This window comes from Vibrio splendidus (assembly GCF_002873455.1).
Taxonomy (GTDB): Bacteria; Pseudomonadota; Gammaproteobacteria; order Enterobacterales; family Vibrionaceae; genus Vibrio; species Vibrio splendidus_J.
In genome coordinates, this window is record NZ_MCUN01000001.1 from 346,029 (window position 1) to 401,587 (window position 55,559).

Sequence of the window (55,559 nt, forward strand, 5' to 3'; positions counted from 1 at the left end):
ACTGTTCATATCAGCCCCCAAAGTCTCAATTAATCGTTGTTAATTAAATGTTTGATATCACGCGATAAAGTTCTTTAATTTCAGTGTAGAAGTTTACATCGAACAATGTTTGACCTGCGTCAATTTTTGAAACTAAGCTGTGATACAAAAAAAGAGAATGAAGAGTAGGGCACAAAAAAAGCGGCTAGAGAGCCGCTTTTTAGAAATGTTGTCGCTTTTATTAGGAACGCAGTAACTTATAACTCCGAGACTGAAAGTCGAATTAGAACGTTACTTTAAAGTTCATACCAACAAATTGAGAATCGTATCGTGCGCCAGCATCGTAGGCAAATCTAGCGGCATCTTGGTTATCCCACCAAGGGTTAGTATTCAGATTAACTTCTGCGTCACCACCCCAAGCGTCACTTACCCAATAGTGGATATGGCCAACAGGGTTTAGGAAGAATAGAGAAACATCACCCATAGTTTGAGAACCCATCACCTCACCGCCAGAAGAGACAATATCTTGTTCCGCTTCTAACATCATTTCACCAACAACTGCACCAAAGAAAGGTGTGATGAAGAGATCTTGCCATGAAGGTACTTCAGCAAACGCTTCTACGCCGTATTCCCAGAAGAAGGTCGACATTGTCCAAGAGTATAAGAACGACTCAAACTCGTCATAACCAGCATGTCGAGCTGCGGTGTAGTAAACACCACCGAAATACGGGTGCATTACGTAGTTTAGGAAGTGTTCGTCACGGTCCCATACTGGGCCTTCAGAAACATTATCTTTCCACTTTTTACCTAGTGCGCTGATATCACGTTGGTCATCATCCCACTTAGTGATACTTTCAGGTAACAGAGTCATTAGACCCACGGTTGCGACACTTAAGCCAAGAATGGTGTAGGTTTGGCCCATCAAGTAATCCCAATCTTTGCCATCGCTGACAGTCAGGTAGATTGGTTGTTTGTCGATTGTTAGATCGTACTGATCGCTTGATTCGCTTAGTGCATAGTTCTTGCTAGGCTTGTAGGTGTACAAGCTTTCATTAACACAGTAATCTTGAGCACATTCATCCGAGTAAGAAAGGTTGATTGGCTGGTCGAAGTCGTATTGGCTTGCAACCGAGTTAACTGACATTAGCATTGAAAATGCAGCAGTAACCTTCATTAGTAACGGTGATTTGGCCACAAGGGTCTCCATGAGAAGTTAAGAATTGATCCGAGTCACAATTATCTATTAAATGCCTGATTTAGGGAACTAATAATTTATTGCTTTTCCTAAGAAAACCTTAGATTTAACATTATTAATATTTGTGAAAAGGTGAAATGTCTCAAACTCAACCATAGACCAGTTTGTAAATAATGCAGTGTCTTTTTATGACCACAAAGGATAGAAATATGACGAAAATCGCAATGTTAAGCACTGGTGAAGAAGTTCTTCATGGAGACATTGTAGACACAAACGCCGCTTGGATGTCTGCTGAGTTTTATCAGCACGGTTTTGCCCTAGCGAAACGTTCGACTGTGGGTGACCAAATGAATGCTCTAGTTGAAGAACTGCTGATGCTGAGTTTTAACTATGATGTGGTTATCGTTAATGGTGGTTTAGGGCCTACGACTGATGATATGAGTGCGGCGGCGGCGGCGGTAGCTTCAGAGCAGAAACTCGTCATGTTTCCTGAATGGCTAACTCGTATGGAAGAGATGTTTTCCGGACGCGGTATGCCGATGCCTGATAGCAACCTTAAACAAGCTTTGTTACCCGTGAGTTCAGAGATTGTCGATAATCCAGTGGGCACTGCTTGCGGCTTTAAATTAAAAATCAACGATGCAACTTTCTATTTCACACCGGGTGTGCCGAGTGAATTCAAACGTATGGTGACGTTTGAGATCCTTCCTGATTTGTCGCGTATCTATCCTCAAGTGGTTGCCTCTGAATGCAGTCGACTGTTTACGTTTGGGTTGTCTGAATCGGGCATCTCTGATGTGTTAGATCAGCTTAAGCTTCCTGTAGGCTATGAACTTGGCTACCGTTCTTATCTGCCGTTTATTGAGGTCAAACTGTTTGGTCCTAAGGCGGACTTAGAGACTCGGGTTAAGTTACTGCAAATGGTTTACAAGCTGCTAGAGAGCAATGTCGTCAGTGTTGATGAACCTATGATTGACCATATTGGCCATATTATGGCTGAGAAAAAGAAGACGTTATCAGTGTCTGAGGTGTCGACCAAAGGTGCTCTGTCAGCGTGGCTGCAATTGAATGAGCAGGTTGAAGATTGCTTCGGGCATTCGTGGGTTATGGCCGAGCCAAAAGAGAGCGAACTTGAAAAAAGCGATCCATTAGCCGCAACCTTTGCACTGGCTGGAGCAACAAGAGAGAAGTGCGGAACTGAACTGGCTTTGGTTACTGGCAAGTTGGAAGGCAATACATTCAGCGTTGCATTGTCGACTGAAGCGGGAGAGTGGGGTCAGGTACTTGAGTTTTATCGCCAGTACTCGCGTGAAGACCAACGCAACGTGATTAAGACAGTTGCCGCCGATATGCTGAGAAGGCATTTAGACAATAAACCGATGTTTGGCACTTACTCTTCGGTTAAGCGATTGAAAGACATGTTTATTCCTTCCGCCATAATCAAGTAAGCAGGTCTTGTCAGTTACCTAGTTTTCTGAACCAACGTTAGATCAGAACAAATAAAAAGGCCCAACATCCAAATAGGTGTTGGGCCTTTAGTTTATCTAGCCTTCTAGATAATCAAACAAGCAGCGATGTTTACACGTAACTCATGTCTGTAAGAACTTGATTACAAACCGCTTGTCATATGTAGGCTGTAGAACAAACCACGGCCGACTAACTCTGAAGCCAAGAACAATGCTAATGCTAAGCCAAGGTTAACTGGGTTCACTTTTGCTTTGTTCAGCATAGGTAGAATCCAAATCAACAAGCTTGCCATCAGCAATGCCACTTGAAGAATCACATAGCTACCTAAACCATCGACTAACTCAGAAGCTTTTGCCGCTGAAGTTTGGATGTCACCGATTAGGTTCAGTTTTCCTACTGTCACAAGCAAGCTGATAGCAACTGCGATAACAGCCAGCATGGTGATGTTTCGGTCAACCGTAAAGCGGCTGTCATTTGCGAATACAATCACAAACTGAGAGAGCAGCAAGCCGCCCACAACCATGGTCATGATGAAGCTCAATGGCGTGTAGATGTTGTCCCACGTAGGTACTGTATTGATCATGTATACGTTGATCATCGCGAACATGAAGATAACACCCAACACCATCGCGCCAACCATCAGTGCTTTCTGGATCGCTACGCCACCTTTCTTAAGCACAGACAATAGCCATTGCAAGCCACCGACAGCAAAAAATGCTGCACCGAAGAACACTTCGTTAGACAACCAAGCTGAGCCTAGTTGGTTAAAAGCGTTAAACGCGCGCAGTGGGGAGCCAAGGTGTGTTGTCGAGAACATGAAGCCAAGCCCCATCAGTGCCCATAGAATGAACATTGGAACCTTGTAGCTGTTCAGCTTCTCTTCGTCATGCCCAAGTACCAGTGCACGTGCGCCAATCAGTAAGTAACCACCAACCGCAGTTTGTGCTAGCACCGTAAAGAAGATTAAAGACCACTCATGAAAAATCATCTTACACCTCCTTCGGGTTTGCTAGGTGACCACTGGTATCGCCAGTCGGCTTCGCGTTTTTGTTCAGCTTAATCACGATGTTTGGCAGCGTTTCTGTTGAAGATGGCAGTGGCGCCACATCCGCCCCAGAACCGTATTTCTCGCGAAGTGTATTGATTTCGCCAAACTCCAATGCACGAAGTGGGCAAGACTCAACACAGATAGGCTGTTTGCCTTCAGAAACACGTTGGTAACAACCATCGCATTTAGTCATGTGACCTTTCTTAGCATTGTATTGTGGTGCGCCGTAAGGACACGCATTGCTACAGTGCTGACAACCAATACAAACGCTCTCATCAACCACAACCAAACCGTCTTCATCACGCTTGTGCATTGCGCCCGAAGGACACACTTTCACACACGCTGGGTTAGTACAGTGGTTGCAAGCGATAGAAAGGTAGTAAGAAAAGACATCTTTCTGAACCCAGGTGTAGCCATCTTGAGTGAAGCCACTACCGGCGTATTCGTATACGCGGCGGTAGTTCGTTTTGATGTCTAGATCGTTATAATCTTTACAAGCAAGCTGACAGGTTTTACAACCCGTGCATTTACTTGAATCAATGTAAAAGCCGTATTGTTTCATTCCAACCTACCTTATGCTTTGTTTAGCGCTTTGATTTGAACTAGGTTTGTATGCTGAGGGTTACCCTTAGCAAGTGGACTCGGGCGCTGAGTGGTCAGCACATTAATAGAGCCCGCATGGTCGATCTTCTGACCATCTGGTGCATACCATGCACCTTCGCCTAGTGCGACAACTCGAGGAAGAATCCTAGGTGTCACTTTCGCTGGAATATGAACTTCGCCACGGTCGTTGAAAATACTCACCATGTCGCCGCTTTCGATACCACGTTCTTTTGCATCGATTGGGTTGATCCACAATTCTTGTGGTGCTGCTGCTTTGATTTCTGCAACGTTGCCGTAAGTTGAGTGAGTACGAGCCTTATAGTGGAAACCGGTTAGCTGAAGTGGGTACTTCTCTGCGAGTGGATCGTTATGACCTTCAAAAGAGTCCGCGTAAATCGGAAGTGGGTGAATCACTTCATCTTCTTTCAGCTTCCAAGTCTTCGCGATATCAGCTAACTGCTCAGAATAGATCTCGATCTTGCCACTTGGTGTTGTCAGTGGGTTCGCTTCTGGATCGTTACGGAAGTCTTCGTAAGCGATGTAGTGGTGGTCGTAGCTACGCTTGTAGATACCCAGCTCTTTCATCTCTTCGAAGGTTGGAAGTGTTGGGTCGTTCTTACGAGTTTCAGCGTAAAGGTGTTCAACCCATTGCTCTTGTGTACGACCTTCAGTGAACTCTTTTTCCACACCCATGCGCTTCGCCAATTGAGAGCACATTTCATAGATAGATTTCGCTTCGAATTGAGGCTCGATCGCTTTCTGCGCGAAGATGAAGTAAGGCATGTTCGCTGCTTTACCATCCATACACCAGTCGTCTTGCTCTGATGTTGTTAAATCAGGCAAGATGATGTCAGCGTATTTCGCAGAAGACGTCATGTGGTTATCGACCACAACAATCATTTCACACGCACTTTCATCTTGAAGAATAGCGTGAGTTTTATTGATGTCTGAGTGCTGATTAATAAGACAGTTACCCGCGTAGTTCCAGATCATCTTGATTGGATTTTTAAGGCGCTCTGCACCGCGAACACCATCAGTCACGTCAGTCATTTCATGGTGACGGTAAATAGCGTCAGTCCACATGAACATTGAAATTGAAGTTTCAACTGGATTTGGCACTGTAGGGAAGCGAACAAAAGGAATGTTGATGTCGCTTTCACGAGCACCTGTAGAACCTCCTGATACACCAACAGAACCTGTTAGCAGCGACAGCATTGCGATTGCACGACAAGCTAGCTCACCGTTTGCAGTGCGTTGTAAGCCCCAACCTTGATGGATTGCACATGGTTTTGCAGTGCCCATTTCACGACCAAGCTTAACGATGGTATCAACTGGAATACCCGTGATCTTAGAAGCCCATTCAGGTGTTTTCACTACGCCATCTTCACCTAAACCTAGGATGTAAGATTTGTAGTCGCTGTTCTTAGGCGCTGATGCAGGTAATGTCTTCTCATCGTAACCGACACAGTATTTGTCTAGGAACGGTTGATCGACAAGGTCTTCTGTAATCATCACATGCGCAAGGCCTGCAACCAATGCAGCATCAGTAGATGGACGAATTGGGATCCATTGATCTTCGCGGCCGCCAGCAGTATCGGTGTAACGAGGGTCAATGATGATCGTTCTTGCGTTCGACTTGTTTTTGCTTTCTACATAGTGGTGGATCAGACCGCCGCCAGACATACGGGTCTCGGCAGGGTTATTACCAAACTGAACATTAAGTTTCGTGTTCTCTAAGTCAGAGAAAGAGTTGTTGTTTGCCCAACCACCGTAGGTGTAGCTCAAGCCTTTCGCAATTTGCGCCGTTGAGTAGTCTCCGTAATGGTTGAGGTAACCACCACTTAGGTTCATGAGACGGGCAATCAGCGTTTGTGCTGGTGGCCAAGACTTAGTCACCGTGCCGCCAAGCGTGCCTGTACCGTAGTTTAGGTAGATGGTGTCGTTACCATAGTCTTTGATAAGGCGTTGCATGGTGCCAGCAACTTCATCGTAAGCTTCTTCCCAGCTAATGCGTTTGAATTTACCTTCACCACGTTTACCAACACGTTTCATTGGGTATTTCAGGCGATCTGGGTTGTAAACACGGCGGCGCATAGAGCGACCACGTAGACAAGCACGAACTTGGTGATGACCGTATTCGTCAGTACCAGTGTTGTCGGTTTCTACGTATTTGATTTCGCCGTTTTGCACATGCATACGTAATGGGCAACGAGATCCACAGTTTACAGTACATGCACTCCATACGATTTTCTCATCCACATTCTCAGCAACAGCAGCCGCTACTGGTTTGGATTTGAAAGGTAAAGCGATACCGCCCGCAAGTGCGGCTGCGCTACCTACCGCAGAAGAAGCTTTCATGAAGCCTCTTCGAGTAAGATTCATTACCCCAGATTCTTTCTTATTCGTCATTCTAAGATGCCTTTTGTTATTGATGGCTAGCACTTTATAGGTAGTTTTGTTTTTGTGTTTTAATTTTTAAATATGGATTGATAGGCATCAAATAAGTGTTGAATTTAAACCTTATGAATTAAATGTATAAATTAGATCAAAGAATGAAATGGATTAATTAATATAATTATCGTTAAAACCAATTACGGTATAAATAATAATGATTATCGATACGCACAAATTATTGGGTTCGCTATTTTATCAAGCGACAAGTAAAGAACTGTTGATCACCATTGTCGAAGCTTTGGTGGAGAGTGAAGTACTATCAGAAGAATGTTTACTGGCACTGAAAAGTGAGCAGGAAGATGAGCTAGTTGTAGAGTTTAGCCGCCTGTTTGAAGGCGTTGGCGACATGCCTGCGCCACCTTGGGGTTCGGTATATTTAGATAAAGACCGCGTTGTGTTTGGCGCATCGACTGTAGAATATCGCAAGTTCTTGGAATTGAATCAGATACAGTTAGACACTGGATTAAGAGAGCCAGAGGATCAATTTGGTTTAATGCTATTCGCCCATGCGTATTTGTTAGAAAATAATAATATTGATTCAGCGTGTGAATTGTTAGGATCCCATTTATTAACTTGGTCTCCTGTTTATTTAGAAAGATTAAATACAGCATCAGAACTATCTTTTTATAAGAAGCTATCAACTGATGTAATAGACTGGCTTAAATACCTAACATCTGAATATAAAATAAACGTTGTTCCTAAAACGTTATATATCGACTAATGCCTGAACAAATAAATTCAAATAGACGTGGCTTCTTAACTCGACTTTCCAAACCGGTTACAGCTGCAGTGAACTATGAAGAGAAGTCACAGCGCTTGTATGCAAGGCCACCAAGAGCGGTCGATGAGGTGCTGTTTGAGCGTCTCTGTGACGGTTGTGGTTTATGCGAACAAGCGTGTCCAAATAGTGTTATTGAGATGCTAGAGGGCAGTGCGCTGCTGAATTTGGATTACAACAGTTGTTCGCTGTGTGATAAGTGCAGTGGAGTGTGCCCGACTGGCGCACTTCATCCAACGGTCACGCCTTATATCGACTTCAAGCCTAGCTTTGCTGATAGCTGTAACAATTACATGCAAATGGATTGTAATACGTGCCAAACCGCTTGTTCAGCAAGTGCGATTCAAATCGAAGCTGGGGAGTTGCCTACTTTAGATAAAGACAAGTGTAATGGCTGTGGAGAGTGTCGAAGCGCTTGTTACATTGGCTCAGTGACTTTGAACCTTATTCGGCAGTAAACGTCAGGTTTCGCGAGATGGAAGCCACAAGGATGACTTTGGTTTGGTGATAGGCGAGTCGTATCAAATACCTAAAGACATAAATAGAAAAAGGGTCCGCATTCCAAGAGAAGGCGGACCCTTTTTAGTTCTTATATTCTTTAAATAAGAAGAACTTAAATCAATAATGCGGTAAATAAAAACAGCTTATGCGCGTTTCTGTTTACTTCTGTGAATCACGTTACTCAGCGATAAATCGGTTTTTGCTTTGCAGATGCATGGCAAAATTTCATCGCCTTGTGTGTAAGCCATAGCAAAACCAACGTACTCAACTTCACCCGAATCCAACGTACAGCGGCAAGCGCCACAGTGCCCATCTCGGCAGTTGTATTCTGGTTCTAAGCCCGCTTGTTCCATCGTTTCCAATAGAGTATTCGACGGGTTAGATTCAATCGAAGTCAGCTTGTTGATTTTGATTGTTGGCATTACAGCTCAAATCCTTCAAAGTCGTCAGCTTTTACTTCGTTGTCGATTTGGCCAACTAGGTAAGAACTGATTTCAGCTTCTTGTGGAGCAACTTGAACGTTATCTGAAGACAACCAAGCGTTGATCCATGGAATTGGGTTCGATGTTGCTTCTGGGTAAGCGGTACCTAGACCAACAGCCTGCATACGGATGTTCGTAATGTATTCAACGTATTGGCAAAGAATATCTTTGTTTAGGCCAATCATAGAGCCATCTTTGAATAGGTATTCTGCCCACTCTTTCTCTTGCTCAGCCGCTTCTTTGAATAGGTCGAAACACTCTTGCTTACACTCTTCTGCGATCTGCATGAATTCGAAGTCATCTTGGCCATTACGCAGCAAGTTGATCATGTGCTGTGTGCCAGTAAGGTGAAGTGCTTCATCGCGAGCGATTAGCTTGATGATCTTCGCGTTACCTTCCATCAGCTCACGCTCAGCGAATGCGAATGAACATGCAAAACTTACGTAGAAACGAATCGCTTCCAGTGCGTTTACAGACATTAGACATACGTAAAGCTTCTTCTTCAGGTCGTGAAGTGAAATCTTAACGTCTTCGCCGTTGATGTTGTGGTTACCTTCGCCGTAGCGGTGGTAGTCAGCAGTCAGCTTGATTAGGTCGTCGTAGTAAAACGCGATGTCTTTCGCACGTTTCAGGATCTCTTCGTTTTCAACGATATCGTCAAATACTACGCCTGGATCATTCACGATGTTACGGATGATGTGCGTGTATGAACGAGAGTGAATCGTTTCAGAGAATGACCATGTCTCAATCCAAGTTTCAACTTCTGGCAGTGATACCAAAGGAAGTAGGGCAACGTTAGGGCTGCGGCCTTGGATTGAATCTAGAAGTGTTTGGTACTTCAGGTTAGAGATGAAGATGTGCTTTTCATGCTCAGGAAGCTTGTTGTAGTCGATACGGTCGCTAGACACGTCTACTTCTTCTGGACGCCAGAAGAAAGAAAGTTGCTTCTCGATCAATTTTTCGAAGATTTCGAATTTTTGTTGGTCGTAACGTGCCACGTTTACCGACTGACCTAAGAACATTGGTTCTTTTAGTTGGTCATTTTTTTGTTGAGAAAAAGTACTGTAAGCCATAAATGCCTCAAATCTTTTAAAGATCCGCAATAAAACGGACCCTGTTAATGCTTTAAACCCAGAGAAGATAACTTCTCTGGGGTCTTAATGTTTATTGCGGTTTAGATCTTACAACCGCCGCCTTCACAATCTTCTTCCGGTACTTGAACTGCATCGCCTTGGTCGTCTTTAGCACCATCACGCGTGTTATGGTAGTAAAGTGTCTTAACACCGTACTTGTACGCTGTTAGCAAGTCTTTAAGCAGTTGCTTCATTGGTACTTTACCGCTGTCGTAAACACTTGGATCATAGTTAGTGTTTGCAGAGATAGCTTGGTCAACGAATTTTTGCATGATACCTACTAAGTGCAGGTAACCATCGTTAGTGCCAATGTTCCAAAGTAGCTCGTAGTTCTCTTTAAGATTTAGGAAATCAGGAACAACCTGCTTCAGGATGCCGTCTTTCGACGCTTTAACTGATACATAACCACGTGGTGGCTCGATACCATTAGTCGCGTTCGAGATTTGAGACGAAGTCTCAGAAGGCATAAGCGCTGTCAGTGTAGAGTTGCGAAGACCGTGCTCCATGATCTCTTCACGTAGCGTGTCCCAATCATAGTGCAGTGGCTCTTCACATACTAAGTCGATATCTTTTTTGTAAGTATCGATTGGCAGTAGGCCTTTCGCGTAGTTGGTCTCGTGGAAAGATGGGCAACGACCTTGCTCTTTCGCTAGGTCAACAGACGCTTTTAGCAAGTGGTATTGAATTGCTTCAAAAGTACGGTGAGTCAGGGCATTTGCACTGCCATCAGAGTACTTAACACCATTCTTCGCTAGGTAGTATGCGTAGTTGATTACACCTACACCTAGAGTACGACGGTTCATTGTCGACTTACGAGCTGCTGGAAGCGGGTAGTCTTGGTAATCAAGTAGTGCATCAAGTGCACGAACAACCAGTTCAGAAAGTTCAGCTAAGTCGTCTAGCTCGTTGATTGCGCCTAGGTTGAACGCAGACAGTGTGCATAGTGCAATCTCACCTTCGTCATCTTCTACGTTAGAAAGCGGCTTAGTTGGTAGTGCGATCTCTAGACATAGGTTCGATTGACGAACAGGTGCTACTTCAGAATCAAACGGGCTGTGTGTATTACAGTGGTCAACGTTCTGAATGTAGATACGACCAGTAGAAGCACGCTCTTGCATTAGCAGAGAGAAAAGCTCAACGGCTTTAACAGTCTCACGCTTCACTGAAGGATCGTTTTCGTACTTCACGTAAAGTGCTTCAAAACGCTCTTGGTTTTCGAAGAACGCGTCGTAAAGGCCAGGTACGTCAGAAGGTGAGAACAAGCTGATGTTGCCACCTTGAACAAGACGAGAGTACATAAGCTTATTCAGCTGTACGCCGTAATCCATGTGACGAACACGGTTCTCTTCAACGCCGCGGTTGTTTTTCAGTACTAATAGAGACTGAACTTCACCGTGCCATAGTGGGTAGAACACCGTTGCTGCACCGCCACGAACACCACCTTGAGAACAACATTTAACAGCTGTTTGGAAGTATTTGTAGAAAGGGATACAGCCAGTATGGAACGCTTCGCCATTACGGATTTCAGAACCAAGCGCACGAATACGACCTGCGTTGATACCAATACCAGCACGTTGAGATACGTAACGAACAATTGAGCTTGCTGTTGCGTTGATTGAATCAAGGCTGTCACCACACTCAATCAGTACACATGAACTGAATTGACGAGTAGGCGTACGTACACCAGACATAATTGGTGTAGGTAGAGAAATCTTAAACGTAGACGAGGCGTCGTAAAAACGTTTGATGTAGTCAAGACGAGTCGATTTCGGGTATTTACCGAATAAACACGCAGCAACTAAAATGTAAAGGAACTGAGCACTCTCATAGATTTCTTTTGTTACACGGTTCTGTACGAAGTATTTACCTTCAAGCTGCTTAACCGCCGCGTAAGAAAAGTTTAAGTCACGCTTGTGGTCGATGTACGCGTCAAGCTCTTCGAATTCAGCTTTCGTGTAGTCTTCCATTAGGTGGCTATCGTATTTACCCATATCAACCAGTTTTGCAACGTGGTCATAAAGTGCAGGCGGCTCGTATTCACCGTACGCTTTTTTACGTAGGTGGAAGACAGACAGACGTGCTGCTAGATATTGGTAATCAGGAGTCTCTTCAGAGATTAAATCCGCTGCTGACTTGATGATTGTCTCATGAATGTCAGTCGTGGTGATGCCATCGTAAAACTGAATGTGAGCTTTCAATTCTACTTGTGATACAGAAACATTGTGCAAGCCTTCAGCTGCCCATGTAATCACGCGATGGATTTTCTCTAAATCGATGGTTTCTTTACGTCCGTTACGCTTAGTAACAGTAAGTTGTTGGTTCATTCTGCTTAATTTCCCTAACAAAACTGAACAAGGCCGTGTTTTTGTGTGTTTCTGTGTAATTTTTGTAAATTACGTTTCGGCTTTGTGATCTTGGTCTACCCATATATTGTAGCTCAAACACTACATGTAGGGGTTATTTGTTTGTTGGGTTACAAGATAGTGCTACAACTGATATTTTTCAAGGTAAAGAAATGGGAGTACTTGTGGATAAGTGGTGAATTGAAAAAAAACTGTAAGTGACCACTAACTGATGAAGATAGATGTGACTTGATTGTATAAAAGTCGGCTTTTAATGATGCTTTATTTTTGCACGCTCATAAAAAAAAATCCCTTGATCTTTGAGCAAAACAGGCGATGGATTTTGGGTGATTAAATTTAAAACGAGGTGCTCAAAATGGAAGCTAGCGCACGAAATTTAGACTGAAAAAAGTCGCAAACTTATGTTAATTGCAACTCTTTTCATTCGTCATTTTTACAAAATATTTTACGGTGGGGCTACCGATATCTTTTAGCCTAAGTTTTGAGTGTGGACGATGTAATTCACATCGACATTCGACCCTAAACGATACGTATCTGTTAGTGGGTTGTAATGCAGCCCAGTAATGCCTAATTCTTGCAGAGGCGTATTGTCAATCATCTTGATGAGTTCAGCTGGTCGAATGAACTTTTCGTGGTCGTGAGTACCTTCTGGCACAATCTTAAGTAGCTTCTCTGCACCAACAATAGCGAAAAGGTAAGACTTAAAGTTACGGTTCAATGTCGAGAAGAACACATGGCCACCCGGTTTAACTAACTTTGAACAAGCCGAGATAACCGATTGTGGGTCAGGAACGTGCTCTAGCATTTCCATGCAAGTCACCACATCATAAGATTGCGGGTTTTGCTCGGCATGGTCTTCAATGGTGCTTTGGATGTAATCGAGCTTGGTGCCGGTTTCTAATGCGTGTAGGCGAGCGACTTCTAGTGGTTCTTTACCCATATCTAGGCCTGTGACTCTCGCACCCTCTACAGCCATGCTTTCAGCCAGAATACCGCCGCCGCAGCCGACATCGAGAACTTTCTTGCCAAAAAGGCCTTCGGTTTTCTCTAGCACGTAATTTAAGCGCAGCGGATTGATTTGATGTAGTGGCTTAAACTCGCCTTCTAGATCCCACCAGCGCGACGCCATGTCTTCGAATTTTTTGATTTCTGCTGGGTCTACGTTTTGTGATTTAGTCATAATCGGCATTTCCAAGTTAAATAATGCATCCATGAAATTGCAGGCATTATAACTTGCCTTTTCCTGCTGACCAGAAGATCTACAATTTTGCTAGTTTATTGGGTGTAAAGTGACCATGTTTCAGCAAGATATGACGCTGAGGTGCAATTTCTCATCAATAGATTGGCTACAAGGGTCACAAGATGGTAAAAGGAGAGGGAAAGTGATGCCTCCGTAGGTAAATTTGTGTTATATTTTTCGGTCTTATACGTATTCAAAAATACGATCTGACTATAGAGGGAAAATGGCTCTATGAGCGATCTAGCGAAAGAGATCACGCCCGTAAATATTGAAGATGAGCTTAGAGGTTCATACCTAGACTACGCGATGTCCGTCATCGTTGGTCGTGCCCTTCCAGATGTGCGTGATGGCCTAAAACCAGTACACCGCCGCGTTTTGTTCGCGATGAATGTACTAGGTAATGATTGGAACAAAGCATATAAAAAGTCTGCTCGTGTAGTAGGCGATGTAATCGGTAAATATCACCCACACGGTGATAGTGCGGTATACGAGTCAATTGTTCGTATGGCTCAGCCGTTTTCACTACGCTATATGTTAGTCGATGGCCAAGGTAACTTTGGTTCGGTTGACGGCGATTCAGCTGCGGCAATGCGTTATACCGAAGTTCGTATGTCAAAAATAGCTGGTGAGCTATTAACGGATCTTGATAAAGATACGGTTGACTTCGTTCCTAACTATGATGGAACCGAGCAAATACCAGCAGTTTTACCAACAAAAATACCAAACCTATTGGTTAACGGTGCTTCTGGTATCGCAGTAGGTATGGCTACCAACATCCCGCCACATAACCTTGGCGAAGTTGTTGATGGCTGTTTAGCTTTTATCAATAATGAAGACATCACTATTGATGAGCTAATGGACTACATCCCTGGTCCAGACTTCCCGACAGCAGCATTAATCAGTGGCCGTAAGGGCATTGTTGATGCATATAAGACTGGTCGTGGCAAAGTTTACATGCGCTCGCGCGCGAACATTGAAATGGAAAAGAACGGTAAAGAAACAATTATCGTTACTGAAATTCCATATCAAGTGAACAAAGCTCGTCTGATCGAGAAGATTGCAGAACTTGTAAAAGACAAGAAAGTTGAAGGCATCAGTGCACTGCGTGACGAATCTGATAAAGATGGTATGCGTATTGTTATTGAATGTAAGCGTGACGCTGTCGGTGAAGTTGTACTAAACAACCTTTACTCACAAACTCAACTGCAAACAACTTTCGGCATCAACATGGTTGCTCTGAACAACGGCCAGCCACAACTTTTCAACATTAAAGATATGTTGAAGTGTTTTGTTGATCACCGTCGTGAAGTTGTGACACGTCGTACTATCTTCGAATTGAAGAAAGCGCGCGATCGTGCACATATCTTGGAAGCTCTATCTTTAGCGCTTGCAAACATTGATGAAATCATTGAACTGATCAAGAACGCACCAACACCAGCAGAAGCTAAAGTTGGTCTAGTGTCTCGTGGTTGGGATCTTGGTAACGTTGCATCAATGCTTGAACGTGCCGGTACTGATGCAGCTCGTCCAGATTGGCTTGAAGACCAATACGGTATCCGTGATGGTCAATACTTCCTAACGGAAACTCAAGCGCAAGCTATTCTAGAACTTCGTCTTCACCGCCTAACTGGCCTTGAGCACGAGAAGATTCTAGACGAATACAAAGCACTTCTAGAAGAGATCGCTGAGCTAATGCATATTCTTGCAAGCACTGAGCGTTTGATGGAAGTGATCCGTGAAGAACTTGAAGCGGTACGTGATATCTATGGCGACGAGCGTCGTACAGAAATCACAGCAGCGGTTCATGACATCGACATGGAAGAGCTAATTGCTCAAGAAGACGTTGTAGTAACGCTTTCTAACGCAGGTTACGTTAAGTACCAAATCCTAAGCGACTACGAAGCTCAGCGTCGTGGTGGTAAAGGTAAGAGTGCAACTAAGATGAAAGATGAGGATTACATTGAGCGTCTGCTTGTTGCTAATACTCACGATAACATCTTATGTTTCTCTACTCGTGGTAAAACGTACCGCTTGAAAGTTTACCAACTGCCTCAAGCAAGCCGCACCGCTCGTGGTAAGCCTATCGTTAACATTCTTCCTCTAGAAGAAGGTGAGCGTATTACGGCTATCCTGCCTGTTTCTGAGTTCTCTAACGAGAAATTCATCTTCATGGCAACAGGCGACGGTACCGTTAAGAAGACATCACTGGATCAATTCGCAAACGTACGTGCTAACGGCCTAATCGCAGTTAACCTACGTGACGATGATTCACTGATTGGCGTTGATATTACTGACGGTAATAGCGACATCATGCTGTTCTCGAAGTCGGGCAAAGTTGTTCGCTTTAACGAGGACAAAGTACGTCCAATGGGTCGTACTGCCTCTGGTGTTCGTGGTATGAAGCTTTCAGAAGACGATCAAGTGGTTTCACTGATTGTTCCTTCAAACGAAGGCGATATCCTAACTGTGACTCAAAACGGTTACGGTAAGCGTACTGAGCTAGCTGAATACCCAACGAAAGGCCGTGCAACGCAAGGTGTAGTATCTATCAAAGTCTCTGATCGTAATGGCCCAGTAGTTGGTGCTGTTCAGGTTGAAGAAGGCGATGAAATGATGATGATCACCGACGCAGGTACACTAGTACGTACTCGCGTAGCGGAAGTAAGCCAGGTTGGTCGTAACACTCAAGGTGTAACACTGATTCGTACTGCTGAAGACGAGAATGTTGTAGGTCTACAACGTATCGACGAAGTAGAAGAAGCGGAGATTGTTGAAGGCGAAGAAACTGAAGAAGCAAATGCTGACGCAGTAAATGCTGAAACGGCTGTTGTTTCTGAATCAAGTGAAGAGCAAGCATCAGATGCTTCTGACTCTGAAAGTGATAGCGAGCAAGACACTGAGTAATCTCGATTACGTTAAGTAATTAAGCTTACCAATGAAAAAACCGAGCCTAAGTGCTCGGTTTTTTATTGCCTGTCATTTCACTCTTTTTCTCTTCTCTTCTCATTTGGTTTATGGCTTATGGCTTAGGTCTCAGCACCAACCTTAACCCGTCGCTTTATGCGAAAGTTTGAGCACTAAATCTCGAACGCTAAACTTTGATCAATAACGAGGCAGGGCGAAAACGATAGAGTAGGGATAGATCTAAATAAAAGGGATGTGGAATGGATATCTGGTTGTTGGTTGCGTTGATACTAATGAGCCTGTTTTTGATTGTGATCGTTATTGCCGCGAACAACAATGGCAGTCATCTAAAAGGCAATGTGATGATTTCATTTACTGCTGTGGCTTTAAGCGTGCTTGTCTGGTCTCAATTGAAACAAGAGTTACCTCAACTGCCTTTGGATGATAACAATAACTACACGGCAACAGATTTCGAAGATGAGCTTCAGCAGAGCCTTGAGCAAGACCCGAATCAATCTGACTTGTGGTTTAAGCTTGGTGGCGTGTACATGCAGAAAGCGGAGTTTGATGCAGCGTTTACCTGCTATGATTATGCTATTCGCTTAGACCCTCAAGCACCTTCTGGCCTCTATGCTGCCAAAGCAACTGCACTTTATTATCTTAGTTCTCAAGCCATGAGTGATAATGTTAATGCGTTGTTGGAGCACTCAATGCAGCTTGATCCCAATGATCGTACGGCATTGATGTTGATTGCGACCGATCACTTCATCAGCATGCGCTATCAACAAGCGATCGATGCGTGGACTCAAATCTTAGATTCCAATCAGAAGGGCATTGATCGTGTCTCTATAATCCATTCGATCAACCAAGCCAAACAGATGATCCGTTAAGCCTGGCTAATTGCTAAAGAGGCGATCTTACTTAAGAGCTCATCTCTAAGACTATTGGTTTTCCTGCATTTCGATTAAGCCACCTGCGTTATGGATTTGAGTAAACCCTTGAGCGCGCAAGAATTGATAAGCTTGCCCTGAACGATTGCCACTGCGGCAATACAACACGATGGGTTGGTCTTTATCTATCTTAGCAAAGTGAGTAGCCACTTCAGAAAGAGGGTAGTTGATGGCGTTGTCTAGATGCCCTTGTTCGAACTCTGCAGGTGTTCTGACATCAACGACTAATGCGCCTTTCTCTATTAACTCCCACCCTGTCTCAGCACGCTCAGAGGCATGAACGCTTGAACTGAGTAGTGCAATATATAATGCCGTAAGCGAAAGTAAGATTTTCATTGTTTAATCCTTTAATTGGCGAGTGGATCTGGGTATCGATAGTGATGTGTATTCCCCCAAAACCTAAAAAACCAGCCACACAACAATAGTGTGACTGGTTTTTACTTAATGGTCTAATTGAAGAAACTAGTATTCGTAGTTGGCTTCACGCTTTTCAGCTTGCTCTTCCCATTTAGGAACAACCGTGTCTAAGAAGTGTTGTTTCTCAGCGTTCATCTTATCCATGTCCATTCCAAGCGCTTTTTGAGCCGCTTCTTTTGTCGAGATATCTGGAATCTCGATTGGATCGGTGATGCCTTTCTTCGCCAGTAGACGAACAATCTTAGTACGAGCATCCGCGGCGCGGTCAACAGCAGTACCTAGCACTTCTAGAGCGATTTCAGGTGCGTGCATGTGAATACCGTGAGACGCGATAGCGTAGTCCCAACGCCATTGAGCGTGACGGATATCCAGTAGGATAGGTTCCATCTCTTGCTCTGTCGCACCCGCTTCCCATGCTGCGCCTGCTTCAAAGTGAGCAGCAACGATTTGTTTCTCAGCAGTCAGCTTCATGTTCAGCACTTGTGCTTTACGGCTTGAAACGATGTTACGCATGGTTTCTTTAGTTTGAGTGTGACAGTTTGCACACGTATCTTCGAAGCGGTCGAATGGGTTACCCACTTTATGGTCGGTATAAACGGTGCCATCTTCTTTGGTCACTTTCGGCATATGACAGTCAGCACAAACGACTTTGTTCTTACCGTGGATGCCTTCGCGCCATGTTTCGAAACCTGGGTGCTGTGCTTTCAACATTGGTGCTTTCGATACTTTATGCGTCCAATCTTTAAAGTTGATTGCATCATAGTAACGTTCCATGTCGCCAACGGTTGTACCTTGGTCCCAAGGGAATTTCACACCTTTGGTTGGCCCTGTGAAGTAGTATTCCACGTGACACTGAGCACAAACAGAAGCTTGTTGATCTAAACGGCTTTGCTCATCAAACTTTTTACCAATTGTTTCAAATGCACGTTCAACGTATGGGCGAGTAACTTTAAGTGCCGGTTCGCCATTTTTGAACCCTTCACTTTTGGTATCGTGACAATCAGAACAACCGATAGGGTTAATAATTTCATTACCTAAACGTGCCCATTTGCCTTCAAAGTAACCATCTTCACCACGTTCTTCTATAGTACGAGCGACATCAGGGCTTTTACAGCTCCAACATGCCATAGGCATCGGGCCTGAGTTTTCGTCCGTTGGGCCACCAGTACGAAGTGTTTGTCTTACATCGTCAATGGCATAAAAGTGGCCGCGTGCTTTGTTGTAGTCTTTTGCGAAGCCGTAGCCAGCCCACATGATGACCATGTTCGGATCTTCTTTTAGTGCGTCTTCAATAACTTCGCTTTCTGAAGTCTGTCTCCATGAATGATATTGATCTGGGTGGTTTTGCTCGAACTGGTCGTTACGAGGGTCGCCAATTTCTTTTTGTTCAGACGCAGCAAAACTGGTCGCGCTTGCTAGTGATGCGCTAACCATTAATAGTGCTGTGACCGAATTACGTATCCAATGCTTTTTCACAGTGATATCTCCAATATACTGATTCTTATACCAAGCGTTGTGAGTTTGCTATTCAAATTAAGAACTGGAGAATTCCTGTTTATATTAATTCATAAACAAACACATTTTGTTACGTGTTGGATATAGCTTGTCTTAGATCAATTAATGGTAGTGACCTCAATCACGTTGAAGTTTATATACCCCTAAAGGGGTATTGGTGGGTAGGGTTATTAAAATTCAATTGAGAATTATTATCATATATAACAATCAATTACCTAAATTGACCATGGTATAAATAGGGTGATTGCGTTCACAGATTAACCCATTCAAATTTCGTATTACCTAATTAGAGGTATATTCTAATTATAGAAAGCGTTGTGGCTTATCCAAAATAAGAATTGATATCATTTAAACGGTAATAATATCGTTTAAGGGTACTTTTGTTTAACCGGAATATTGTTTAGTTGAGAGTTAAATAATTCCGGTATAAGGAAAGGATAAAATGGGCAATATTAAATTGGCCATAGTCATAATGCTTAAATCCCTTCTAGCATTCTGCCTCTATGGTTATTCCATTCATGCTGTTGCTGAGCCTGCTGTTACGCCAGTAGGAGAATCAACAAGACATGAAGTCGAATTATTCCGTGACAAAGACTACAAGTGTGTTCAATGCCATAAAGATTCAAAAGAAACGGTATTGGGTTCACATGGTGAAAGTGCACACGCTTTGCTTGGCCGCGAAGTAAATTGTACCGACTGTCATAGTTCTATTAGCCCCGATCACCGTGAAGGTGCACCTGAAGTGGTGAAGTATCGTGAGGCTCAATCACAACCGGGAACCGAAAAGGTTTTCCTAGACCCTAGCTTAATTTTAGATGCCAATAGTCAATGTATCGATTGTCACAAGCCTGATGATCTGCGTGAAGCGAGTTGGACCCACGATGTTCACGCGCAAAACTTAACGTGTTCAAACTGCCATGATGTTCATGCGACTGAAGCGAAGGTGTTGGGCTTAGATAAAAAGCAAACCATTAAGCTGTGTGTGGATTGCCATTCAGACTTCAACCAGAAGAAAGAAGGGGAGTAATCTATGAGCTGCTCAAGAAGAAACTTTTTAGCGGGCGCGGGTGCCGTTATCTTTACTACTGGCGTTGCAGGAACGGCGGCGGTAACAAGTCGTAAAACATTAGCCAATGTCCAAGAAGATGGTGCTAAACGTTATGGAATGATTCATGACGAAACCGCGTGTATTGGTTGTACTGCTTGTACAGAAGCATGCCGTGAAGTGAACAAAGTACCTGAAGGCGTGTCGCGCTTAGAAATTATTAAGAGCGAACCCCAAGGCGAATATCCAAATGTTGATTACCGTTTTACTCGTAACTCTTGCCAACATTGTGATAACGCTCCATGTGTCATGGTTTGCCCAACAGGTGCTGCCTACAAAGATGAAAAAACGGGCATTGTTGATGTCCACAAAGATAAGTGTGTCGGTTGTGGTTACTGTTTGTTAGCGTGCCCATATCAAGTGCGCTTTTTCCATCCAGAGAACAAATCAGCCGATAAATGTAACTTCTGTCGTGATACCAATCTAGCACAAGGGAAGTTGCCTGCTTGTGTAGAATCTTGCCCAACCAAAGCGCTGATATTCGGCGACTTGAATGACCCTAAGAGTGAGATAAACCAAGTACTTCAATCTGAGGTGGTTTACAGAGATAAAGCCTATCTGGGCACTCAACCAAAACTCTATAAAGTGCCACACCAAAAAGGGGAGATTTGATTATGAGTGCATGGGATACAGCTTTTCAGTCTGGTACGGTGGTATGGGACTGGATTATTGCAATCTATCTATTTCTCGCGGGGATGTCGGCGGGTGCCGTAATGATCTCCATTTATCTTAAGCGCAAGGTTATTGAAGGTGATCCGGCTCATAATGGTGTATTAAAGGCTACGGCTTTTCTTGCTCCGTTTGGGATCATTGCAGGTCTGTTGATCTTAGTTTTCCATCTAACTAAGCCTTTGTCATTTTGGAAGATCATGATCTTTTATAACCCAACGTCTGTGATGTCGATGGGTGTGATCTTATTCCAAGTGTATATGGTGATCTTGTTCCTTTGGATCGGTATTATTTTCCGAGATCAAATTGTCGTGTTCTTGAACGACCAAGCATGGTTGAAAGGGCGCCTCGACTTTGTTGGAAAATGGATAGGTAAGTTAGAGGTGTTTGAGAATGCTCTGGAAATATTCTTAGCGGTTCTCGCATTGATGCTTGCTGCATATACGGGCTTTTTGCTTTCAGCTTTAAATACCTTCCCATTATTGAATAACCCAGTTTTGCCGATTCTATTCTTGTTTTCGAGTCTATCTTCGGGCGCGGCTGCGTGTATTTTGTTTGGTGTATTGGTCTTCAAAGAGTCGCCACACAGTCCGAGTATTTCTTGGATACATGGATTTGAACGTCCGGTTGTGATGTTTGAGCTGTTTGTTCTTATTACTTTCTTTACTGGGCTTATCTTCGCTGGTGGTCAAAGTGAGCAAGCAGTATGGAACGCGATTGGTAGTGGTTTCTGGGCAAGTTGGTTCTGGTATGGCGTGATCGGTGTCGGTATGGTGCTACCATTACTGTTAAATGCCGTTACACCAACCTCAATCCGCCATAGCTCGGTGTATATTTTCTCCGTGACTTCGCTAAGCCTAATGGGCGTATTAATGCTGCGAACTTTTGTCCTGTATGCAGGACAGTTAACGATAGCTTAATTTTGCTCAAGTTTATTAGTGAGCAGGTGTTGGATACTAAACATCTGCTTATTAATGAACATGCTTTTAGTCAACATGAGATGCGTGTTCAAATCGGCTCTGCTCTAGCGGAGCCTTATTGAGGTGATATGGTCGGTTCTTTGGGGCTGTTTAGTTTAGTGTTGGTTGCTGTACTCAGTAGCATTATTGGTGTGCATTCGTTTTATCAAATGCTAAAAAAGCGGGCGCAAAATATAGGTTTAATCCGCAGTTTCTCTCTTTCAGGTGCACTGTTTTCTCTCACTTCTGTCGCGTTGCTTGGCTATGCCTTTGTCAGTGATGACTTCTCTATCCTCTATGTCGCTGAACATTCAAATACTCAACTACCTTCATTTTTTAAGCTTGCAGCCGTATGGGCAGGCCATGAAGGTTCCTTGTTATTTTGGGTACTGACGATCAGCGTCTGGTCTGGCGTTATCGCCTTACAAAAACACTATTCGAATGAATACCAAAGCCGTGTGTTGTGGGTAATGAATCTACTGCTCGCGATATTTGCTTGGTTTACGTTATTTGCATCAAACCCATTTGAAATGAACTCGACGTTGCCGCTAGAAGGGCGTGATCTTAACCCAATGTTGCAAGATGTCGGGCTGATTTTTCACCCTCCATTACTTTACCTTGGTTATGTTGGCTTTTCTGTGGTGTTGGCATTTGCTGTAGCCGCTTTGCTGGTTGATCCCATTGAATTCGATTGGGTTGCTCATTGTCGGAGTTGGTGTTTGGTCGCTTGGATCTTTTTAACCGCAGGGATCATTCTTGGCTCTTGGTGGGCGTATTACGAATTGGGTTGGGGCGGGTGGTGGTTCTGGGATCCTGTTGAAAATGCCAGCTTGTTGCCATGGCTTACTTCAACAGCTTTATTGCACAGCCTAGGCGTTGCTAAGGGCAAGCAACAGCTTCTGAAGTGGTCTCTCAGCCTTGCTTTCATTACATTTTGTTTGAGTATCTTAGGTACCTTTATCGTTCGTTCTGGCGTACTAACGTCGGTGCATGCTTTTGCTGTTGACCCAACCAAAGGTATCGCGCTGCTACTTATATTGGTGTTGGTGCTGGTGAGCTCTTTCTCTCTGCTTATAGTGAGAGGCGAATCTTTTGAATCTAACCCGATTACCAGCTTCGCCAGCAAAAGCTTTTTGAGCTTAGTTGCGGTACTCATCTTTGTACTGGCGACAGCGGTGGTTGTTTTCGGCACTTTTTATCCAATGGTATTCGAGTTACTTGGACTGGGGAACATATCGGTAGGTGCGCCTTACTTTAATCTGTTGATTGCACCTTTGGCTTTGCTTGCGTTGGCCGTCGTCGGCTTAGCCCCTTTGCTGAGTATCAAACCTCAAGCGACTAAAGGTGTTATTTCATCGCTAGCTGTGGCGTCATTGGTACTTGGTTATGCTTGTTATTCTTGGCAAGTAGAACAGGCGCAAGCACAAGTGATGGTGGCTGTTACTTGGGGACTCGCGTTTTGGGTGTTAATGACCCATGTTTATGGCTTAGTGGTGACGCGCAGTTCCAAGTTCCAACGCAAAGTCTGGGTGATGACTTTTGCTCATGTCGGGGTTGCGGTACTCGCCGTAGGTGCTGCAATGAATAGCTATCACTCGTTTGAGCGCAGCTATAAACTAAGCCCTGGCGCACAAGTGGAATTCATGGACTGGACGCTTTCTCATCGCGATACTGAGCTTTATGTCGCCTCAAATTTTACCGCAGAGAAGGCGATACTGAACCTAGATACTGGTGAGAAAAGCTTTTCCATCGCGCCAGAAAGAAGACACTACCAAGTTCGTGTCATGAACATGAGTGAGCCTGCTATGAAGTGGTTCTGGCATGGTGATGTGTATATCACCATGGGCGAGAAAGTAGACTCTACCGCTTATGCGTTTCGAGTGCAGTACAAGGCGTATGCGCGCTGGATCTGGTTTGGTGGGTTGTTCTCCATTCTCGGTGCTTTACTTTCATTGACTCATCGTAAGAAGAAAACCGTTAAGGCGTCACAGTATGCATACCAGCGTTCGTAACAAACTCATCACGTTAATTGTATTGGCATTTGTTGTGGTGTTGGGGTTCGCCTTTGCGCTCAATAATAAGCAACAATCGACGACTGTGTCGGAGCAGAAAAGGGCATTTCCAGAATTCATATCTACTGCGTTAGCGAATAGTGAAGACATCAGCGGCAAACAGGAAATCACGTTGACTGATATCACTCAGCATCCTTACCAATTAGTTAATGTATGGGCTTCGTGGTGCGGCATATGTAAAACTGAGCACGCTTTTTTGCTCAAACTTCACGGCAAAGGTATTCCAATTGTTGGGCTCAATTATCGAGATAATTCCGGGGCAGCAATCAATGTGTTATCGAGCGACGGAAATCCGTACTCGACTGTGATCAGTGATCCTCAAGGTAAGCTAGCGTTAGAGTTGGGTGTAATCGGCACCCCTGAAACGTATCTGGTCGACGCTGACGGCCAAATCATTAAGAAGTTACTGGGCGTGATCAACGAATCCGTGTGGCAAGAAGAACTTGCGATGTATTTTGATGGTGCGAATGGATGATGAAGCCTTTAATACAAGCACTCGTTGTGCTGTCTACGCTTATGGTTATTAGTTTTCCGACTTTGGCAGAAGATCTGTTTACAGCCAGTAACAAGGACACGAGTATTCAAGTTGAACTGTTTGAGTTTGAAAACCCAGAACAGCAGCAGCGCGCTATTACGTTGGCAAAAACGCTACGTTGTCCGCAATGCCAGAATCAAAACCTGATTGAGTCGAACTCCCCGATAGCAAAAGACTTACGCCTCGTTGTATTCAATATGGTAAAAGCAGGAAAGAGTAATAATGAAATTACTCAATATATGACGGAAAGGTTCGGTGAATTTGTGCTCTATAAACCGACAATGAGTGTTTCAAACTTATTACTTTGGTTACTTCCGAGCCTATTATTTCTGCTATTTATATATTTATCAGTAAAAAGTGTTAGAAAGAGCTCATAAAAATTATGTATTACTGTTTACCAATTGACCTGTATTTTGTAACATTAAAGGATTATAAAGGCTAAGCACTGTTATATAAGGATGTATCTGTGGATAACGTAATCTCAAATTTAAAGAAAGAGTTCCATACTCATGTCCGATCTGACAAGTGGGCAGAAAAATACAGTGCAAAGTCGAGCATTTCTACGCTTACTCAAGAAGAGCTAACTGAATTAGAGAACGCTTGGGTTCAACTTATCATCTGGAAGCAAACTCAAGTAAGTTGATCGTTCTGTAAAAAAATCGTAGCTTTAGCCGCAACTGATTAATTTATAACCCCATGTTGGTCATCCCAATGTGGGGTTTTTTGTTACCTGAAAAATAATTGTTATAATATAACAATTAGTGCATGGTCGACCTTGAAAAAAATTGTTAACAGCCTCATAGTGTCTATCATTAGATAGTTAGCTACAAAATATTGCCTAGACGTATAATGTAGTGTTGTTAAATACATCGAATTTTCAAGTGAGTATAGCTATGGCGGAAGTGCGTGCCAGAATAGATTTCAAAGTAGGGGTAACAAGCAGTATCGATGCTGAACTTCTGTCTTTTCATGGATTGAAAACAGACAAAGAGCATGTTGCTGTGATATTTAAATCAGCCGATAAGACACAAGACATACCTCTTGTTCGTATGCACTCTGAGTGCCTTACTGGTGATGTGTTCCATTCCTCTCGCTGTGACTGTGGCGAGCAGCTTGACGAAACCATAAGAATTATGGGTGAGACGGGTGGAGTGATTCTTTACTTACGCCAAGAAGGTCGTGGTATTGGTTTGTATAACAAAATCGATGCATACCGACTGCAAAGCGAAGGTATGAACACTTACGAAGCCAACAACCACCTAGGTTTTGGTGATGATTTGCGTGATTTTACAGAGGCAGCAGAAATGCTTCGTGCTTTGGGAACCACAAAAATTCGCCTAGTGACTAACAACCCAAAAAAAATCAATGAGTTGAAATCTTTTGGTATTGAGATTGAGGAAGTGGTGAACACCTCTGCTCATGTTAAGTCGGGTAATGAAAGCTACCTTAAAGCGAAAGTCTCACACGGTAAGCATAACCTGGATATCTGATTCTCCTCCATTGTTGCGCATAACATAAAAATGTTTAAAGACCTCACAAATGTGAGGTTTTTTTGTATTTATCTTGCAATAAAATTGTAAGTTTGTATTATTCAAATTCGTAGTGCAAATGATAATGGTTTGCACTATTACTACGAATAATACTACGAATAATAATTTAAAGCTCAACAAGGATGCTTCATGACCATTAAATCTTTAGTGACTAAAGCCGTAACTTCGTCACTCATTTTTGCCTCTGCTTCTTCTTTCGCAGCAGTAACTCAAGATCAAGTTGTAGAACATTACGCAGATATTGCTCATGCCGTGTTTGCAGATTCAGTAATTACAGCAAAAGCGTTGAACTCTTCTATTGATACCTTCTTAGCTTCTCCTTCTGCTGGTAACTTTGAACAAGTAAAACAAGCTTGGCTTGAGTCTCGTGTACCTTACCAACAGTCTGAAGTATTCCGCTTTGGTAACGTTGTTGTTGATGATTGGGAAGGCCAATTGAACGCATGGCCACTAGATGAAGGCCTGATCGATTACGTATCTTCTGACTACCAATATGAGCTTGGTAACGAAGGCGCTAGCGCAAACATCGTTGCGAACAAAACTTTCCAAATTGGTCAAACGACAGTAGACGCAACCAATATTACTCCCGAGCTAATTGCAGATCTAAATGAGATCGGCGGTTCTGAAGCGAACGTAGCGTCTGGCTACCACGCGATTGAATTCCTACTTTGGGGCCAAGATTTAAACGGCACAAACAGCGGTGCAGGCGAGCGTGCTTACACTGATTTCGTTGTTGGCGCAGAGTGTACTAATGGCAACTGTGACCGTCGTGGCGCGTACCTGAAAGCATCAGCTGAACTTCTTATCCAAGACCTAGAATGGATGGAAAAGCAGTGGGCTGAAGGCGAGAAAGGCAACTACCGTCAAGAGCTTCTTTCTGATTCTAGCGAAAACGGCCTACGTAAAATGTTATTCGGCATGGGTTCACTGTCTCTAGGTGAACTAGCTGGTGAGCGTATGAAGGTTGCACTAGAAGCAAACTCTACTGAAGACGAGCACGATTGTTTCTCTGATAACACGCACAACTCTCACTACTACAACGAGCAAGGTATCTACAACGTATACACTGGCTTGTACAAGCGTGAAGATGGCTCTCTACTTTCAGGCCCAAGCCTGTTTGACCTAGTTGAACAAAAAGACGAGCAAGCTGCAAAAGAGATTCAAAAGCAGTTTGACCTAGCACGTGCACAAGTTGGTCAACTTGTTGTTTCTGCAGAAAAAAACAACCAGCACTTCGACCAGCTAATTGCTGCTGACAACGCTGCTGGTAATGCACTAGTAAACAAAACAATTGTTGCTCTAGTGTCTCAAACCGCTGCGATTGAGCGTGCTGCTGGTGTTATTGGTATTGATAGCCTTAACCCAGACACGGCTGATCACGAGTTCTAAGAACCTGAGGTTAATACCAATCGTAGTAAATAACTGGTCAGCCTAGCTAGTTAAAACGCTCGATAACTGCGTTGTAATTTTTGATTGTAGAATAACTACTTATCAGAAAATTACGCCTTGTTCTCAAGCCTTTTTCCTGCGCTATTTCTGATCACTTACTTACTGTGATTGGTATAGAACCAATATAAGGGCTCTCATTGAGCCCTTAATTGTTTGCTACTCATGAAAGTTACTCCCACATAAAAACTAAAATCAAAAACACAGCAAGGCAATGTATGAAGTCGTATCTCTCAGCCTCACTATTAACCGCACTGTTTTTCTTATCTCCATTACATGCCCATGAAACTTACTCTGGTGGTAAAACGACTGTGAAGAAAGAGGGAGCGAATGCTTTTTCTCTTCCTGCAGCCAATCTACCAATGAGCAAACGCTTGGATTTCAGTGTTGGTAACAGCTTCTTTAGAAACCCTTGGGTACCTGCACCCTCATCAACCGATGCGCGTGATGGGTTAGGCCCACTATTCAACACCAACGGTTGTCAAAACTGCCATATTAAAGATGGTCGTGGTCATGCGCCTGAAAAAGGCGATGAGAACGCGGTATCCATGTTGGTTCGCTTGAGCATTCCTGCTGAAACGCCAGAGCAGAGACAAGCCTTCATTCGCGATGGTGGTATTCCAGAACCAACTTATGGTGGTCAGCTACAAGATTTCGCGCTTCAAGGCGTGAAACCTGAGGGTAAAGTGAACATCAGCTACACAGATGTTCCGGTTGAATTCAAAGACGGCACCGTCGTCACTTTGCGTAAACCAACCTTAAAGATTACCGAACTTGCTTTCGGCGAAATGCACCCTAAAACAGAATTTTCTGCTCGTGTCGCGCCGCCAATGATTGGTCTCGGTTTACTTGAAAGTATCCCGCAAGAAACGATTCTCGGATTTGCTGAGCAACAACTGGCCGACAAGCAAGGTATCTCAGGTAAAGCCAATCATGTTCTTGATGTTAAAACCAATGAAATGACGCTGGGTCGTTTTGGTTGGAAAGCGGGGCAGCCAAATTTAATGCAGCAAAATGCGGCGGCGTTTAACGGTGATTTGGGATTAACGAGTCGTCTATTTCCAAATGAAAACTGTACATCAGCGCAATCAACGTGTGACGATTTCCCGAATGGCGGCGAGCCAGAAGTCAGCGATAACATTTTAGACTTCGTTGAGTTCTATTCGCAGCATCTAGCGGTACCTATTCGTCGTAACGTTGATAACCCTGCGGTTGTTCAAGGTAAACAACTGTTCAAAGACATTGGTTGCCAAAGTTGTCACCAAGCTGAAATCCGCACAGCAGAGCGAGAAGGTTTACCTGCCTTGTCTAAACAGCTAATTAGCCCATACACAGACATGTTGTTGCATGATATGGGTGAAGGCTTAGCGGATAATCGCCCTGAGTATCTTGCTAACGGTCAAGAGTGGCGCACAACACCTTTATGGGGATTAGGCTATACCAAAGAAGTGAATGGTCACACGTTCTTGCTTCATGATGGTCGTGCTAGAAATGTTATGGAAGCGGTTCTTTGGCACGGTGGTGAAGCAGAAATGGCGAAACAAAACGTTCTGTCTTTGAATGCCACTGAGCGTGAAGCACTACTGGCGTTTTTGAATTCGTTATAGTCGGTCTGAGATTCGGTGGCTCGACTACTGAACTAACCAACAGCACACTACCGCTGAACTTGTAGGAATACGAGGCCAGCGGTCGTTTCGTATTTAACGAACTCATATAATTAAAAGAAAAATTAGGAAGTAAGGTAACAGCATGACACATAAATTTTTGTTAATGCCTTTGTCGGTATTAATCATGGCAGGCTGCCAATCAACGGGTGAGCAAACTGCTTCATCCGAGGTTAACGGTGTGTCTTATCAAGCAGATTCGACTAACCACATCAGCCGTGGTGTCTATCAGCAAGAGTTTGATTCGGCAGTCTTATTCGCCAAGCAAGCCAATGAGCTAGAAGTCTTGATGCAGGGTTACTGCCAAACCAACAGTGTTGAGTTAGATGCTTTGAAAGCTCAGTGGCAGCTAGCTATGAACAGCTGGATGGCACTGCAAGGGCAAGAAAGAGGTCCAACAGCGGCGCTTGAAGAGAGCTGGAATGTTCAATTCTGGCCAGACAAAAAGAACACGACGGGTCTTAAGATGCGTCAGCTAACTCAGCAGAACAAAGCTTGGACTCAAGGCGAAATCGCGCAGCAGAGTGTTACAGTGCAAGGGCTAGGTGCGTTGGAATGGTCGCTTTATGACGAGCAATCGCCACTGCTTCAAGACAAAGCGCTAGGCTGCCAATCATCACAAGCGATTACTGAGAACTTAGCGATTAAGTCTTCTTCGATAGCACAGGCATGGCAAGTTAACCCTTGGTTAGCACTGGACGAGACTCGTTGGGAGTCAGAATACATCGCTTTATTGACCAACCAACTTGATTACAGTATGAAAAAGCTGAGTCGCCCAATGGCTAAAATCGGTCACCCTCGTCCTTACTTCTCTGAATCATGGCGTGCACAAATCTCGATGACTCAACTAAAAGCCAATGTAGCAGCACTTCAGAATTTGTACCTTGCAGATGGTAATGGCCTAGACGGCTTGTTGAGAGAGAAGGGCTTAAACGACCTTGCAGATCGTGTTGCTGACCAGTTCACATTGACGCTAGATACTTGGCCTACAGAATCAAGCTTGTTTGAGTTATTGCAGAGTAAAGAAGGTTACCGAGAGGTGCTGACTCAATACAACAAATTGGAACGTTTGAAGTATCTCATTCATGAAGAAGTGGCGATAGAGCTTGGCGTCGTAATAGGATTTAATGCTACCGATGGTGACTGATAATACACGTAGAGCGTTGCTCAAGGCTGCACTGGGTTGTGCAGCTGTTCCAGTACTCCCATTTGGTTGCGCTAGTCGCTCTAGCTCATCCAGTGAGCCTCAATTAATCGGTTGTGCGCTGAATGGGCGAGGTCAATATTCAGCGGTTGTGGCTGACGAATATGGAATGCCTTTGAACCAGCTGCCGATCCCAGATCGTGGTCATGGCGTCGCGATTTGCCCAACATCATCACATGCGGTGGTATTTGCTCGTCGTCCTGGTGACTATTTTATGGTGTTTGACTATAAAAGCGGTGACCAAATCAAGTTAGTTGTGAAAGGTAAGAACCGTCACTTTTATGGCCATGGCGTTTACTCATTAGATGGCAAGTTACTGTATGCCACTGAAGGGAAAACGGACAGCAGCCAAGGTGTGATTGGCGTTTACGATGTCGCGCAAGGATATCGCAAGGTCGAAGAGTTCACCGGTTTTGGTATTGGACCACATGAAGTGATCATCATGCCGGACGGTAATCTCGCGATCGGTGTCGGTGGCGTTCATACAGATGGTAGAACACCTAAAAACCTTGATTCGATGCAACCGAGTTTGAGCTACGTTTCATCTGAAGGAGTGCTACTTGATCAGGTCGAATTGTTGGATAAGAAGTTAAGCATTCGACACTTAGCCCATGATGGTGCTGAAACCGTGCTTTGTGGTCAGCAGTATCGTGGTGAGCCGGATGAGTATCCTTCACTTTTGGCGATGCATACTAAAGGCGGGCAGTTTGAATTGTTGAATGCGGAACCAGAGCAATGGGCAAGGTTCAATCATTATATCGCGAGTATTGCGGCTTCAGATGATTGGATTATCGCTACCTCACCAAGAGGGAATTGCTACGGCATTTGGTCTAAAGAGACTAAAGAGCTCGTAGAACTCTCAGCGTTATCAGATGCGTCTGGTGCGGTGTTGCTTGATGGTGAGTTTAGATTAAGCTCTGGTGCAGGTAGCGTGGTGAGCCAACGTAAGCCTTATGAGAAATCAGCTCAGCAATCATCGGTCCAGTGGGATAATCATTGGAGTGCAATTTGATTCATAAAACTCCTTAAAAAATAACATGCTTACTCCAATTTCTTTGCCATACTTATGAGATTGTTGGTGTTGGAGTTAAGCATGTTAGCGAAATACTTCTGTGGATTATTGGTTTTAGTGTCTGTGCATGCATGGAGCTATACGAGTTCTGACGAGAGCCGATTTATTCCGGCTGATTCAGAACTCTCTTTCATGCTCATCTATCCCGAGCTAACTCAGAGTATTTACCAAGACTCTTCTTTTCCTATCCTCTGGGATTCGCCAGAGCTTGTTAACGCGTTTGAATTTCAGCTTTCATTGTTAGAACAAGCTCAAATGGCGCCACTTTTTGAGCGACAACTTAACCAAATACGCCAGTATCAATCTAGCGGGCAATGGCAAGAGTTGGATATTCTTTTAACTGACACCTTTATCTATTATCTAAGCTACGTTGAGAATGCGCCCCTAATTGGTAAAGAATGGTATTTTTCAGGTAAGTTACATTCTAAATTGCCTGCGCCTTCACCTCATATTCTGATGAGACTAAAAAGTAGTGTTACCGATGATTATTTGATGGAGATGGTGCTCTCTTATGCACCTCCTGTAGGGGATTTTGACCAATTCAAGGCAACCTATTCAGTGCTAGAAACCGCGTCTAAACTCAATATTGAACGTTATAGACAGAAAGGTTTGAAACGCTTGGGTGACCAGCTTTCAGACAAAACCATTCTTGTCGAACGTATCGCTTTGGTTGGTGTTAATACCTCGATGATCGCGATCGATTTTCCCGAGTTCGATCGAGATCTGCAAACGGCGATTAAATCATTTCAGCGCATGCACGGCCTTACAGACGATGGGATCGTTGGGCCAGACACGATTAAATGGATCAACATGAGCTTTGATGATCGATTGACTTCATTGGCTCTGAATGCCGAGCGTGTTCGTTTGTGGCCAAGAGACAGAGACTCACTCATCGTCGTTAACGTACCTAGCTTTGATATGAAGTATTGGGAAGATGGTGAAGAAGTCTTTGAGTCCAAAGTTGTCGTGGGCAGAAAGTCGCGAAAAACACCGCTTTTAGAGATAAACCTAGATTCGGTCATTCTAAACCCGACTTGGAACGTGCCATGGAAAATCATGGTCAAAGACATCCTGCCTAAGGTAAAAGCGGACGAAAGCTACCTAGAAACACACAACTTCCAAGTGATTGACGGTTGGCGCACTATGGAGACGGTCGACACCACAGAGATCGATTGGCAGACCATTAATTTCAATTCTTTCCCATATCGAATGCGTCAGCAAGCAGGCTCGCGTAATGCATTAGGTTTGTACAAGTTCAATACTCCTAACAAGCGAGCGATCTATCTGCACGATACGCCAAGTAAAGGCCTGTTTAATGACGACTTCCGCGCTTATAGCTCCGGTTGCATACGTGTCGAACATGCAGAGGAATTGGCTGAGTTGTTGTTTGCCACCCAGGTAAGGAAAGTACCGAACCAGAATGATGACCTTGCTCCTAATACTAAAGTTCGCCTCAAGAAGCGAATCCCTGTGCATATCATCTATCAAACCGTGTTGTTTGAAGAAGGCGGCATTCAGTATCGTGGTGACATCTATCAATATGATAAAGAGGGTGGTTAATTATCAGTGAAGCCAATAAGGGTGATCTTGACCAAAAAATGACAACGAAGCTTCTATTGATAAAATTATAATGTGGATCAATAACTAACCGTGCAAAGGTTACAAATACTAACCTTTTGGGCGGTTTTTGTACGTTGACGCAGCAATTTCCATTATGTATCGTGCATTTTTCGTTCGATCTAATTGGTTTTTTTGCTGTATGTCTCAAAGTTTATTTTCACGCCGTCAGTTTCTGACTTACGCTGGTGGTACCGCTGTTGTCGCCTCAATCACTCCTTCTATCGCTTTTGCTTCATACCCTGATCAACCAAGAACGATTAGCATGAACAATCTTCACACTGGTGAACGATTAGAGACCTGTTATTTCGATGGCACTAACTATGTTGGTGATGAAATGGCTCGTTTAAGCAAATTGTGCCGTGATTTCCGCCGCAACGAGATTCATCCAATGGACAAGAACCTGTTTGATCAGATCACACAGATTCAAAATGTTCTGGGTATTCAAAAAGAAGTTCAAATCATCTCTGGTTACCGTTCTCCAGCGACCAATGAAGCATTGCGCTCTAAGTCGAGTGGCGTAGCCAAGAAGAGCTACCACATGTTAGGCAAAGCGATCGATTTCCGTATTGATGGCGTTAACCTAAAAGAATTAAGAGACGTAGCCAAAAGCCTGAATGCGGGTGGTGTCGGTTATTATGCGCGTAGCAACTTTATCCATATTGATACTGGTCCAGTACGCAGTTGGTAACGTTGAGCTGAATTTGCGAGCGAATGCTAGGTACTTGTCAAAGTAGACATCCAATGTCATAGTTTGCCCAAATTTCAGTTTGCCCTCTAAGGTTTGTATATGTCTCTTAAGTATCAAGTTGTCCCTGTTACCTCTTTCTCTCAAAACTGCTCAATTGTGTGGTGTGATGAGACAATGGAAGGCATCGTTGTCGATCCGGGCGGTGATGTTCAGCAACTGGCTGCTATCATCGAAGAGTTAGGTGTTAAAGTGGTGAACTTGGTATTGACTCACGGTCACCTAGACCATGTGGGCGGAACAGTACCACTTGCTGAAATCTTGAACGTGAACATTGTTGGCCCACATAAGGCAGACAACTTTTGGCTTCAAGGTTTAGAGAATCAAAGCCAGATGTTTGGTTTCCCACTGTGCAAAGCTTTTGAACCAAACATATGGTTAGAAGAGGGCGACAAAGTTACTTTTGGTAACCAAGTGATTGATGTGATTCATACTCCGGGTCATACACCAGGTCACGTCGTACTATTCAGCGAGCAAGCTCGCATGGCGTTTGTTGGTGACGTTTTATTTAATGGTGCTATTGGTCGAACGGATTTCCCACAAGGCGACTTCAACACGCTAATTGCTTCAATCAAGACTAAGCTTTGGCCTCTAGGCAGTGACGTGACATTCGTACCGGGTCATGGTCCTGAGTCTACATTTGGCCGTGAGCGCGCATCAAACCCGTTTGTAGCGGATGAAATGCCTCTGTACTAGGTCTCTGATTTAATAGAAGAACGATTGAAAATGAAGCTTAGCTTTTCTTATGAAAGCTAAGCTTTTTTATGGTTCATCGTGGATTAGCGTGCGAGTTTATTTCTAAACTTGTCTGTTTTTAATCAGAAAAGCGCTCGGCAGCCGCCAAGTAGCGTCGAGCCAGTCCAATAAACTCCTCTCCACTGATATTCAGATCATGGGTTGATATAAAAATATCGTAGCCGTGAAACCCTCTTTGATATTTCATCCTGTTCGCAAGCATCGCCTGTAATCCTGAATAATCCTTAATCAACGCGTTTTGAGTGTTCGATTCATTGGTTGAATCAAGGGCAGTCTGTGGTTGGTAATCACTGACGTTATCGTCGTCGATATTCTCTGACTCTTTATATTGGCTCAATTCAACACAGCCACTCTCGGTACAGCGAGCGTGGTAATGCGATGAGTCGAGCACCATATCTTCAAAGTTTGATTCTTTACCCGCTTGTTTCGCTCCTAGATACAAAAGTGCTCGCTGGCTCAGCAATAATTCGCAGGTTATTTTGGGGCAAATAGAGTCAAGGTAAGGCGAGTAATCTTTCATTTTAATGCCGACCCAAGGGAGAGGTTGATGCCACCCTTCTTGTTCGTAGGTACACATGCCAATCTTTTCAATATTGCTCCACTTTAAAACCCATCCACCTTTATAAAAATGCTGTTGAAAGTGAGTGGGGGTGAGCGTGAACATCACTCTGCTACGAAGCATCAAATAATAGCCTGTGCCCAAAAGCGCGCTAATGCAAAATGCACCCACGATCAGTAATTTTGAGTTATCAATGTATAACGCCATGATAAGGCAAGCGAATCCTAAAATGATGGCGATAATTCGATATGATTGCGTAAATGCAGGCAAAGAGAAATTTGTAAGGTGACGAGTGTCCATAGGCAACACCAAGTTTTCATATTTTTGTCTGGATGGATAACCAGTGTATATGACCCTAAATTGATAAGTCTATGTTTAAATAATAGACGGTAGTAGACAATATCGGTATTTTTCGTCGACTTTCGACGCTTCACTCTACAAATAGCTCCCGTTTTTTGGTATAAATCGCGCTTCAAATTTTCACCACTGCGAAAAGAGCAGTGAACTGGAGAAATATTCAATGAGACTTGCTCATAAGCGTAAGGTGCAGGCTAAACTGCAGAAACGCACTAAAGCGGCTGTAGTTAAAGCAGTGGCAACGCCGAAAAAAGCGAAGCCTGTCGCAGAGAAAGTTGTAGCAGAAAAAACTGTAGCAGCAAAACCAGCGGTAGAGAAAGCAGTAGCAGCAACGAAAGAAGTTGCAGTAGCACTGACTCCTAAGCAACAACAAGTTCTAGATATCGTTGTTAGCAATGCTGAAGGCATTAACCCTAAAGGTATCGGCCTAGCAGCTGGTCAAGAAGACGCGAAAGCAGCTTCATGGGCAACAGGCGCATTGAAAAAACTTCTTGAAGAAAACCTAGTAGCGAAAGAGCAACTTGCAGGTAACAAGGTTATCTACAAAGCTATCTAATCCCTCGGGATTACATTCGCTTCGTTAAAGTTTTTAAGCCTCGATTATCGAGGCTTTTTTGTATCTGACGGATAATCCCAATCCCAATCCCAATCCCAATCCCAATCCCAATCCCATGCTCATATTCATATTCATATTCATGTTCATGTTCATGTTCAAACCTAACATTCACGCTTAGCCCCAGAAGCTTTATTTCCAATCGGCTGACCCCTTCCGTTTTTCATCTGTGTTTCGCGTGTCCCATGTTTCGAATCAGTAAGCACCAAAGTAGGGCGTCTAATTCTCTGAAACCTTGATTCTTATGGATTAAAAGCACCTGTATGCATATTGAGTGTGTGGTGAAAATAGGGCTTTATCACGAAATGGCAATCAATTGTTAACGGTGTTTAATTATTAATACTTAGGTATTTATCAATAAGCATTCCTCCAGTGAATAAGGTGAGTCCTTTAAAATCGACATTACTTGATGATCTCCTACGTAGTTCTACGTAATCCTTTGGTCTAATACGCAGTTTGTGTGGGTCCGTCGTGCGTGCTCTCCCTGATATCTAGTTGCCTCATCAAGGTGCACTCTTATGTTGAATCATAAAAAATACTCAAAGAAAGAGTGTTAACCCAACAAAAGGACGTGAACATGAGTCTCATTTCTAACTCCCTCACACGAGTTTTTAAAAACGTTGCGGTAACTGCAGCGGCTTGTTTAGCTTTGGTCGCTACCGGTGCAACTGCTGCTGATAAGGTTTATCGCTTGAAGCTTGCTGAAACATGGGGACCAAACTTCCCTGTATTTGGTGACGCGACGAAGAACATGGCTGCGATGGCTGAGAAAATGTCGAATGGTCGACTGCAAATCAGAATCGATTCAGCGAACAAACACAAAGCACCACTTGGCGTTTTTGACATGGTTAAGTCTGGTCAATACGACATGGGTCACTCAGGCTCTTACTACTGGAAAGGTAAAGTTCCAAACACTCTTTACTTCACTTCTATGCCTTTCGGTATGACGCCTGCAGAACAATACGCGTGGTTCTATCACGGTGGTGGTATGGAGTTGATGGAGCAGGTTTACTCTCCACACAACTTGATGTCGTTCCCTGGTGGTAACACGGATATCCAGATGGGCGGTTGGTTTCAAAAAGAGATCAACAGCGTGGAAGACCTACAAGGTCTGAAAATGCGAATCCCAGGCTTTGCTGGTGAGATTCTGGCTGAGCTAGGCGCTAAACCTACCAATATTGCCCCAGGTGAGCTTTACACGTCTTTAGAGCGTCGCACGATCGATGCACTAGAGTGGGTAGGTCCATCACTTGATTTACGAATGGGCTTCCACAAGATCGCGCCGTACTACTACACAGGTTGGCATGAGCCAGGTTCAGAGCTTCAATTCCTAGTGAACAAACGAACTTGGAACAAGCTACCTGAAGACCTACAAGAAATCTTGCGTGTTGCAATGCGTACAGCGGCTTACGACATGTACACACAAGCAACACATGAAAGTGGCAAAAACTGGGTTTCAATGAAAACAGAATACCCAGATGTACAAGTGAAAGATTTCCCGCCAGAGGTTATGTCTGCACTGAAAGAAGCGAACGATCGCTTACTTGCAGCACATGCTGAGAAAGATGCACTGGCAAAAGAGATCCAAGCTTCACAAGCGAGCTACCTAGAGCAAGTGCGCTCATGGACGGATATTTCACACAGAGCTTATTTAAATAGCCAAGCGAAATAGTCGACAGCGATTGACCTAAAAGTTAAATGAACCCAAAGCAGATGCACTGTTATATCACTTGTGCCTAAGGGCTTAAGTATCTAAGTATCTAAGTATCTAAGCAGATAAGCAGATAAGCAGATAAGCAGATAAGCAGCGGGTTCATTTTAACCATAATAATTAAGCAGGATAAATCCTGTAATACGCTCAAGAACCCTTTCTACGTCGTGCGTTTTGTTAGCGCTACTCGTTGTAGCTGCACTAACTCTAATACGCGATGTCTTTTCAAATTCCATGGAGTCGGGAATGCGAAGTCTAATTTATATTGAACGCCTATTTAATCGTATCGGTGATGCACTGGGATGGCTTTCCAGTATGTTGTTTATCCTTCTTGTTGCTAACGTTGTGTATGACGTTGTGATGCGATACGCCTTTAACGATGTGTCTATCGCCTTCCAAGAGATGGAATGGCACCTTTTCTCAGCCGTATTCTTGTTAGGTGTTCCTTACGCCATCAAAGCGGGTGGCCACGTACGAGTTGATGTTTTCTACGAACAACTCAGCTTCAAGGCGCAAGCGATTATTGACCTGATAGGCACCGTTGTCTTCCTGCTTCCTTTCTGTTTGTTGGTTGCTTGGTTTGGAATCGATGTTGCGAAAGAAAGTTATAACCTCGGTGAAACGTCGGGCGATCCCGGAGGCCTTCCTTACCGATGGATCATTAAAGCGATGATTCCACTTTCATTTTTCTTGATGGCACTCAGCGGCGTCGGTTTGATCCTGCACTCGCTCAACAAGATTTTTAATCCGCACCTTATCCATGCAAATAATACTCATACAAACAATAAGTAGAGGCTGAACATGATTGGAATAGTAATGTTTTTCGTAGCCTTGTTTGCACTTTTACTTGGCTTCCCGGTTGCGTTCACCTTTGGTGGTATCGCGTTAATCTTTGGTGTTTGGGCTGAAGGCATCGAAATGTTTGCCTTCATGCCATATCGAATTCAATCGATCATGGAAAATACGGTGCTGATGGCCGTTCCATTGTTCGTTTTCATGGGGCTTGTTCTACAAAAGACCAAGCTTGCTGAGCAGTTACTTGAGTCAATGGGGCGATTGTTTGGTGGTGTTCGAGGTGGTATTGCTATCTCGACCGTGCTGGTGGGCTCGCTGCTTGCCGCATCAACGGGTGTAGTCGGTGCTTCAGTAGTTGCTATGGGACTTATCTCTCTGCCCGTTATGCTCAAGTACAACTACGACAAAGGCTTAGCCTGCGGCACCATCTGTGCGTCTGGTACGTTAGGGCAAATCATTCCGCCATCCATCGTCTTGATTTTATTGGGTGATGTATTGGGTGTACCTGTTGGGGACTTGTTCCAAGCGGCAATTTGGCCGGGTGTGATGCTAGTGGGTGCTTACATTGTCTATATCTTGATATACGCAAAGCTCAACCCTGAATCTGCTCAACCTATTGAACGTGATGACTCTATTAGCCGCAAGCAAGAAGTGTTTAATGCGCTTAAAGCGATTCTTCCCCCATTAGCGCTGATCATTGTTGTACTGGGTTCTATCTTTGCGGGTGTGGCAACGCCAACTGAATCGGCAGCGTTAGGTGGTGCTGGTGCATTGGTTCTTGCACTGTTATACGGTCAGTTTAGTTGGTCGATGGTGTTTGCTGCGTCGAAAGAGACAGTTAAAGTGACCGCGATGGTCTTTGCCATCTTGCTTGGTGCGACGGCATTCTCGATGGCGTTTACTTATACTGGCGGTGATTATCTGGTTGAAGAGTGGATGTTGCAGTTGCCAGGTGAGAAATGGGGCTTCTTGATCATTACTATGTTGGTGATTCTGATTCTTGGTTTCTTCATCGACTTTGTTGAAATTTGTTTCATCATCGTTCCGATCATTGCGCCTGTTGCTGAACTGATGGGCATCAACATGACTTGGTTCGCTATCCTTATCGCGATGAACCTACAAACCTCATTCTTAACGCCGCCGTTTGGCTTCAGCCTGTTCTATCTAAAAGGAGTGGCACCGAAAGGGGTAACAACTAAAGACATCTATCGTGGTGTGATGCCGTTCATTCTGATTCAAATCCTCGTACTTGGATCACTTCTCGCTTTCCCTTCTTTCTATGGAATGTGAGTGAAGCCAAGAATGTGAATGATATGTTTCAACGGTTAACGATAAATTGCTAAAATAAAACGGCTTATTGATGTTCAATAGGCCGTTTTTTGTGAGGAAAAGGAATGCCTCTAAAAGCCAAGCTGATTTTGCTGACGCTGCTCCCGTTGTTGCTAGTAACGGCGAGTATTAGCTGGATCTCGTTACACCAAACCAAGACGTTGGGTGCGAAAGAGGTTGAGATCTTCAGAGACAGCTTAATCAAGTCGCGTGAAAATGCCCTCAAAGACACTGTCGATCTCGCGTTCGACGCCATTGAACACATCTATAACGATCCTGATATCCAAGAGATTCAGGCCAAAAAAGAAGTTCGAACCATATTGTCTAAACTTAGATATGGTTCAGATGGTTATTTCTTCGCATATGATCGACACGGAACCAACTTGGTTCATCCTATCCAACCCGAATTGATTGGGCAAAACCTACTTCATCTGCAAGATGAAGATGGTGACTTTCTGATAGAAGCGCTGCTTAGAGAGGCACAAACTGGAGGAGGGTTTCACCAATATTTGTGGCAGAAGCCGTCAACCGGAGAGGTGGTCTCTAAGCTGAGCTACGCCGCTTGGTTAGAGCGTTGGGATTGGATGATTGGTACGGGTTTGTATATTGAAGACGTGCACCAAGAAGTGGCCTCGATGCAGGCTGCGATCAACAAAAATATTGAAACCACGTTCTTTTCGATTGTTGTGATTCTTAGCGTGACGGTGGCGGTTATCATCGTACTTACTTTGGCCATTAACATGCATGAACATCGAATCGCGGATAACAATTTAAAAGAGCTCGCCCATAAAACGGTGATGTTTCAAGAGGACGAGAAGAAGCATTTAGCACGTGAGTTACATGATGGTATTAATCAATTATTAGTATCGAGTCGTTGTCACTTAGAACTACTCGGCAATAAGCTACAAAGTGAAGACCTCAAAGCGCATTTGAATAAGTCGCAGCATTCATTGATGCGAGCGATCGAAGAGGTGAGGCACATCTCGCATCAACTCCGCCCAAGTTCTTTGGATGATATCGGCTTAGAAGCGGCGTTGTCTTCGTTGTTATTAGATTTTCAGGCGCATTCGGGTATTGAGGTCGAAACTTTGTTTAGTACTCAGCCTGGGAAATTGAAATCAGAGGCAGCGACGACCTTGTATAGAGTCGTACAAGAGTCCCTGAATAACATAGAGAAACACGCACAAGCGACCAAAGTAACGGTTATCGCGCAGCAAATTGGCAACGTATTACAGCTTCTAATCCAAGACAACGGTGTCGGTTTCAATACCTATAAAGCGATGGAAAAACGAGGGATCGGTCTGCGTAACATGAGAGAGCGAGTGGAATTCATTGGTGGTGATTTTGAGCTGATGAGTGAGATTGGCCTTGGAACGGAAATTACAGTGTTACTGACACTAGAGGGATTAATGAATGAGTGAAGTTATTCGAGTTGTGATCGCTGACGATCACCAAGTGGTATTGGATGGCTTTATGGCGAGATTGGAACTCGAGCCAGATATTAGCGTGATAGGTACTGCCAGTAATGGATTAGAGGCGGTAGAGGTCGTGAAATCTTTGCGTCCTGATGTGGTGTTGATGGACATTAGCATGCCTATCATGAACGGCATTGACGCGACTCATCTGATTAAAGAAGAAGACCCTGAAGCGAAGGTGTTGATGCTGACCATGCATAACAACCGTGAATACATCATGAAGGTGATGCAGTCGGGCGCCGTCGGCTATATGTTGAAAGAGATTTCGGCTGAAAAAATGGTACAGGCGATTAAAACGGTCAATCAAGGCTCGACTTATTTCTGTGAAAAAGTGACGCAGAATTTGTTTACTCAGCCGATTACTCCCACGCAATCTGTAAAAAATCCATTGAGCAGACGTGAAGAAGCCGTGTTGAAATTGGTGGCGAAAGGGGAGAGCAGTAAAGAGGTGGCGAAGGCGCTGAATATCAGTTATCGAACCGTCGAAACTCATAGACAAAACATTAAGCATAAGCTGGATATTCACTCTACGGCAGAGCTAGCTAAATATGCTGTTAATTCTGGGCTTGTAGAGTGATTTTACGCTAAATTACATTAAATGTGTAATTTAATTACTAAACTTGCAATTTGCGCCTGATTTTTGGCGGTTTTTTTAGTATTTTTGCGACAGGTTGATATCCTCCTTTTCGAAATTTAAGCGCCGAATGTAATGTTGCAAACTGTGCGCTACAGATTAGAGAGGAAACATGGAGCCTGTAAAAGATAGGTATAGTATTGAAAATACCGATTATACAGTAGGACAAGATAACGTTCAGAAATGGGGGTTTGATGTTCATAACCCAGTATTTGGGATCAGTGCAGGAGCGATCATTGTCTTCTTGCTTGCACTTCTAGTCGCAGACCCAGAAACCGCAAAAGCGGCACTGGATGGAATCAAATGGAAAGTCATCGGTAACTTCGATGGTTTCTTCATGTGGGCAGCCAACATCTTCGTAATTTTCTGTTTTGCCCTCATTGTCTCCCCGTATGGCAAGATACGTATTGGTGGCAATGATGCCAAAGCAGAGCACTCAAACCTATCTTGGATGTCGATGTTATTCGCCGCAGGAATGGGTATTGGCTTGATGTTCTGGGGTGTGGCTGAACCCGTCGCTTACTTTACTGGTTGGTATGAAACACCGCTCGGTGTTGAAGCTTATTCTCCTGAAGCGGCTAAGTTGGCATTAGGTGCAACCATCTACAACTGGGGTCTTCACGGTTGGTCTATTTACGCTGTTGTTGCTCTAGCCCTCGCTTTCTTCACATTCAATAAAGGCTTACCGCTTTCAATTCGCTCAATCTTTTACCCATTACTCGGCGATAGAACTTGGGGTTGGTTTGGTCATGTTGTTGATATCGTTGCGGTATTGGCAACATTATTTGGCCTTGCAACATCACTGGGCCTAGGCGCACAACAAGCGACAAGTGGTATTAACCATGTGTTTGGTACTGATGGTGGTATTGGGATGCAGCTGGTTGTTATCGCAGTGGTTACTTTCTTAGCAACAATGTCAGTAATTCGCGGCATTAACGGTGGCGTAAAGGTTCTGAGTAACATCAATATGTTGGTTGCTTTGGCTTTGCTTATCTTTGTGACGATCGCTGGTGGCATGGCGGGTATTAAAGCTATTCCAACGGCACTAATGGGCTACATTGAAAACTTTATTCCTCTAAGTAATCCTCATGGTCGTGACGATGAAACTTGGATGCAAGGCTGGACGGTATTCTACTGGGCATGGTGGATGTCATGGTCACCATTCGTAGGCATGTTCATCGCTCGTATCTCTAAAGGTCGTACAATTCGTGAATTTATCGTCGCTGTATTGTTCATCCCAACGTCAGTAATCATCATCTGGATGGCTATTTTCGGTGGTATCGCGATTGATCAAGTGGCGAACAAGGTGGGTGAGATTGGCGTTAATGGCCTGCAAGATATTACGCTTTCTCTATTCCACACTTATGATGCGCTACCAATGAGTTCAGTGCTTTCTGTGGTATCGATTGGTTTGATTATGGTGTTCTTCATTACCTCGTCAGATTCAGGCTCGTTAGTTATCGATAGTATTACCTCTGGTGGTAAAGTCGATGCACCGGTGCCACAGCGTGTATTTTGGGCGTTGATGGGCGGTGCGATTGCAGCGGTTCTATTGTGGGTTGGCGGTACGGAATCCATTCAAGCACTGCAAGCTGGAACGGTATCAATGGCGCTACCATTTGCGTTCATATTATTGCTTATGTGCCTAAGCTTATTGCTAGGTTTGCGAACAGAAAATCAATTGGTTAAGCAGCAAAATGCTTTGAGTTAAAAGTATTATTGAAATAACGGCCGACTTGTTCGGCCTTTTTTTCGCCAGTAACTTGGGTAATTACGTAAATATTGGATGAAAACCAATCGAACCGATTCTGGTTTACTGAAAACAATAAGTTAACCTGCTAAACTTCAGACATCCAAGTATTTGAATTATTGTGACAACAGCTTGTATTACTTGGATCGTGTGTTCGAATTTGTGATTCAGTCACAAGTAAGTAAGGGATATTTGGTCAACAGACCCTATTAATATTCCGTAGAGAGGGATAATGACTAAAGGTATAGATAAATACAGTATCGACAGTACGGATTACACTGTCGGTCAAGATAACGTCCAAAAATGGGGTTTTGATGTTCATAACCCAGTATTTGGTATCAGTGCAGGACTTATTGCTTTGTTCCTGATCGGTATTCTTATCACAGATACTGCATCAGCAAAGGCGGCACTCGATGGCGTGAAAGGCCAAATCATCAATTCATTTGATTGGTTGTTCATCTGGTCAGGTAACATTTTTGTTATTTTCTGCTTAGGTTTGATTGTTTCTCCGTATGGTAAAATCCGCCTTGGTGGTGTTGATGCAACTGCGGATTACTCATTCATGTCTTGGCTATCCATGTTGTTCGCAGCAGGTATGGGTATCGGCCTAATGTTCTGGAGTGTGGCGGAACCCGCTGCTTACTTCACGGGTTGGTTTGAAACCCCGTTAGGTGTTGAACCAAACACACCAGAAGCTGCTAAGTTGGCGTTAGGTGCAACCATGTATCACTGGGGCCTACACCCTTGGGCGATTTATGGCGTAGTAGCACTGTCACTTGCGTTTTTCTCTTACAACAAGGGATTGCCTCTTTCTATTCGTTCTATTTTCTACCCAATCTTGGGTGATAGAGCGTGGGGTTGGGCTGGTCACATTGTTGATATTCTGGCGGTTCTTGCAACGCTGTTTGGTTTGGCGACGTCGCTGGGCTTAGGTGCACAACAGGCAGCAAGTGGTATTCAACATGTCTTCGGAATCGAGGCTGGCTTAGGGTTACAAGTTGTTGTTATTACCGTAGTAACGTTATTAGCGGTCGTGTCAGTGCTTCGCGGTATTGATGGCGGTGTTAAAGTTATCAGTAACATCAACATGTTGGTTGCTTTTCTACTGCTCATCTTAGTGGCTCTAATCGGCTATGCGGTGAGTTTAGGTTCTATCCCAACCACCTTTATGGCATACGTTGAAAACATCATTCCTTTGAGTAACCCTCATGGTCGTGAAGATGAAGCGTGGATGCACGGCTGGACGGTATTCTACTGGGCTTGGTGGATTTCATGGTCACCATTCGTAGGTATGTTCATCGCACGTGTCTCTAAAGGCCGTACTGTTCGTGAGTTCATCACAGCTGTTCTGATTGTTCCAACGACTGTTACTATCATTTGGATGTCAGTATTTGGTGGCATGGCGATTGATCAAATCGTAAACAACGTTGGTATTCTTGGTCAAGATGGTCTTACAGACGTATCACTAGCAATGTTCCAAATGTTTGATGCACTGCCGTTTGGTACTCTGCTATCAATCATCGCAGTGATATTGGTTCTCGTGTTCTTCATTACGTCATCTGACTCAGGTTCATTGGTAATCGATAGCATTACCGCGGGTGGTAAAGTTGATACTCCTGTTCCTCAACGTGTTTTCTGGGCTTTCCTTGAAGGCGCGATTGCTGTAGCTCTATTGTGGGTCGGCGGTACTGAAGCAGTACAGGCTCTGCAAGCGGGCGCAATATCGACGGCATTGCCATTCACCATCATTCTATTATTGATGTGTGTGAGTTTGTTAATGGGTATGCGTACAGAAAAGCGCTAAGACCTATGGCTTAATCAGCCGTGTTTTATATGCGGTTGGACGATAAATAATACGAAGGCAGGCGAGGAAACTCTCCTGCCTTTTTTGTGTCTATTTTTCTGTGTGAATGGTTATTTTTATAGTGTGACGATCTGTATATTTCGGTTGAATTACACTCAAAATAGCGCCTTTAATTTGGCGAAAAGCCAAGTAATTGGCATTATCTAAGTCAATGGTTTGCCTAATATTATATTCCGCTATTAAATTATAAAATTGCTCGAATTTAATACTCATATTGGGTAGTATGCGCGGGATTTCCCACCACTCGTGAAGCTTAGAATGAAACTAACACTTAAACAGAAGTTGATAGGTGCAAGCTTATCTGCTGTTGTCGTAATGGCAACGGCGTTGACTTGGTTATCAGCAAACCAATTATTTGAACAGACTCGTAATGGCGTATACCTACGAGCTGAGAGCGTATCTGAAGCAGCATCTGAAGGTATTAAAAACTGGATTGATATCCGCACCGATATCGCATCAGCATTTAATGATTTTTCACGAGAAAGTGATGTTGTTCCTTTTCTTAAGCAAGCTCGTGTAGCGGGTGGCTTTGACGATATCTTTTTAGGTACTCCAGAAGGCGGAATGTACCGTTCACATCCTGAACGTAATCGTGCAGATTACGATCCTCGTCAACGTCCTTGGTATCAAGAAGCAAACGCTGCAGGTAAGCAAATCATCACCACTGCTTACCAAGATGCAATCACCAAAGCACTTCTTGTAACGATTGCTGAACCTGTTCGCCACAACGGCAAGCTTGTTGGCGTTGTTGGTGCTGACGTACTTATCGACCAGCTGGTTAATGATGTAATCAGCCTTGATGTTGGTGACAACGCTTACGCAATGCTGATTGATGCCTCTGACGGTACATTCTTAGCGCACCCAGATTCAGCACTAAGCCTGAAGCCGGTAAGCCAGCTTTCAAATGACATCTCTATGCCAATTATCGAGAACGCAGTGCGCACGAGTAGCATCGAGATCATCAAAGAACGCGGTGCTGAGAAGCTGCTTTACTTCACGAAGGTGCCTAATACTAACTGGATCTTCGCGGTTCAGATGGACAAAGCAACAGAAGAAGCGAACCACTCAACACTTCTTACTCAATTGATCACAACGGCTGTCATTATTACGCTGATCGTAATCGTATTAGTGTCTTGGTTAGTAAGTTTCCTATTCCGCGACCTAAACCGCGTTTCAGCTGCACTTGAAGAAATTGCTTCAGGTGAGGGCGACCTAACCCAACGTCTTGAGCCTAAGAGCGACGACGAAATTGGTAAGCTTGCTGAAAACTTCAACCGTTTTGTGGGCAACATGCACACCATGGTGATCAAGCTAAGCGAAGTATCTGCTGCGCTGGGTAACCAAGCTCGTCAAACGGCTTCTCAAGCTGAAGAACGTAGTGCTCGCATCCAGATGCAACAAGACGAAATCAACATGGTCGCAACAGCCGTTAACGAAATGGCTGCAGCAACACAAGAGATCGCGGGTAACGCAGACCACACTGCACAAAATTCATCTGAAGCGGTTGGCGCATGTGAGCACGGTACTGGTCAAGTGACACAGACTCAAAGTTCTATCCAAAACCTTGCTCAAGAAGTTCAAATCGCAACGAACGTTATCCTAGAGCTTGAAGAACACGGCAACAGCATCAACGCTATCTTGTCTAACATTCAAGGTATTGCAGAACAAACGAACCTACTTGCACTTAACGCCGCGATTGAAGCTGCACGTGCCGGTGAACAAGGTCGTGGTTTCGCGGTTGTCGCTGATGAAGTTCGAGTTCTAAGCCAACGCACACATGGTTCAACACAAGAAATTCAGCAAACTATCGAATTGCTTCAAGGTACAACAGGTAAAGCGGTTAGCATCATGAATGACAGCCGTACGCTTGCTGAAACCAGTGTTGATGACGCTAACTCAGCGGCTGCAAGCCTAACGCAAATCCATTCTGCTGTTGAACGTATCAGTGACATGGCGACTCAAATTGCTTCTGCTGCAGAAGAGCAAGCGTCAGTAACGTCTGAGATTACTCGTAACACTGAAGGAATCCGTGACGTATCTAACGAGCTAGCAGACGAAGCACACCAAGCTGCAGAGCAAGCTTCTCAATTATCTGAACTGTCTCACGAACTAGAAAGCGAAATCAGCCGCTTCAAGCTTTAAGCGCTAACAGATAATTTAAAAGCCGAATGTGATTATCACATTCGGCTTTTTTGTGCCTGCTATTTAGAGTTATGAACTCCAACTAGTTGTTCGGGTAGCCTGGGAATTTAGCTTTAAGGGCTGCACGAGTAGGGAAGTACTGCTCCATAACTTTAACCATCGCAGAGGTGCTAGCTTGTCGTTGTTAAGTTGTTTTGGAAGTTACATCAAGGTCAGTATCTATTGGAAGTGACGGGTTAAACTTGATTGAAGAAGGGTGTAGTTCGGGAGAATTAAAGACACAAAAAAAGCCCGAGTATAAATTCGGGCTTTGAATGGTTTTCTTTATAGCTTAAGTAGAACCTATGAAGGCGCTAGATTGCCTGACGAAGTTGGAAGTAACGTCCTGCTTCGTTTAACAGCTTCTCATGAGAACCGTGCTCAACAATCTCACCTTGTTCAATCAGAACGATAGAATCCATTGACTCTAGACCAATCAAGCGGTGAGTGATGAAGATAACCGTTTTGCCTTCGAAGTGCTTTTCGAACAGTGTCATGATGCTTTGCTCGGTTTGCTTATCTAAGCCTTCTGTTGGCTCATCTAGAAGCAGGATAGGGGCATCATGAAGAATGGCACGTGCGATGCCAATACGGCGCTTCTCACCACCAGACAGTTGACGACCACCGTCACCTAACCAGCTATCAAGTGCGTTATTCTCAAGCAGCTTTTCTAGGCCAACATCTTTTAAGATGTTCGCTAAGTGATCATCGGTCGCTTCTGGCTTTGCAATCAACAAGTTGTCACGCAAAGTACCATTTAGAATGTCGACACGTTGGCTTACTACACTGATTGATTCACGAAGCTGTGATTCGTTCCACTGCGTCAGTTCAATACCCGCGATTGAGATGTAACCCTTCTTAGGATCCCAGTAGCGAGTCAGAAGCTGAATCAGAGTCGATTTGCCTGAACCCGTTTGACCAACAATCGCAACCTTGTGTGTTGCAGGGATCGTTAGGTCAACAGCGTTCAGAACACTGCGCTCAGAATCAGGGTAGTTGAACGTCACGTTTGAGAACGTAATATCAAGCGGCTTGTTGATGTCAAGTTTCTCTTCAGCAAACTGAACTTCAGGCTCCGACAAAATAACTTCGTTCAAGCGACGTGCTGAAGACAGAGTCTGACCTAAATGCTGGAACGCACCTGCAATTGGCATTAATAGCTCAAAGCTTGCCATGGTTGCGAATGCCATTAGCGCGATGAACGGGTCGGGTGCATTACCACCCACACCGTCTGCGGCAAGCCAAAGCATAAGAACCAATGTCAAACCGTTGAACAGCATTAGCGCAGCTGAAGCCATACCGGTTAGGTTGGCATTCACAAACTGATTAGCCATCAACTTCTGTTGCGTATCTAGAATCGCATTACGGTAACGCTCTTCTGCACCGAATAGAGTCAGTTCGCTGTAGCCTTCGATCCAATCTAGCGTAGTTACACGAAGATCAGCTTTGTTTTGCGTCAGTTCACCACCGTTACGCTTGCCCAGTTTGTAGAACAAGATTGGCCAAACCAACAGCATGATCAGAAGGATAGAGCCCAAGATCAAACCAAGGGTAGTATCGAACCACATCAAGAACAGAGTTAGGAAGAAAATCCCGAACACACCAACCGTCACAGGGTTTACTAAACGCAAGTAGACGTGATCCATGGCATCGACATCGGCAACCAAACGGTTCAGTAGGTCAGCATCACGAAGGTTTGAAATACGACCTGGGATCAGCGGAGCCAGCTTCTTGAAGAAGAAGATACGTAGATCGGTTAATAGTTTAAATGTTGCATTGTGGCTGACAACACGTTCCCCCCAACGACCCGCAGTACGGCTCATTGCCAAACCACGTACACCGCCACCCGGCAGCATGTAGTTGAAGGTTTCACGCGCAATCGTAAGGCCTGCAACTGCAGAAGCTGAAATGAACCAGCCTGATAGCGTTAACAAACCGATAGAAGCCGACAGAGTCGCAAAAGCCAATAGCATGCCTAGCGATAGGCCAAACCAATGCTTTTTATAGAGTTTCAGGTAAGGCAGTAAATCACGCATCTAAATTACCCTTATTGTCTTGTTGAGCTAAGTTCGCGTTCAGCATCTCTTCAAACAAACCACCCGCAGTCGAAAGCTGGGAGTAATGACCTTGTTCAACCAGACCACCATCGCGCATAACCAGAATATTATCGACTGATCTAAGAGGAGCGAGTTGGTGCGTCACAAGTAGGGCAGTGCGGCTTTCAATATTGCTATTGATGCCTTTCATCACTAACTGTTCGCTGCGAGTATCTAAGCTGGCAGTTGGTTCATCGAGCAACCAGAACTGACCGTCTTGAATCATTGCGCGAGCCAAAGCTAAACGCTGAGATTGACCAACAGACAGGCCGCCAGAGCGATCAGAAATCATGTAATCCAAGCCGTGCTCATTAACAAATTCGCTAGCAAATGATTGCTTAAGTGCATTCTCGACAACTTGGTCAGCGATATCATGCTTACCAAGAGTGACGTTGTCACGGATACTGCCGTGCAGTAGCAATGGATTCTGTCCAACCCAACTAATGGTTTTACGCCAAGAGGCTAAGTCGAGGTCACGTAATTCAATACCATTGATTTTCAAGCTTCCTTCATAAGGCATGAAACCAAGGATGGCATTGATCAAACTTGTTTTACCCGCACCGCTTGGGCCAACTAACGCAGTCGATTGGCGAGTGTTCAATGCGAACGAGATAGGACCAACTAATTGAACGCCTTCAGGGCTTAACACTTTTAGGTCGTTAGCTTCAATATTGATGCCTTGAGCCGAATCGAGCTGAGTGTCGCCTGATTTAACCTTAGTGATGTCGGTTTCTAAGAACTCGACAATACTTTCGGCTGCGCCAACCGCTTGTTGCTTCGCGTGGTAGAAAGTACCTAAGTCACGTAGAGGTTGGTAAAACTCTGGCGCCAAGATAAGGATAAACAAACCTGCGAATAGCGTAATGCCTGCGCCATAGTGGCCGAAATCTAATTCACCAATATAAGTAAAGCCGAAGTAAACCGCAGTCATCGCAATAGAAATCGACGTGAAGAACTCAAGTACAGCGGAAGACAAGAAAGCGATTTTCAATACATCCATGGTGCGTGTTCTGAACACCTCAGAAGCACCTTTAAGTACTTCTGTTTCAGCGTTGGTGCGATCAAATAGACGGATAGTCGTCATTGACTGCAAACGGTCATAAAAGTGACCAGATAGACGCTGGAGAGCTTTGAAGTTTTTGCGGTTGGCGTCAGCGGCTTTCATTCCAACTAGTGCCATGAATAACGGTACCAGAGGAGCGGTCACTAAGAAGATAAGACCCGCCGCCCAGTTAACCGGGAACACCACGACTAAAATAATGAATGGAATCATTACCGACAAAGACATTTGAGGCAGGTAACGAGAGAAGAAATCTTGCATGTCTTCTACTTGTTCTAGCAACAGCGTTGCCCACGTACCCGCTGGCTTACCTTTGATATAGGCAGGGCCTAGCTCGCGTAATTTGTCTAAGATGAGTTGCCTAATGTAGACACGGATTTGTTCACCACAGCGATAACCTGCGATTTCACGTCCCCATGTACACCCAGCACGGCCAACGACCGATAGTGCCAAGCCTGCGAAATGACCAACCAGTTCAGATTTATCGACGTTCTCGATGATCAGCTGGTGAAGAATAGAGGCGAGGAGCGCTGCTTGAGCAATTAAGAACACGCTTGAAAGTACGCCAAGGCCAATCGCAATCATAAGCCAGCGTTTCGCTAACTTACTTTGCTGTTTAAGCCACTTGTTCAAGCTGCGTTGTTTTTTCTTATCCATTATGAAGGCTTAATGATAATTATTATTTGTTGAGGGCGGGTAGTATACAAAAGAAAGCCCAGTGGATATACCGCTGGGCTCTAAGGATTTACAACAAATTGTGATGACGCCCTGCATCTATCAATGTTAGGGCAGGGGTTGCTAGCGTTAAAGCGACGACAATTAAATCTGCAATCTCAGATTTACTTATCGTTGAGGCCATCTAGGAAGCGTTCAGCATCCAGTGCAGCCATACAACCTGTACCAGCAGAAGTGATTGCTTGGCGGTAGTTGTGGTCCATTACATCACCTGCAGCGAACACGCCTGGGATGCTGGTTTGCGTAGCGTTACCTTCAAGACCTGACTGAACGATGATGTAGTCATCTTTCATGTCGACTTGGCCTTTGAAGATTTCAGTGTTTGGTTGGTGACCGATAGCAATGAATGCGCCCATTACTTCGATGTCTTCTGTTTTATCAGACTGAGTATCTTTAATACGAACGCCCGTTACACCCATGTCGTCGCCTAGAACTTCGTCTAGCGTGCGATCAGTGTGGAGAACAATGTTGCCGTTCTCTACTTTGTCCATTAAACGCTTCACTAGGATCTTTTCAGCGCGGAATGTGTCACGGCGGTGAACTAGGTGAACTTCAGACGCGATGTTAGACAGGTAAAGTGCTTCTTCAACAGCCGTGTTACCACCACCCACAACCGCCACTTTTTGGTTACGGTAGAAGAAACCATCACATGTAGCACAAGCAGAAACGCCACGGCCTTTGAATGCTTCTTCAGAATCTAAACCTAAGTACTTAGCCGATGCGCCCGTTGAGATGATCAATGCATCACACGTGTACTCTCCAGAATCGCCTTTAAGACGGAAAGGGCGGTTTGAAAGGTCTACTTCGTTAATGTGGTCGAACAGGATCTCTGTTTCAAAGCGCTCTGCGTGCTCTTTCATGCGATCCATTAGAGCTGGACCCGTTAAACCTTCAGGATCACCCGGCCAGTTTTCTACTTCTGTTGTGGTTGTAAGCTGACCACCTTGCTGCATACCTGTAACAAGTACTGGGTTTAGGTTTGCACGAGCAGCGTAAACTGCAGCTGTATAGCCAGCAGGGCCAGAACCAAGAATCAATAAATTACAGTGCTTTACGTCGCTCATGAGGACTCCGAAATTGAAATTGTTTTTATTTATAATCGCTTAGGATTGTATGGAAAATATGGAGGCAATAAAAGGTTAAACAAGGGCTGAAGTGTAATTAATCGTTATAGTTTAGAACTTAATGGAGACAAACGTTTTCGTGGCTGGAAGAACAGTGAAAACACGTAGAAGCTTATGGGGTGTTGGAGCGAGGGGTTATGGCTGCGTTCAGCAAACCAAATTAGGTCTCATACCATTAAACCTACTTCCCATTGGTTTGAAGAAGCTCGTAAGTTTTGTTGTGTGCGAGAGTTGTTCAGGTTCTTAAACTCACAATTGGACAGAAATCGTTTAGAGTTGTTAAGTAAATTAGCAAAAAATGAGTAATTTCAAGTATGAACAGTTGCTTAGTTTGGCGTACACCATTGATGGTACAGATCATTAAGGTTCAATCTATGCAAGGAGACTAATAAACTTCGGTTTAATAGTTGAGTCATATAAGAAAGTAGCTAATCTGATTCGCTACAACCCGCCATGAATATGTCATGGCGGGTTTTATGTATTATGAAGTTTTTGATATCAACTTTTGTTGTTGATGGCTTTGCATTGGGATGTAATTTATTTGAAGCGCAGAACAAACAGCTTTCCTATTACGTTCTGAATCCTCAAACATGTATAGATAGTCAGCAATTAGATCCCTTAATATATTGCCTGATACGGTATTGATTTTAAAATCTTTGCTCATTTTCTTTATTTTATCTATGGAACCTAAATTACCCAAGTCTAATTGAACTGAAAGTTCAATTAATCTGATAGCATTAGATTTGTCTTTACTACTGTAAGCCTTTTCTATAAGAGGGATAAGATCTCGACTTCCAATCGCAGAAGATATTTTTTTTATTATTGAATATGATATACCCCTAACCATGTTGAATAAAAGCTGTCTGACTATTAAATCAATATCATCTTTAGACTTATCTGGTACTTCAAACTCTTCTTGAATCCTTTTCTTGAGCATATCTATAAGTGTTTCATGATCTTCACGCATTATCTTTAGAATTGCTTCTAGTGCTCGTAATGGTGCTTCTATAGCTTCTGTTATAAGGTTTACTTTTGGTTCGGTTTTTAGAGATTCATGATAGTTTCTGGTAAGTTGCCCAATTAAATCAACTGATTTGAAAGTGAGGTTAAAATCACGCAATAGGTTGTTTAATGATGAATCTGGTTTATGACTATCTTCCTCATGAACGCTATCGTCAAACTCTGCCTCATGATTGTGTTGAATATCTTCATATTCTTCTTGTTCTTTGGCAGCCTTAATCCTATTTTCTTGAACATTACCTTCAACAAAAACAAATTCTTCTAAGTTTAATTTATCAATTATGTTGTTAATAAAGAGTACATCTTCGTCTAGTCGAGATGTATTGCAATCGGATAGTATAGTCTTTGAGTAACAAACTATACCATTAAGTATACTATTATCCTTTGAGTGATGAGTTAAAAACATTAATGTATTCATGTTTTTTCTTTTATCTAAACCTGATATAAGGTTTGAAACAATGTTTTGAATTCCATCATCCGATAGGTTGTCAGATAAGTATTTAGATAAGAAGTAATAATATACATAGGGATATCTAAATGAATAGTAATCGTTATTTTCTTTGATTATTTTAGCAGAAATAAGTTGATTTAGTCTACTGTCACAATCTATCTTTAGCGTATACTCTTCATTGATCTTAGAGTTAAATTCCCATAGTTCGTCTCTTGATAGCTCCTTATGTTCTGAGTTATAGAAAAAATAAGCCATCTCTGTAATATAGGTAAATATTCCATCTAGCTTATCTTTTTTTACACCAGCAAGACCTAAACTACATGTAATTAAGTAGTGATAATAATGACCATAAGAACTAGTATTTAATTCTGCGGTTATGCTGGTATCCATAGACTGCAACATTGTCAATAGAAAAAAAGGAGTTGAAGGTATATAGTTTTTTCCTATTACACGACTGATTTCTTTATTAGCATAATCTGTTCTAACTATTAATTCTTGTGTTGACTCTCTACACTCATTTTTTAAGTTGTTCCACTTAGTTATCAGTTCCCAACGTGAAGCATGGCCTAGCTTCAGTATCTCTAGTTTGGTAAATGAATCATTTAATATGCCATCGCCTTTTATCTTGTCGTGATTTAATGTGTATGAGTCAGAAACAGTCAATATTAACTTAGTGAAATATTTTTTTAGGGTTTGAATTAGCTTTGATAATGAATTTTCGTCCCCCCTTACTAAATTAAAGTTGTCTATGAAAATATATCTATCTTGATTAGTTGATAATAGTCTATCGAAGTTAAAATCTTCGTATTGTTTTTTTATATGTTCTTCTATTTTATTATCTTTGAATCTATCTGCTCTCTTTATTTCTGAACCATCTAAGAATACAGCAAACTTACCATCACTTAATGTATCAAGGCAAAGCTTCTTTAAAAGCGAGGTTTTACCTGTGCTTTCTTCTCCTGATAGAGCAATATTATCGTCGGGATACCTAGAAAAAACATCTCTAGAGCTTTCTCGTCTAATAGTTGTAGTTGAATTTGAGTCAATGTTTTTAACATTCTGGTATATGAAAATATCATGGATGTTAAGTTCGTCTTTTTCAGGATGAGAGAAGCCTGTACCGACATCAACTAACATCTCATAGTAACTATCCTTTACTTTAAACCCATTAAAGTACAAAGAGCTAGAATCTATTATATCACTTCTTCTTTTCTTCTCTAAACTAGTGAAATGACTGCCTTCCCAAATGTGCTTTTCTATTAAAATATCTTCATTTTCTATGGAGAAACTAATAAATCCGTTGTCGTCTACGTGAGTGTCATGAAATGAACAAGTTTCAACGATTAATGTTTTGTTATGGCGTTGTTGCCTAAATCAGT

Annotated in this window: 45 protein-coding genes (1 of these 45 only partly in view); 29 read left to right on the forward strand and 16 right to left on the reverse strand. The window is 43.6% G+C overall.

What is annotated here, in order from left to right; translation table 11 throughout:
• Both BCU75_RS01470 and BCU75_RS01475 read right to left on the reverse strand, forming a co-directional pair.
• A protein-coding gene (locus BCU75_RS01470) for a glycine cleavage system protein R (RefSeq protein ID WP_076678927.1) crosses the window boundary here: on the reverse strand, nucleotides 1-9 show its 5' end (the start). The gene continues 504 nt to the left of window position 1, outside the view; only the first 9 of its 513 coding nucleotides appear in the window; it begins with the start codon at nucleotides 7-9; its stop codon lies beyond the left edge, outside the window.
• 253 nt (nucleotides 10-262) lie between these two features.
• On the reverse strand, nucleotides 263-1,174 hold the full coding sequence (locus tag BCU75_RS01475) for a DUF3943 domain-containing protein (RefSeq protein ID WP_102472741.1): 912 nt from the start codon (nucleotides 1,172-1,174) through the stop codon (nucleotides 263-265).
• A 209-nt stretch (nucleotides 1,175-1,383) separates the two neighbouring features.
• On the opposite strand from BCU75_RS01475, the gene BCU75_RS01480 reads away from it, so the two are divergent.
• Entirely contained in the window at nucleotides 1,384-2,622 is a 1,239-nt protein-coding gene (locus tag BCU75_RS01480) for a CinA family nicotinamide mononucleotide deamidase-related protein (protein WP_102472742.1), read from the forward strand.
• Nucleotides 2,623-2,783: 161 nt separating this feature from the next.
• Here BCU75_RS01480 and BCU75_RS01485 read toward each other — a convergent pair whose 3' ends face one another.
• From BCU75_RS01485 to BCU75_RS01495, 3 genes are read right to left on the reverse strand one after another with little or no spacing between them, the layout of a single operon-like run.
• Nucleotides 2,784-3,629: a dimethyl sulfoxide reductase anchor subunit family protein gene (locus BCU75_RS01485; protein WP_102472743.1), complete on the reverse strand. Its 846-nt coding sequence runs from the start codon at nucleotides 3,627-3,629 to the stop codon at nucleotides 2,784-2,786.
• 1 nt (nucleotide 3,630) lies between these two features.
• Complete coding sequence (locus tag BCU75_RS01490; RefSeq protein ID WP_102472744.1) at nucleotides 3,631-4,251, reverse strand: DMSO/selenate family reductase complex B subunit; 621 nt, start codon at nucleotides 4,249-4,251, stop codon at nucleotides 3,631-3,633.
• An 11-nt stretch (nucleotides 4,252-4,262) separates the two neighbouring features.
• The gene (locus BCU75_RS01495) at nucleotides 4,263-6,701 is read right to left on the reverse strand and encodes a DmsA/YnfE/YnfF family dimethyl sulfoxide reductase (protein WP_102472745.1); all 2,439 of its coding nucleotides are present in this window, start codon (nucleotides 6,699-6,701) and stop codon (nucleotides 4,263-4,265) included.
• 199 nt (nucleotides 6,702-6,900) lie between these two features.
• On the opposite strand from BCU75_RS01495, the gene BCU75_RS01500 reads away from it, so the two are divergent.
• Nucleotides 6,901-7,467, forward strand: a complete 567-nt coding sequence (locus BCU75_RS01500; protein WP_102472746.1) for a TorD/DmsD family molecular chaperone — start codon at nucleotides 6,901-6,903, stop codon at nucleotides 7,465-7,467.
• Nucleotides 7,467-7,982, forward strand: a complete 516-nt coding sequence (gene napF / locus BCU75_RS01505) for a ferredoxin-type protein NapF (RefSeq protein ID WP_102472747.1) — start codon at nucleotides 7,467-7,469, stop codon at nucleotides 7,980-7,982. The genes BCU75_RS01500 and napF overlap by 1 nt, the downstream gene beginning before the upstream one ends.
• Nucleotides 7,983-8,168: 186 nt before the next feature.
• Here the strand turns inward: napF and yfaE are convergent, their stop codons facing one another.
• The 4 genes from yfaE to ubiG all read right to left on the reverse strand — a co-directional run bounded on the left by yfaE (nucleotide 8,169) and on the right by ubiG (nucleotide 13,216).
• On the reverse strand, nucleotides 8,169-8,447 hold the full coding sequence (yfaE, locus tag BCU75_RS01510) for a class I ribonucleotide reductase maintenance protein YfaE (protein ID WP_017632068.1): 279 nt from the start codon (nucleotides 8,445-8,447) through the stop codon (nucleotides 8,169-8,171).
• Nucleotides 8,447-9,580, reverse strand: a complete 1,134-nt coding sequence (gene nrdB / locus BCU75_RS01515; protein WP_004733365.1) for a class Ia ribonucleoside-diphosphate reductase subunit beta — start codon at nucleotides 9,578-9,580, stop codon at nucleotides 8,447-8,449. Before nrdB ends, yfaE begins: the two co-directional genes overlap by 1 nt.
• Before the next feature lie 101 nt (nucleotides 9,581-9,681).
• Nucleotides 9,682-11,964: a class 1a ribonucleoside-diphosphate reductase subunit alpha gene (gene nrdA / locus BCU75_RS01520; RefSeq protein WP_076678920.1), complete on the reverse strand. Its 2,283-nt coding sequence runs from the start codon at nucleotides 11,962-11,964 to the stop codon at nucleotides 9,682-9,684.
• Nucleotides 11,965-12,472: 508 nt separating this feature from the next.
• Nucleotides 12,473-13,216: a bifunctional 2-polyprenyl-6-hydroxyphenol methylase/3-demethylubiquinol 3-O-methyltransferase UbiG gene (gene ubiG, locus BCU75_RS01525; RefSeq protein ID WP_102472748.1), complete on the reverse strand. Its 744-nt coding sequence runs from the start codon at nucleotides 13,214-13,216 to the stop codon at nucleotides 12,473-12,475.
• Between the two features lie 258 nt (nucleotides 13,217-13,474).
• Here ubiG and gyrA point away from each other — a divergent pair, with 258 nt between their 5' ends.
• Nucleotides 13,475-16,147: a DNA topoisomerase (ATP-hydrolyzing) subunit A gene (gyrA, locus tag BCU75_RS01530; RefSeq protein ID WP_102472749.1), complete on the forward strand. Its 2,673-nt coding sequence runs from the start codon at nucleotides 13,475-13,477 to the stop codon at nucleotides 16,145-16,147.
• A 260-nt stretch (nucleotides 16,148-16,407) separates the two neighbouring features.
• Complete coding sequence (locus BCU75_RS01535) at nucleotides 16,408-17,037, forward strand: TPR domain-containing protein (RefSeq protein ID WP_102472750.1); 630 nt, start codon at nucleotides 16,408-16,410, stop codon at nucleotides 17,035-17,037.
• A 51-nt stretch (nucleotides 17,038-17,088) separates the two neighbouring features.
• Here the strand turns inward: BCU75_RS01535 and BCU75_RS01540 are convergent, their stop codons facing one another.
• Both BCU75_RS01540 and nrfA read right to left on the reverse strand, forming a co-directional pair.
• Nucleotides 17,089-17,433 carry a rhodanese-like domain-containing protein gene (locus BCU75_RS01540; RefSeq protein ID WP_102472751.1) on the reverse strand — a complete coding sequence of 115 codons (345 nt, stop codon included), beginning with the start codon at nucleotides 17,431-17,433 and terminating at the stop codon, nucleotides 17,089-17,091.
• Between the two features lie 126 nt (nucleotides 17,434-17,559).
• Nucleotides 17,560-18,990, reverse strand: a complete 1,431-nt coding sequence (gene nrfA / locus BCU75_RS01545) for an ammonia-forming nitrite reductase cytochrome c552 subunit (RefSeq protein WP_198592551.1) — start codon at nucleotides 18,988-18,990, stop codon at nucleotides 17,560-17,562.
• A 481-nt stretch (nucleotides 18,991-19,471) separates the two neighbouring features.
• Between nrfA and nrfB the strand changes: the two genes are divergently transcribed.
• The 15 genes from nrfB to BCU75_RS01615 all read left to right on the forward strand — a co-directional run bounded on the left by nrfB (nucleotide 19,472) and on the right by BCU75_RS01615 (nucleotide 34,366).
• On the forward strand, nucleotides 19,472-20,056 hold the full coding sequence (nrfB, locus tag BCU75_RS01550) for a cytochrome c nitrite reductase pentaheme subunit (RefSeq protein WP_076678916.1): 585 nt from the start codon (nucleotides 19,472-19,474) through the stop codon (nucleotides 20,054-20,056).
• A 3-nt stretch (nucleotides 20,057-20,059) separates the two neighbouring features.
• Nucleotides 20,060-20,746, forward strand: a complete 687-nt coding sequence (gene nrfC, locus BCU75_RS01555) for a cytochrome c nitrite reductase Fe-S protein (protein ID WP_076678915.1) — start codon at nucleotides 20,060-20,062, stop codon at nucleotides 20,744-20,746.
• Nucleotides 20,747-20,748: 2 nt separating this feature from the next.
• Nucleotides 20,749-21,723, forward strand: coding sequence for a cytochrome c nitrite reductase subunit NrfD (gene nrfD, locus BCU75_RS01560; RefSeq protein WP_102465370.1), 975 nt, complete (start codon nucleotides 20,749-20,751; stop codon nucleotides 21,721-21,723).
• A gap of 128 nt (nucleotides 21,724-21,851) precedes the next feature.
• On the forward strand, nucleotides 21,852-23,774 hold the full coding sequence (locus BCU75_RS01565; RefSeq protein ID WP_102472752.1) for a heme lyase CcmF/NrfE family subunit: 1,923 nt from the start codon (nucleotides 21,852-21,854) through the stop codon (nucleotides 23,772-23,774).
• Entirely contained in the window at nucleotides 23,755-24,309 is a 555-nt protein-coding gene (locus tag BCU75_RS01570) for a DsbE family thiol:disulfide interchange protein (RefSeq protein WP_102472753.1), read from the forward strand. The genes BCU75_RS01565 and BCU75_RS01570 overlap by 20 nt, the downstream gene beginning before the upstream one ends.
• Nucleotides 24,306-24,746: a heme lyase NrfEFG subunit NrfF gene (gene nrfF, locus BCU75_RS01575; RefSeq protein ID WP_102465376.1), complete on the forward strand. Its 441-nt coding sequence runs from the start codon at nucleotides 24,306-24,308 to the stop codon at nucleotides 24,744-24,746. Before BCU75_RS01570 ends, nrfF begins: the two co-directional genes overlap by 4 nt.
• A gap of 89 nt (nucleotides 24,747-24,835) precedes the next feature.
• A complete protein-coding gene (locus BCU75_RS24315) occupies nucleotides 24,836-25,012 on the forward strand; it encodes a hypothetical protein (RefSeq protein WP_162929926.1) in 177 nt (58 codons plus the stop codon).
• A 250-nt stretch (nucleotides 25,013-25,262) separates the two neighbouring features.
• Nucleotides 25,263-25,859 carry a GTP cyclohydrolase II gene (locus tag BCU75_RS01580; RefSeq protein WP_004733379.1) on the forward strand — a complete coding sequence of 199 codons (597 nt, stop codon included), beginning with the start codon at nucleotides 25,263-25,265 and terminating at the stop codon, nucleotides 25,857-25,859.
• Between the two features lie 189 nt (nucleotides 25,860-26,048).
• The gene (locus BCU75_RS01585; RefSeq protein WP_076678910.1) at nucleotides 26,049-27,308 is read left to right on the forward strand and encodes an imelysin family protein; all 1,260 of its coding nucleotides are present in this window, start codon (nucleotides 26,049-26,051) and stop codon (nucleotides 27,306-27,308) included.
• 275 nt (nucleotides 27,309-27,583) lie between these two features.
• Nucleotides 27,584-28,972, forward strand: coding sequence for a di-heme oxidoredictase family protein (locus tag BCU75_RS01590; protein ID WP_102472754.1), 1,389 nt, complete (start codon nucleotides 27,584-27,586; stop codon nucleotides 28,970-28,972).
• Between the two features lie 142 nt (nucleotides 28,973-29,114).
• On the forward strand, nucleotides 29,115-30,176 hold the full coding sequence (locus BCU75_RS01595; protein ID WP_102472755.1) for an imelysin family protein: 1,062 nt from the start codon (nucleotides 29,115-29,117) through the stop codon (nucleotides 30,174-30,176).
• On the forward strand, nucleotides 30,166-31,245 hold the full coding sequence (locus BCU75_RS01600) for a DUF1513 domain-containing protein (RefSeq protein WP_102472756.1): 1,080 nt from the start codon (nucleotides 30,166-30,168) through the stop codon (nucleotides 31,243-31,245). Before BCU75_RS01595 ends, BCU75_RS01600 begins: the two co-directional genes overlap by 11 nt.
• A gap of 81 nt (nucleotides 31,246-31,326) precedes the next feature.
• Entirely contained in the window at nucleotides 31,327-32,865 is a 1,539-nt protein-coding gene (locus tag BCU75_RS01605; protein WP_102472757.1) for a L,D-transpeptidase family protein, read from the forward strand.
• Nucleotides 32,866-33,064: 199 nt separating this feature from the next.
• Nucleotides 33,065-33,613 carry a YcbK family protein gene (locus BCU75_RS01610; RefSeq protein ID WP_004733385.1) on the forward strand — a complete coding sequence of 183 codons (549 nt, stop codon included), beginning with the start codon at nucleotides 33,065-33,067 and terminating at the stop codon, nucleotides 33,611-33,613.
• Nucleotides 33,614-33,712: 99 nt separating this feature from the next.
• Nucleotides 33,713-34,366, forward strand: a complete 654-nt coding sequence (locus BCU75_RS01615) for an MBL fold metallo-hydrolase (protein ID WP_102472758.1) — start codon at nucleotides 33,713-33,715, stop codon at nucleotides 34,364-34,366.
• 118 nt (nucleotides 34,367-34,484) lie between these two features.
• On the opposite strand, the gene BCU75_RS01620 is transcribed toward BCU75_RS01615, so the two are convergent.
• A complete protein-coding gene (locus tag BCU75_RS01620) occupies nucleotides 34,485-35,285 on the reverse strand; it encodes a DUF2982 domain-containing protein (RefSeq protein ID WP_102472759.1) in 801 nt (266 codons plus the stop codon).
• Nucleotides 35,286-35,505: 220 nt separating this feature from the next.
• Here BCU75_RS01620 and BCU75_RS01625 point away from each other — a divergent pair, with 220 nt between their 5' ends.
• From BCU75_RS01625 to BCU75_RS01670, 9 genes are all read left to right on the forward strand, one after another.
• Nucleotides 35,506-35,898 (forward strand): hypothetical protein, encoded by a 393-nt coding sequence (locus BCU75_RS01625; protein WP_004733388.1) that lies wholly within the window; start codon nucleotides 35,506-35,508, stop codon nucleotides 35,896-35,898.
• Between the two features lie 634 nt (nucleotides 35,899-36,532).
• Nucleotides 36,533-37,627 carry a TRAP transporter substrate-binding protein gene (locus BCU75_RS01635; protein WP_029223544.1) on the forward strand — a complete coding sequence of 365 codons (1,095 nt, stop codon included), beginning with the start codon at nucleotides 36,533-36,535 and terminating at the stop codon, nucleotides 37,625-37,627.
• 273 nt (nucleotides 37,628-37,900) lie between these two features.
• On the forward strand, nucleotides 37,901-38,458 hold the full coding sequence (locus BCU75_RS01640) for a TRAP transporter small permease subunit (protein ID WP_102472761.1): 558 nt from the start codon (nucleotides 37,901-37,903) through the stop codon (nucleotides 38,456-38,458).
• A gap of 9 nt (nucleotides 38,459-38,467) precedes the next feature.
• Entirely contained in the window at nucleotides 38,468-39,751 is a 1,284-nt protein-coding gene (locus BCU75_RS01645) for a TRAP transporter large permease (protein ID WP_017078694.1), read from the forward strand.
• 104 nt (nucleotides 39,752-39,855) lie between these two features.
• Nucleotides 39,856-41,211 carry a cache domain-containing protein gene (locus BCU75_RS01650; RefSeq protein WP_102472762.1) on the forward strand — a complete coding sequence of 452 codons (1,356 nt, stop codon included), beginning with the start codon at nucleotides 39,856-39,858 and terminating at the stop codon, nucleotides 41,209-41,211.
• Entirely contained in the window at nucleotides 41,204-41,842 is a 639-nt protein-coding gene (locus tag BCU75_RS01655; RefSeq protein ID WP_017072956.1) for a response regulator transcription factor, read from the forward strand. Before BCU75_RS01650 ends, BCU75_RS01655 begins: the two co-directional genes overlap by 8 nt.
• A gap of 169 nt (nucleotides 41,843-42,011) precedes the next feature.
• Nucleotides 42,012-43,610, forward strand: coding sequence for a BCCT family transporter (locus BCU75_RS01660; protein WP_102472763.1), 1,599 nt, complete (start codon nucleotides 42,012-42,014; stop codon nucleotides 43,608-43,610).
• A gap of 271 nt (nucleotides 43,611-43,881) precedes the next feature.
• Complete coding sequence (locus BCU75_RS01665) at nucleotides 43,882-45,453, forward strand: BCCT family transporter (protein WP_102472764.1); 1,572 nt, start codon at nucleotides 43,882-43,884, stop codon at nucleotides 45,451-45,453.
• 318 nt (nucleotides 45,454-45,771) lie between these two features.
• Nucleotides 45,772-47,655 carry a methyl-accepting chemotaxis protein gene (locus tag BCU75_RS01670; RefSeq protein ID WP_102472765.1) on the forward strand — a complete coding sequence of 628 codons (1,884 nt, stop codon included), beginning with the start codon at nucleotides 45,772-45,774 and terminating at the stop codon, nucleotides 47,653-47,655.
• Between the two features lie 353 nt (nucleotides 47,656-48,008).
• Here the strand turns inward: BCU75_RS01670 and cydC are convergent, their stop codons facing one another.
• The 4 genes from cydC to BCU75_RS01690 all read right to left on the reverse strand — a co-directional run bounded on the left by cydC (nucleotide 48,009) and on the right by BCU75_RS01690 (nucleotide 55,317).
• Nucleotides 48,009-49,730, reverse strand: a complete 1,722-nt coding sequence (gene cydC, locus BCU75_RS01675; RefSeq protein ID WP_102472766.1) for a heme ABC transporter ATP-binding protein/permease CydC — start codon at nucleotides 49,728-49,730, stop codon at nucleotides 48,009-48,011.
• On the reverse strand, nucleotides 49,723-51,507 hold the full coding sequence (gene cydD / locus BCU75_RS01680) for a heme ABC transporter permease/ATP-binding protein CydD (protein WP_102472767.1): 1,785 nt from the start codon (nucleotides 51,505-51,507) through the stop codon (nucleotides 49,723-49,725). Before cydD ends, cydC begins: the two co-directional genes overlap by 8 nt.
• A gap of 182 nt (nucleotides 51,508-51,689) precedes the next feature.
• Entirely contained in the window at nucleotides 51,690-52,649 is a 960-nt protein-coding gene (gene trxB / locus BCU75_RS01685; protein WP_012603688.1) for a thioredoxin-disulfide reductase, read from the reverse strand.
• Between the two features lie 541 nt (nucleotides 52,650-53,190).
• Entirely contained in the window at nucleotides 53,191-55,317 is a 2,127-nt protein-coding gene (locus BCU75_RS01690; protein WP_241905338.1) for an NACHT domain-containing protein, read from the reverse strand.
• Nucleotides 55,318-55,559 lie beyond the last annotated feature (242 nt).

Excerpts from the sequence above, each read along its gene's own strand:
- BCU75_RS01480 (WP_102472742.1), top strand. The coding sequence starts at position 1,384 with ATGACGAAAATCGCAATGTTAAGCACTGGTGAAGAAGTTCTTCATGGA.
- BCU75_RS01485 (WP_102472743.1), bottom strand. The coding sequence starts at position 3,629 with ATGATTTTTCATGAGTGGTCTTTAATCTTCTTTACGGTGCTAGCACAA.
- BCU75_RS01490 (WP_102472744.1), bottom strand. The coding sequence starts at position 4,251 with ATGAAACAATACGGCTTTTACATTGATTCAAGTAAATGCACGGGTTGT.
- BCU75_RS01495 (WP_102472745.1), bottom strand. The coding sequence starts at position 6,701 with ATGACGAATAAGAAAGAATCTGGGGTAATGAATCTTACTCGAAGAGGC.
- BCU75_RS01500 (WP_102472746.1), top strand. The coding sequence starts at position 6,901 with ATGATTATCGATACGCACAAATTATTGGGTTCGCTATTTTATCAAGCG.
- napF (WP_102472747.1), top strand. The coding sequence starts at position 7,467 with ATGCCTGAACAAATAAATTCAAATAGACGTGGCTTCTTAACTCGACTT.
- yfaE (WP_017632068.1), bottom strand. The coding sequence starts at position 8,447 with ATGCCAACAATCAAAATCAACAAGCTGACTTCGATTGAATCTAACCCG.
- nrdB (WP_004733365.1), bottom strand. The coding sequence starts at position 9,580 with ATGGCTTACAGTACTTTTTCTCAACAAAAAAATGACCAACTAAAAGAA.
- nrdA (WP_076678920.1), bottom strand. The coding sequence starts at position 11,964 with ATGAACCAACAACTTACTGTTACTAAGCGTAACGGACGTAAAGAAACC.
- ubiG (WP_102472748.1), bottom strand. The coding sequence starts at position 13,216 with ATGGATGCATTATTTAACTTGGAAATGCCGATTATGACTAAATCACAA.
- gyrA (WP_102472749.1), top strand. The coding sequence starts at position 13,475 with ATGAGCGATCTAGCGAAAGAGATCACGCCCGTAAATATTGAAGATGAG.
- BCU75_RS01535 (WP_102472750.1), top strand. The coding sequence starts at position 16,408 with ATGGATATCTGGTTGTTGGTTGCGTTGATACTAATGAGCCTGTTTTTG.
- BCU75_RS01540 (WP_102472751.1), bottom strand. The coding sequence starts at position 17,433 with ATGAAAATCTTACTTTCGCTTACGGCATTATATATTGCACTACTCAGT.
- nrfB (WP_076678916.1), top strand. The coding sequence starts at position 19,472 with ATGGGCAATATTAAATTGGCCATAGTCATAATGCTTAAATCCCTTCTA.
- nrfC (WP_076678915.1), top strand. The coding sequence starts at position 20,060 with ATGAGCTGCTCAAGAAGAAACTTTTTAGCGGGCGCGGGTGCCGTTATC.
- nrfD (WP_102465370.1), top strand. The coding sequence starts at position 20,749 with ATGAGTGCATGGGATACAGCTTTTCAGTCTGGTACGGTGGTATGGGAC.
- BCU75_RS01565 (WP_102472752.1), top strand. The coding sequence starts at position 21,852 with ATGGTCGGTTCTTTGGGGCTGTTTAGTTTAGTGTTGGTTGCTGTACTC.
- BCU75_RS01570 (WP_102472753.1), top strand. The coding sequence starts at position 23,755 with ATGCATACCAGCGTTCGTAACAAACTCATCACGTTAATTGTATTGGCA.
- nrfF (WP_102465376.1), top strand. The coding sequence starts at position 24,306 with ATGATGAAGCCTTTAATACAAGCACTCGTTGTGCTGTCTACGCTTATG.
- BCU75_RS01580 (WP_004733379.1), top strand. The coding sequence starts at position 25,263 with ATGGCGGAAGTGCGTGCCAGAATAGATTTCAAAGTAGGGGTAACAAGC.
- BCU75_RS01585 (WP_076678910.1), top strand. The coding sequence starts at position 26,049 with ATGACCATTAAATCTTTAGTGACTAAAGCCGTAACTTCGTCACTCATT.
- BCU75_RS01590 (WP_102472754.1), top strand. The coding sequence starts at position 27,584 with ATGAAGTCGTATCTCTCAGCCTCACTATTAACCGCACTGTTTTTCTTA.
- BCU75_RS01595 (WP_102472755.1), top strand. The coding sequence starts at position 29,115 with ATGACACATAAATTTTTGTTAATGCCTTTGTCGGTATTAATCATGGCA.
- BCU75_RS01600 (WP_102472756.1), top strand. The coding sequence starts at position 30,166 with ATGGTGACTGATAATACACGTAGAGCGTTGCTCAAGGCTGCACTGGGT.
- BCU75_RS01605 (WP_102472757.1), top strand. The coding sequence starts at position 31,327 with ATGTTAGCGAAATACTTCTGTGGATTATTGGTTTTAGTGTCTGTGCAT.
- BCU75_RS01610 (WP_004733385.1), top strand. The coding sequence starts at position 33,065 with ATGTCTCAAAGTTTATTTTCACGCCGTCAGTTTCTGACTTACGCTGGT.
- BCU75_RS01615 (WP_102472758.1), top strand. The coding sequence starts at position 33,713 with ATGTCTCTTAAGTATCAAGTTGTCCCTGTTACCTCTTTCTCTCAAAAC.
- BCU75_RS01620 (WP_102472759.1), bottom strand. The coding sequence starts at position 35,285 with ATGGACACTCGTCACCTTACAAATTTCTCTTTGCCTGCATTTACGCAA.
- BCU75_RS01625 (WP_004733388.1), top strand. The coding sequence starts at position 35,506 with ATGAGACTTGCTCATAAGCGTAAGGTGCAGGCTAAACTGCAGAAACGC.
- BCU75_RS01635 (WP_029223544.1), top strand. The coding sequence starts at position 36,533 with ATGAGTCTCATTTCTAACTCCCTCACACGAGTTTTTAAAAACGTTGCG.
- BCU75_RS01640 (WP_102472761.1), top strand. The coding sequence starts at position 37,901 with ATGGAGTCGGGAATGCGAAGTCTAATTTATATTGAACGCCTATTTAAT.
- BCU75_RS01645 (WP_017078694.1), top strand. The coding sequence starts at position 38,468 with ATGATTGGAATAGTAATGTTTTTCGTAGCCTTGTTTGCACTTTTACTT.
- BCU75_RS01650 (WP_102472762.1), top strand. The coding sequence starts at position 39,856 with ATGCCTCTAAAAGCCAAGCTGATTTTGCTGACGCTGCTCCCGTTGTTG.
- BCU75_RS01655 (WP_017072956.1), top strand. The coding sequence starts at position 41,204 with ATGAGTGAAGTTATTCGAGTTGTGATCGCTGACGATCACCAAGTGGTA.
- BCU75_RS01660 (WP_102472763.1), top strand. The coding sequence starts at position 42,012 with ATGGAGCCTGTAAAAGATAGGTATAGTATTGAAAATACCGATTATACA.
- BCU75_RS01665 (WP_102472764.1), top strand. The coding sequence starts at position 43,882 with ATGACTAAAGGTATAGATAAATACAGTATCGACAGTACGGATTACACT.
- BCU75_RS01670 (WP_102472765.1), top strand. The coding sequence starts at position 45,772 with ATGAAACTAACACTTAAACAGAAGTTGATAGGTGCAAGCTTATCTGCT.
- cydC (WP_102472766.1), bottom strand. The coding sequence starts at position 49,730 with ATGCGTGATTTACTGCCTTACCTGAAACTCTATAAAAAGCATTGGTTT.
- cydD (WP_102472767.1), bottom strand. The coding sequence starts at position 51,507 with ATGGATAAGAAAAAACAACGCAGCTTGAACAAGTGGCTTAAACAGCAA.
- trxB (WP_012603688.1), bottom strand. The coding sequence starts at position 52,649 with ATGAGCGACGTAAAGCACTGTAATTTATTGATTCTTGGTTCTGGCCCT.
- BCU75_RS01690 (WP_241905338.1), bottom strand. The coding sequence starts at position 55,317 with ATGTTAGTTGATGTCGGTACAGGCTTCTCTCATCCTGAAAAAGACGAA.